This is a genomic window from Bacillus sp. JFL15 (assembly GCF_001184225.1).
Classification (GTDB): domain Bacteria; phylum Bacillota; class Bacilli; order Bacillales; family Bacillaceae; genus Bacillus; species Bacillus siamensis.
Genome location: NZ_KQ236689.1, coordinates 1,595,698 through 1,653,368 on the forward strand (window position 1 = coordinate 1,595,698; position 57,671 = coordinate 1,653,368).

Annotated in this window: 58 protein-coding genes, 3 tRNA genes, 4 rRNA genes, 1 other RNA gene and 2 other annotated features (2 of these 68 only partly in view); of the genes, 59 read left to right on the forward strand and 7 right to left on the reverse strand. The window is 45.6% G+C overall.

Annotated elements, in window-relative coordinates; translation table 11 throughout:
* Positions 1–61 (forward strand) — a sequence feature (most likely nonfunctional fraction of RNA operon) (it extends 2,285 nt beyond the left edge of the window).
* A gap of 63 nt (positions 62–124) precedes the next feature.
* Positions 125–240 (forward strand): 5S ribosomal RNA (gene rrf, locus AD710_RS07975).
* Positions 241–283: 43 nt separating this feature from the next.
* Here the strand turns inward: rrf (AD710_RS07975) and AD710_RS07980 are convergent.
* A complete protein-coding gene (locus AD710_RS07980; protein WP_049628788.1) occupies positions 284–1,234 on the reverse strand; it encodes a YaaC family protein in 951 nt (316 codons plus the stop codon).
* 120 nt (positions 1,235–1,354) lie between these two features.
* On the opposite strand from AD710_RS07980, the gene guaB reads away from it, so the two are divergent.
* The 5 genes from guaB to serS all read left to right on the forward strand — a co-directional run bounded on the left by guaB (position 1,355) and on the right by serS (position 7,596).
* The gene (gene guaB / locus AD710_RS07985; protein WP_049627748.1) at positions 1,355–2,821 is read left to right on the forward strand and encodes an IMP dehydrogenase; all 1,467 of its coding nucleotides are present in this window, start codon (positions 1,355–1,357) and stop codon (positions 2,819–2,821) included.
* A gap of 152 nt (positions 2,822–2,973) precedes the next feature.
* On the forward strand, positions 2,974–4,305 hold the full coding sequence (gene dacA, locus AD710_RS07990) for a D-alanyl-D-alanine carboxypeptidase (RefSeq protein WP_016937307.1): 1,332 nt from the start codon (positions 2,974–2,976) through the stop codon (positions 4,303–4,305).
* Between the two features lie 197 nt (positions 4,306–4,502).
* On the forward strand, positions 4,503–5,387 hold the full coding sequence (pdxS, locus tag AD710_RS07995; protein ID WP_016937306.1) for a pyridoxal 5'-phosphate synthase lyase subunit PdxS: 885 nt from the start codon (positions 4,503–4,505) through the stop codon (positions 5,385–5,387).
* Between the two features lie 21 nt (positions 5,388–5,408).
* A complete protein-coding gene (gene pdxT, locus AD710_RS08000) occupies positions 5,409–5,999 on the forward strand; it encodes a pyridoxal 5'-phosphate synthase glutaminase subunit PdxT (RefSeq protein WP_049627750.1) in 591 nt (196 codons plus the stop codon).
* Positions 6,000–6,051: 52 nt separating this feature from the next.
* Positions 6,052–6,264 (forward strand) — a binding site (T-box leader).
* 54 nt (positions 6,265–6,318) lie between these two features.
* Positions 6,319–7,596: a serine--tRNA ligase gene (serS, locus tag AD710_RS08005; protein WP_049627751.1), complete on the forward strand. Its 1,278-nt coding sequence runs from the start codon at positions 6,319–6,321 to the stop codon at positions 7,594–7,596.
* 11 nt (positions 7,597–7,607) lie between these two features.
* On the opposite strand, the gene AD710_RS08010 is transcribed toward serS, so the two are convergent.
* Positions 7,608–8,753, reverse strand: a complete 1,146-nt coding sequence (locus tag AD710_RS08010) for a glycerate kinase family protein (RefSeq protein WP_049627752.1) — start codon at positions 8,751–8,753, stop codon at positions 7,608–7,610.
* A gap of 218 nt (positions 8,754–8,971) precedes the next feature.
* On the opposite strand from AD710_RS08010, the gene AD710_RS08015 reads away from it, so the two are divergent.
* Positions 8,972–9,064, forward strand: a tRNA-Ser gene (locus AD710_RS08015).
* Between the two features lie 129 nt (positions 9,065–9,193).
* Here the strand turns inward: AD710_RS08015 and dck are convergent.
* The 4 genes from dck to AD710_RS08035 all read right to left on the reverse strand — a co-directional run bounded on the left by dck (position 9,194) and on the right by AD710_RS08035 (position 12,469).
* On the reverse strand, positions 9,194–9,847 hold the full coding sequence (dck, locus tag AD710_RS08020; RefSeq protein ID WP_016937302.1) for a deoxyadenosine/deoxycytidine kinase: 654 nt from the start codon (positions 9,845–9,847) through the stop codon (positions 9,194–9,196).
* A complete protein-coding gene (locus tag AD710_RS08025) occupies positions 9,844–10,467 on the reverse strand; it encodes a deoxynucleoside kinase (RefSeq protein WP_013350734.1) in 624 nt (207 codons plus the stop codon). Before AD710_RS08025 ends, dck begins: the two co-directional genes overlap by 4 nt.
* Positions 10,468–10,562: 95 nt before the next feature.
* The gene (locus tag AD710_RS08030; RefSeq protein ID WP_197083944.1) at positions 10,563–11,852 is read right to left on the reverse strand and encodes a glycoside hydrolase family 18 protein; all 1,290 of its coding nucleotides are present in this window, start codon (positions 11,850–11,852) and stop codon (positions 10,563–10,565) included.
* Positions 11,853–11,917: 65 nt separating this feature from the next.
* Positions 11,918–12,469 carry a cysteine hydrolase family protein gene (locus AD710_RS08035; protein WP_016937299.1) on the reverse strand — a complete coding sequence of 184 codons (552 nt, stop codon included), beginning with the start codon at positions 12,467–12,469 and terminating at the stop codon, positions 11,918–11,920.
* Positions 12,470–12,551: 82 nt separating this feature from the next.
* Between AD710_RS08035 and tadA the strand changes: the two genes are divergently transcribed.
* From tadA to rsmI, 23 genes are all read left to right on the forward strand, one after another.
* Positions 12,552–13,034 (forward strand): tRNA adenosine(34) deaminase TadA, encoded by a 483-nt coding sequence (tadA, locus tag AD710_RS08040; protein WP_049627754.1) that lies wholly within the window; start codon positions 12,552–12,554, stop codon positions 13,032–13,034.
* 84 nt (positions 13,035–13,118) lie between these two features.
* An RNA gene (gene ffs / locus AD710_RS19060) (signal recognition particle sRNA large type) lies at positions 13,119–13,383 on the forward strand.
* A 133-nt stretch (positions 13,384–13,516) separates the two neighbouring features.
* Positions 13,517–15,208, forward strand: a complete 1,692-nt coding sequence (gene dnaX, locus AD710_RS08045; protein WP_049627755.1) for a DNA polymerase III subunit gamma/tau — start codon at positions 13,517–13,519, stop codon at positions 15,206–15,208.
* A gap of 24 nt (positions 15,209–15,232) precedes the next feature.
* Positions 15,233–15,556, forward strand: a complete 324-nt coding sequence (locus AD710_RS08050; protein ID WP_003150700.1) for a YbaB/EbfC family nucleoid-associated protein — start codon at positions 15,233–15,235, stop codon at positions 15,554–15,556.
* A 14-nt stretch (positions 15,557–15,570) separates the two neighbouring features.
* Positions 15,571–16,167 carry a recombination protein RecR gene (recR, locus tag AD710_RS08055; protein ID WP_016937296.1) on the forward strand — a complete coding sequence of 199 codons (597 nt, stop codon included), beginning with the start codon at positions 15,571–15,573 and terminating at the stop codon, positions 16,165–16,167.
* Positions 16,168–16,185: 18 nt separating this feature from the next.
* Positions 16,186–16,410 carry a YaaL family protein gene (locus tag AD710_RS08060; protein ID WP_016937295.1) on the forward strand — a complete coding sequence of 75 codons (225 nt, stop codon included), beginning with the start codon at positions 16,186–16,188 and terminating at the stop codon, positions 16,408–16,410.
* Between the two features lie 60 nt (positions 16,411–16,470).
* Entirely contained in the window at positions 16,471–16,734 is a 264-nt protein-coding gene (locus tag AD710_RS08065; protein ID WP_016937294.1) for a pro-sigmaK processing inhibitor BofA family protein, read from the forward strand.
* 249 nt (positions 16,735–16,983) lie between these two features.
* A 16S ribosomal RNA gene (locus AD710_RS08070) occupies positions 16,984–18,533 on the forward strand.
* A gap of 174 nt (positions 18,534–18,707) precedes the next feature.
* Positions 18,708–21,636: ribosomal RNA gene (locus AD710_RS08075) — 23S ribosomal RNA — on the forward strand.
* 51 nt (positions 21,637–21,687) lie between these two features.
* Positions 21,688–21,803, forward strand: a 5S ribosomal RNA gene (rrf, locus tag AD710_RS08080).
* Together the 16S, 23S and 5S rRNA genes form the textbook arrangement of a ribosomal RNA operon.
* 173 nt (positions 21,804–21,976) lie before the next feature.
* The gene (locus AD710_RS08085; RefSeq protein WP_007409914.1) at positions 21,977–22,171 is read left to right on the forward strand and encodes a sigma factor G inhibitor Gin; all 195 of its coding nucleotides are present in this window, start codon (positions 21,977–21,979) and stop codon (positions 22,169–22,171) included.
* A gap of 149 nt (positions 22,172–22,320) precedes the next feature.
* Positions 22,321–22,935, forward strand: coding sequence for a 5-bromo-4-chloroindolyl phosphate hydrolysis family protein (locus tag AD710_RS08090; RefSeq protein WP_049627756.1), 615 nt, complete (start codon positions 22,321–22,323; stop codon positions 22,933–22,935).
* Between the two features lie 15 nt (positions 22,936–22,950).
* Positions 22,951–24,069: a toxic anion resistance protein gene (locus tag AD710_RS08095; protein WP_049627757.1), complete on the forward strand. Its 1,119-nt coding sequence runs from the start codon at positions 22,951–22,953 to the stop codon at positions 24,067–24,069.
* A 78-nt stretch (positions 24,070–24,147) separates the two neighbouring features.
* Positions 24,148–25,581 (forward strand): aminotransferase class I/II-fold pyridoxal phosphate-dependent enzyme, encoded by a 1,434-nt coding sequence (locus AD710_RS08100; protein ID WP_049627758.1) that lies wholly within the window; start codon positions 24,148–24,150, stop codon positions 25,579–25,581.
* A complete protein-coding gene (gene tmk, locus AD710_RS08105; RefSeq protein ID WP_047478044.1) occupies positions 25,578–26,216 on the forward strand; it encodes a dTMP kinase in 639 nt (212 codons plus the stop codon). Before AD710_RS08100 ends, tmk begins: the two co-directional genes overlap by 4 nt.
* Positions 26,217–26,286: 70 nt before the next feature.
* On the forward strand, positions 26,287–26,616 hold the full coding sequence (gene darA, locus AD710_RS08110; RefSeq protein ID WP_004264734.1) for a cyclic di-AMP receptor DarA: 330 nt from the start codon (positions 26,287–26,289) through the stop codon (positions 26,614–26,616).
* A 12-nt stretch (positions 26,617–26,628) separates the two neighbouring features.
* On the forward strand, positions 26,629–27,069 hold the full coding sequence (locus tag AD710_RS08115; RefSeq protein ID WP_049627759.1) for a YaaR family protein: 441 nt from the start codon (positions 26,629–26,631) through the stop codon (positions 27,067–27,069).
* Between the two features lie 11 nt (positions 27,070–27,080).
* Positions 27,081–28,070, forward strand: a complete 990-nt coding sequence (gene holB / locus AD710_RS08120) for a DNA polymerase III subunit delta' (RefSeq protein WP_016936513.1) — start codon at positions 27,081–27,083, stop codon at positions 28,068–28,070.
* Between the two features lie 2 nt (positions 28,071–28,072).
* Positions 28,073–28,900 carry a competence/sporulation regulator complex protein RicT gene (gene ricT / locus AD710_RS08125; RefSeq protein ID WP_004264723.1) on the forward strand — a complete coding sequence of 276 codons (828 nt, stop codon included), beginning with the start codon at positions 28,073–28,075 and terminating at the stop codon, positions 28,898–28,900.
* 14 nt (positions 28,901–28,914) lie between these two features.
* Complete coding sequence (gene yabA / locus AD710_RS08130) at positions 28,915–29,274, forward strand: replication initiation-control protein YabA (RefSeq protein ID WP_016936514.1); 360 nt, start codon at positions 28,915–28,917, stop codon at positions 29,272–29,274.
* A gap of 60 nt (positions 29,275–29,334) precedes the next feature.
* Positions 29,335–30,078 (forward strand): tRNA1(Val) (adenine(37)-N6)-methyltransferase, encoded by a 744-nt coding sequence (locus AD710_RS08135; protein ID WP_049627760.1) that lies wholly within the window; start codon positions 29,335–29,337, stop codon positions 30,076–30,078.
* A complete protein-coding gene (locus AD710_RS08140; protein WP_047478056.1) occupies positions 30,065–30,364 on the forward strand; it encodes a GIY-YIG nuclease family protein in 300 nt (99 codons plus the stop codon). Before AD710_RS08135 ends, AD710_RS08140 begins: the two co-directional genes overlap by 14 nt.
* Positions 30,339–31,220, forward strand: coding sequence for a 16S rRNA (cytidine(1402)-2'-O)-methyltransferase (gene rsmI, locus AD710_RS08145; RefSeq protein ID WP_049627761.1), 882 nt, complete (start codon positions 30,339–30,341; stop codon positions 31,218–31,220). Before AD710_RS08140 ends, rsmI begins: the two co-directional genes overlap by 26 nt.
* Before the next feature lie 49 nt (positions 31,221–31,269).
* Here the strand turns inward: rsmI and abrB are convergent, their stop codons facing one another.
* Positions 31,270–31,560 carry a transition state genes transcriptional regulator AbrB gene (gene abrB / locus AD710_RS08150; protein ID WP_169510469.1) on the reverse strand — a complete coding sequence of 97 codons (291 nt, stop codon included), beginning with the start codon at positions 31,558–31,560 and terminating at the stop codon, positions 31,270–31,272.
* 483 nt (positions 31,561–32,043) lie between these two features.
* Between abrB and metG the strand changes: the two genes are divergently transcribed.
* The 29 genes from metG to spoIIE form a co-directional block, all read left to right on the forward strand.
* The gene (gene metG / locus AD710_RS08155) at positions 32,044–34,035 is read left to right on the forward strand and encodes a methionine--tRNA ligase (protein ID WP_049627762.1); all 1,992 of its coding nucleotides are present in this window, start codon (positions 32,044–32,046) and stop codon (positions 34,033–34,035) included.
* A 75-nt stretch (positions 34,036–34,110) separates the two neighbouring features.
* The gene (locus AD710_RS08160) at positions 34,111–34,878 is read left to right on the forward strand and encodes a TatD family hydrolase (RefSeq protein ID WP_049627763.1); all 768 of its coding nucleotides are present in this window, start codon (positions 34,111–34,113) and stop codon (positions 34,876–34,878) included.
* Positions 34,879–35,012: 134 nt separating this feature from the next.
* Positions 35,013–36,338: a G5 and 3D domain-containing protein gene (locus AD710_RS08165; RefSeq protein ID WP_095242191.1), complete on the forward strand. Its 1,326-nt coding sequence runs from the start codon at positions 35,013–35,015 to the stop codon at positions 36,336–36,338.
* Between the two features lie 134 nt (positions 36,339–36,472).
* The gene (gene rnmV / locus AD710_RS08170) at positions 36,473–37,036 is read left to right on the forward strand and encodes a ribonuclease M5 (protein WP_013350755.1); all 564 of its coding nucleotides are present in this window, start codon (positions 36,473–36,475) and stop codon (positions 37,034–37,036) included.
* Positions 37,026–37,907 carry a 16S rRNA (adenine(1518)-N(6)/adenine(1519)-N(6))-dimethyltransferase RsmA gene (gene rsmA / locus AD710_RS08175; protein ID WP_016936521.1) on the forward strand — a complete coding sequence of 294 codons (882 nt, stop codon included), beginning with the start codon at positions 37,026–37,028 and terminating at the stop codon, positions 37,905–37,907. The genes rnmV and rsmA overlap by 11 nt, the downstream gene beginning before the upstream one ends.
* Positions 37,908–38,080: 173 nt before the next feature.
* Positions 38,081–38,956, forward strand: a complete 876-nt coding sequence (gene yabG, locus AD710_RS08180; protein WP_049627764.1) for a sporulation peptidase YabG — start codon at positions 38,081–38,083, stop codon at positions 38,954–38,956.
* A gap of 210 nt (positions 38,957–39,166) precedes the next feature.
* Positions 39,167–39,427 (forward strand): biofilm formation stimulator Veg, encoded by a 261-nt coding sequence (gene veg / locus AD710_RS08185; protein WP_003218330.1) that lies wholly within the window; start codon positions 39,167–39,169, stop codon positions 39,425–39,427.
* Positions 39,428–39,589: 162 nt separating this feature from the next.
* Entirely contained in the window at positions 39,590–39,778 is a 189-nt protein-coding gene (locus tag AD710_RS08190) for a small, acid-soluble spore protein, alpha/beta type (protein ID WP_011996172.1), read from the forward strand.
* Between the two features lie 143 nt (positions 39,779–39,921).
* Positions 39,922–40,791, forward strand: a complete 870-nt coding sequence (gene ispE, locus AD710_RS08195) for a 4-(cytidine 5'-diphospho)-2-C-methyl-D-erythritol kinase (protein WP_016936523.1) — start codon at positions 39,922–39,924, stop codon at positions 40,789–40,791.
* Between the two features lie 55 nt (positions 40,792–40,846).
* A complete protein-coding gene (purR, locus tag AD710_RS08200; RefSeq protein ID WP_004264666.1) occupies positions 40,847–41,704 on the forward strand; it encodes a pur operon repressor in 858 nt (285 codons plus the stop codon).
* Positions 41,701–42,081, forward strand: coding sequence for a 2-iminobutanoate/2-iminopropanoate deaminase (ridA, locus tag AD710_RS08205; RefSeq protein WP_004264663.1), 381 nt, complete (start codon positions 41,701–41,703; stop codon positions 42,079–42,081). Before purR ends, ridA begins: the two co-directional genes overlap by 4 nt.
* A 195-nt stretch (positions 42,082–42,276) precedes the next feature.
* Positions 42,277–42,570: a septation regulator SpoVG gene (gene spoVG / locus AD710_RS08210; RefSeq protein ID WP_004264660.1), complete on the forward strand. Its 294-nt coding sequence runs from the start codon at positions 42,277–42,279 to the stop codon at positions 42,568–42,570.
* Positions 42,571–42,761: 191 nt separating this feature from the next.
* Complete coding sequence (glmU, locus tag AD710_RS08215; protein ID WP_016936524.1) at positions 42,762–44,132, forward strand: bifunctional UDP-N-acetylglucosamine diphosphorylase/glucosamine-1-phosphate N-acetyltransferase GlmU; 1,371 nt, start codon at positions 42,762–42,764, stop codon at positions 44,130–44,132.
* Positions 44,133–44,153: 21 nt separating this feature from the next.
* Positions 44,154–45,107 (forward strand): ribose-phosphate diphosphokinase, encoded by a 954-nt coding sequence (locus AD710_RS08220; RefSeq protein ID WP_013350761.1) that lies wholly within the window; start codon positions 44,154–44,156, stop codon positions 45,105–45,107.
* 84 nt (positions 45,108–45,191) lie between these two features.
* Positions 45,192–45,800, forward strand: a complete 609-nt coding sequence (locus AD710_RS08225) for a 50S ribosomal protein L25/general stress protein Ctc (RefSeq protein ID WP_016936525.1) — start codon at positions 45,192–45,194, stop codon at positions 45,798–45,800.
* Positions 45,801–45,884: 84 nt separating this feature from the next.
* On the forward strand, positions 45,885–46,451 hold the full coding sequence (gene pth, locus AD710_RS08230; RefSeq protein WP_049627765.1) for an aminoacyl-tRNA hydrolase: 567 nt from the start codon (positions 45,885–45,887) through the stop codon (positions 46,449–46,451).
* A gap of 61 nt (positions 46,452–46,512) precedes the next feature.
* A complete protein-coding gene (locus AD710_RS08235; protein ID WP_049627766.1) occupies positions 46,513–46,743 on the forward strand; it encodes an anti-sigma-F factor Fin in 231 nt (76 codons plus the stop codon).
* Between the two features lie 70 nt (positions 46,744–46,813).
* Positions 46,814–50,347: a transcription-repair coupling factor gene (mfd, locus tag AD710_RS08240; RefSeq protein ID WP_049627767.1), complete on the forward strand. Its 3,534-nt coding sequence runs from the start codon at positions 46,814–46,816 to the stop codon at positions 50,345–50,347.
* 136 nt (positions 50,348–50,483) lie between these two features.
* Entirely contained in the window at positions 50,484–51,020 is a 537-nt protein-coding gene (spoVT, locus tag AD710_RS08245) for a stage V sporulation protein T (protein ID WP_049627768.1), read from the forward strand.
* Between the two features lie 161 nt (positions 51,021–51,181).
* Entirely contained in the window at positions 51,182–52,762 is a 1,581-nt protein-coding gene (locus AD710_RS08250) for a putative polysaccharide biosynthesis protein (RefSeq protein WP_049627769.1), read from the forward strand.
* Complete coding sequence (gene mazG, locus AD710_RS08255) at positions 52,752–54,227, forward strand: bifunctional methyltransferase/pyrophosphohydrolase YabN (protein ID WP_049627770.1); 1,476 nt, start codon at positions 52,752–52,754, stop codon at positions 54,225–54,227. The genes AD710_RS08250 and mazG overlap by 11 nt, the downstream gene beginning before the upstream one ends.
* A gap of 2 nt (positions 54,228–54,229) precedes the next feature.
* Complete coding sequence (locus AD710_RS08260; protein ID WP_007409934.1) at positions 54,230–54,490, forward strand: RNA-binding S4 domain-containing protein; 261 nt, start codon at positions 54,230–54,232, stop codon at positions 54,488–54,490.
* A 78-nt stretch (positions 54,491–54,568) separates the two neighbouring features.
* Positions 54,569–54,871, forward strand: a complete 303-nt coding sequence (gene yabP / locus AD710_RS08265; protein WP_004264638.1) for a sporulation protein YabP — start codon at positions 54,569–54,571, stop codon at positions 54,869–54,871.
* On the forward strand, positions 54,868–55,503 hold the full coding sequence (gene yabQ / locus AD710_RS08270; RefSeq protein WP_049627771.1) for a spore cortex biosynthesis protein YabQ: 636 nt from the start codon (positions 54,868–54,870) through the stop codon (positions 55,501–55,503). The genes yabP and yabQ overlap by 4 nt, the downstream gene beginning before the upstream one ends.
* Before the next feature lie 17 nt (positions 55,504–55,520).
* Positions 55,521–55,898, forward strand: coding sequence for a cell division protein DivIC (gene divIC / locus AD710_RS08275; protein ID WP_016936533.1), 378 nt, complete (start codon positions 55,521–55,523; stop codon positions 55,896–55,898).
* Positions 55,899–55,978: 80 nt separating this feature from the next.
* Positions 55,979–56,365 (forward strand): S1 domain-containing RNA-binding protein, encoded by a 387-nt coding sequence (locus AD710_RS08280; protein WP_004264630.1) that lies wholly within the window; start codon positions 55,979–55,981, stop codon positions 56,363–56,365.
* Positions 56,366–56,523: 158 nt separating this feature from the next.
* Positions 56,524–56,600, forward strand: a tRNA-Met gene (locus AD710_RS08285).
* 9 nt (positions 56,601–56,609) lie between these two features.
* Positions 56,610–56,681: transfer RNA gene (locus AD710_RS08290), tRNA-Glu, on the forward strand.
* Positions 56,682–56,890: 209 nt separating this feature from the next.
* On the forward strand, positions 56,891–57,671 hold the 5' end (the start) of the coding sequence (gene spoIIE, locus AD710_RS08295) for a stage II sporulation protein E (RefSeq protein ID WP_016936534.1). The gene runs 1,709 nt beyond the window's last position; only the first 781 of its 2,490 coding nucleotides appear in the window; it begins with the start codon at positions 56,891–56,893; its stop codon lies beyond the right edge, outside the window.

A 57,671-nucleotide genomic window follows, 5' to 3' on the forward strand; every position in this document is an offset into this window, starting at 1 on the left:
GTTGATAGGTCTGAGGTGGAAGTGTGGCGACACATGGAGCTGACAGATACTAATCGATCGAGGACTTAACCATTTTTGAATGTATGCTTACTGTTATCTAGTTTTGAGAGAACACTCTCAATGGTTTGGTGGCGATAGCGAAGAGGTCACACCCGTTCCCATGCCGAACACGGAAGTTAAGCTCTTCAGCGCCGATGGTAGTCGGGGGTTTCCCCCTGTGAGAGTAGGACGCCGCCAAGCAATCATACAGTAAAGGCAGCTCATCATGAGCTGCCTTTTTTGTTTATAAGTATTGCTTAAGGAAATTAGAAATGTAATAAGGAAATTTACGTTCTGTGACCTCTAAGAACCGCCGGATCAATACATAATCATCGCTGACATGCTGTGTCAGCAGTTCATACCACCATTCCGTTTCATATCTCGCAATCATCCCGATATTGTACAGGACCAAATAATGAATAATCATTTCGGGAAGATGCAGGAACTGATCACGCTGAGAGGGAAGATAATATTGATTTTTCTCTAAGTGAAACGCTAAGTTTGGCGAAGACCAAGGTTCAGTATCTAGCGGATCCGCCTCAAAAACCAAATGGTTATGGCTTTTCCTGACAAAAGACCAATTCAAATGATGACTGATATATTCTGCAAAGCGGGAGTCAGACATATTGTACTGAATCACCGTATGTTCAGGAACTAAAACAAGATCATCTTTCAGCTCTACTTTGGTCAGCCAATTCTTTTTCTCTTGAAAATGAAATACAGTGTGCAATTCGGGAATGGCTGTCAGCAGTTTTTTCATTGTATACCTTTCTTCCTCAAGACCCGCTATTCCGAATAAGTGATTCATTACATGAATACATAAGCCATTGCGCTGCACCTTCACTTCATCATCCCTAAAACTGTAATTTTGCTTTTTTCGTTTCCGGGCAGTAACGCCATGTGCGAGTACTGAGGCGTGACTCGGATAGCTTGGATCTGTAGTCAGAAGACAGGCTTTCAGCAATTGTGACATCCCGTAAAACAACAGAATAGGCTTAATTTCTAAAGGGGAGAGAGATGCCTGTTTATAAAAGGACTCGGCGTGTTTGATAAAAAATATGAAGCGTTCACTGTTTTTAAACGCATATCGTTTTGGTTCTTCCATCCCTCTTTCTGTATAGACTTTATTTAGGAATTTCTGGGAGGATTCCACGGAATAAAATAATGATAACTCTTTCCACTCAAGGTCTCTCATGTGTATTTTTAAACCCTTTCCTTTATCTAAATATTTCAACTCTTCTTCGCTTCCTTGACATGCCGTTTTCTAGTTGATAATCTACATATAATATTTTGCCGAAAAGAGGGGGATTTACTAATGTGGGAAAGTAAATTTTCAAAAGAAGGCTTAACGTTCGATGATGTACTGCTCGTACCGGCTCAATCAGACGTACTTCCGCGTGATGTGGATTTATCTGTTGAACTGACAAAAACGTTAAAGCTTAATATTCCTGTCATCAGTGCGGGAATGGATACAGTAACAGAATCAGCTATGGCGATTGCGATGGCCAGACAGGGCGGCTTGGGCATTATCCATAAAAACATGTCCATCGAACAGCAGGCTGAACATGTTGACAAAGTCAAACGTTCTGAACGGGGCGTTATTACAAATCCCTTCTTTTTAACACCTGATCATCAAGTATTCGATGCGGAGCATTTGATGGGGAAATACAGAATTTCCGGTGTTCCGATCGTAGATAATAAAGACGATCAAAAGCTTGTCGGAATCATTACAAACCGTGATCTTCGCTTTATCTCTGATTATTCAATGAAAATCAGTGACGTGATGACAAAAGAAGAGCTGGTTACGGCTCCTGTAGGCACCACATTAGACGAAGCAGAAAAAATCTTACAGAAACATAAAATTGAAAAACTTCCATTAGTGGATGACGAAAACAAATTAAAAGGTCTTATCACGATCAAAGATATTGAAAAGGTTATCGAATTCCCGAATTCATCTAAAGATGAACACGGACGCCTTATTGTCGGCGCTGCGGTAGGCGTGACAGGCGATACAATGACGCGCGTCAGCAAGCTTGTTGAAGCGAATGTCGACGTGATCGTGGTCGATACGGCTCACGGACATTCCAGAGGCGTACTGAACACGGTTGCGAAAATTCGTGAAACATATCCTGAACTGAACATTATCGCAGGAAATGTGGCAACGGCTGAAGCGACAAAGGCTTTGATTGAAGCCGGAGCAAACATTGTAAAAGTGGGAATCGGGCCTGGTTCCATCTGTACGACACGCGTCGTTGCAGGTGTAGGCGTACCGCAAATCACTGCCATTTATGATTGTGCCACTGAAGCAAGAAAACACGGCGCAACAATTATCGCGGACGGCGGTATTAAATTCTCCGGTGATATTACGAAAGCATTGGCATCCGGCGGACATGCCGTAATGCTTGGAAGCCTGCTTGCCGGTACTTCAGAAAGCCCGGGAGAGACTGAAATCTATCAAGGCAGAAGATTTAAAGTGTATCGCGGTATGGGTTCTGTCGCTGCCATGGAAAAAGGCAGTAAAGATCGATATTTCCAAGAAGAAAATAAGAAATTCGTCCCTGAAGGTATCGAAGGACGGACTCCGTACAAAGGTCCTGTAGAAGAAACAGTGTATCAGCTTGTCGGCGGTCTTCGTTCAGGTATGGGATACTGCGGTTCAAAAGACTTACGCGCTTTAAGAGAAGAAGCTCAATTCATCCGTATGACAGGAGCAGGTCTTCGCGAAAGCCATCCGCATGATGTTCAAATTACGAAAGAATCACCAAACTATACAATCTCATAATTGTTACAAATAAAAAACATTTGACAGGGTCGCTGACTCTGTCTATTTTTTTTATATCGAGTGTGATAAAATTTATACTGTTGTGTTTTGAATTTGAATATGTCCTTAACGGCTTAATTATAGATTTAAAATGAATGACGGAGGTCGTAAGATTGAACATCACGAAATGGAAACAGCTGTTAGTGTCATTAGTGGTACTGGCACTGGCCGCAACTTGCTTTGTTCCAATGTCTAAAGCGGAGGCAGCCGGCAATGACCCGGTTGATGTCAATGCTTCAGCTGCGATAATGATTGAGGCTTCATCGGGGAAAATCTTATACAGTAAAAATGCAGACAAAAGACTGCCGATTGCCAGCATGACAAAAATGATGACTGAATACCTGCTTCTGGAAGCCATTAAAGAAGGAAAAGTGAAATGGGATCAAACGTATACTCCTGATGATTACGTCTATGAAATTTCTCAAGACAACAGTTTATCAAACGTCCCTCTTCGGAAAGACGGCAAATACACAGTCAAAGAACTGTACCAGGCCATGGCGATTTACTCTGCTAACGGAGCCGCGATTGCAGTTGCCGAAATTCTTGCCGGAACTGAAACGAAATTTGTCGCTGAAATGAATGCGAAAGCCAAAGAATTAGGCATGACAAACTATGATTTTAAAAATGCCACCGGGCTTGTGAATGAAGACCTTCACGGCAAACAGCCGCAAGGAGAAGGCGTTAAAGAAGAGAGTGAAGTTTCTGCTAAAGACATGGCGCTTCTTGCAGACCGCCTGATCACTGATTATCCGGAAGTTCTGAAAACAACAAGCATCGCTAAGACGAAATTCAGAGCCGGCACTGATGATGAAATGGACATGCCGAACTGGAACTTCATGTTAAAAGGCCTTGTGTCTGAATATCCCGGCGTTGACGGGTTAAAAACAGGTTCTACTGATTCTGCGGGATCTTGTTTTACAAGCACCGCACAGCGGAACGGAATGCGGGTCATCACTGTTGTGTTAAACGCAAAAGGCAACTTGCATACCGGACGATTTGATGAAACGAAAAAAATGCTCGATTACGCATTTAACAGCAATTTCTCAATGAAAGATCTTTACCCTGAAGGCTCTCAAGTAAAAGGGCACAAAACGATTGACGTTGATAAAGGGAAAGACAAGCAAGTCGATATTGTGACTGATAAGGCGCTTTCTATTCCTGTGAAAAGCGGGGATGAAAAGAACTATAAAGCCGAAGTCACTTTAGATAAAAAAGAAATCACGGCTCCTGTGAAAAAAGGGACGAAAGTTGGAACGCTGAAAGTTACATACAAAGGCAGTGACAAAGACTACGGCTTCCTCAAATCCAAAGAGTTCAGCGTGAATCTTGTAACGAAAAATGATGTAGATAAAGCAAACTGGTTTGTTCAGATGATGCGCGGCATCGGCGGTTTCTTCTCCGGAATCTGGAACAGCGCCGTTGATACGGTAACAGGCTGGTTTTAAGAAATAAGAAAGAGCTCTGATGAAAGTTAGGGCTCTTTTGCTTAATATACTGAAAAAACCAAATTGTTAGTAAAAAAATGATATCTATCTCTTCCATCACACTGTAAAATAAGAATATCCATATGAAATATTGTATTTCTGGGATACAATAAGAGATAGAAATTATCTAACTATACATTGACTAGGGGGACCAAATAATGGCTCAAACAGGTACTGACCGTGTAAAACGCGGAATGGCGGAAATGCAAAAAGGCGGCGTCATCATGGACGTTGTAAATGCTGAACAAGCGAAGATTGCGGAAGAGGCGGGAGCTGTTGCCGTAATGGCGTTAGAACGAGTTCCGGCTGATATTCGCGCTGCCGGCGGTGTTGCCCGCATGGCTGACCCGACGATCGTTGAAGAAGTAATGAATGCTGTATCCATTCCCGTAATGGCAAAAGCGCGTATCGGACATATCGTTGAAGCGCGTGTCCTTGAAGCAATGGGAGTAGATTATATTGATGAAAGTGAAGTTCTGACTCCTGCTGACGAAGAATTTCATTTAAATAAAAATGAATATACTGTTCCGTTCGTATGCGGATGCCGTGATCTCGGCGAAGCAACGCGCCGTATCGCTGAAGGAGCTTCCATGCTTCGTACAAAAGGCGAACCGGGAACAGGAAACATTGTGGAAGCTGTCCGTCATATGAGAAAAGTAAACGCGCAAGTGCGCAAAGTTGCGGCGATGAGCGATGATGAGCTGATGACTGAAGCGAAAAACCTCGGTGCACCATATGAGCTGCTGCTTCAAATCAAACGTGACGGCAAATTGCCTGTTGTCAACTTTGCTGCAGGCGGAGTGGCGACGCCTGCTGATGCGGCATTGATGATGCAGCTGGGCGCTGACGGCGTATTTGTCGGTTCAGGTATTTTCAAATCAGACAACCCTGCTAAATTCGCCAAAGCAATTGTGGAAGCAACGACTCACTACACAGATTACAAACTGATTGCTGAGCTTTCTAAAGAATTGGGCACAGCGATGAAAGGAATCGAAATCTCAAATCTATTGCCGGAACAGCGTATGCAAGAACGCGGCTGGTAAAACCATAGGAGAGCTGGAAGCATGTTAACAATTGGTGTACTTGGACTTCAAGGAGCAGTAAGAGAACATATTCGTTCAATTGACGCATGTGGTTCAAAAGGTGTTGTCATTAAGCGTCCTGAACAGCTGAATGACATCGACGGCTTAATCCTGCCGGGCGGAGAAAGCACGACAATGCGGCGTTTAATGGATACGTATCATTTTATGGAGCCGCTTCGCGAGTTTGCCGCTCAAGGCAAGCCGATGTTCGGCACATGCGCCGGTCTGATTATTTTAGCCAAAGAGATTGCGGGAACCGATCATGCCCATTTAGGGCTGTTAGACGTGGTTGTCGAGCGTAATTCCTTTGGCCGTCAGGTCGACAGCTTTGAAGCTGACCTGACGATTAAAGGCCTTGATGAGCCGTTTACGGGTGTATTTATTCGCGCGCCGCACATTTTAGAAGCCGGAGAAGATGTTGAAGTGCTTTGTGAGCATAACGGACGCATCGTGGCTGCAAAGCAGGGGCATTTGCTCGGCTGCTCGTTCCATCCTGAACTGACGGATGACCACCGGGTGACAGAGCTGTTTGTGAAGATGGCGGAAAAGCATAAGCGGGAAACAGCTGTATAAAACAGTTGAAAACCGCTGATACTTATAGTACATTATAAACACAAATAAAGATCGAAAAGCGTTGACAGGAAGCAGTAGGAAGCCTCTCTTTCAAAGAGAGCCGATGGGTGGTGCGAATCGGTGGAAGATGCTGTCCGAATCCGTCCTTGAGCGAAATGCTGAAAACAAGTAGGCATTTACGGGAAAACCGTTATGTGTTAAAGCGGGAAGCAAGTGTAAGCTTGTTTTCAATCAGGGTGGCAACGCGAGAGCTCTCGTCCCTTTTAGGGGATGAGGGCTCTTTTTTATTTTCGATAAAAACAGATAGGAGTTGTTAAGTATGATTGATACGAAGGTGCTGAGAGCCAATTTTCAAGAAGTAAAAGCGAAGCTCATTCCTAAAGGCGAAGACTTATCTGACTTTGATAAGTTTGAAGAGCTTGATGAAAAAAGAAGAGAACTTATCGGCAAAGTAGAAGAACTGAAGGGAAAACGCAACGAAGTGTCTCAGCAGGTCGCCGTTTTGAAACGGGAGAAAAAAGACGCTGATCATATTATTAAAGAGATGCGTGAAGCAGGCGAAGAAATTAAGAAGCTTGATGAAGAGCTTCGCACGGTGGAAACCACGCTCGAAACCATCCTTCTGTCTATTCCGAACATCCCGCACGATTCAGTGCCTGTCGGGGAAACGGAAGATGATAATATTGAAATTCGCAAGTGGGGAGAGGCGCCGGCATTTGCATATGAGCCGAAACCGCATTGGGATATCGCTGACCGCTTGAACATCCTTGATTTCGAACGCGCTTCAAAAGTAACTGGAAGCCGGTTTGTGTTTTATAAAGGACTAGGGGCCCGTCTCGAACGCGCGCTCTACAACTTTATGCTGGATCTTCACGTTGATGAGTATGATTACACGGAAGTCATTCCTCCTTATATGGTAAACCGTACGAGCATGACAGGGACGGGACAGCTTCCTAAATTTGAAGAGGATGCTTTTAAAATCAGGGAAGAGGATTATTTCTTAATTCCGACGGCGGAAGTGCCGATCACAAATATGCACCGCGATGAAATCTTATCCGGCGAGGACCTGCCGATTAATTATGCCGCGTTCAGCGCCTGCTTCCGTTCAGAAGCGGGATCTGCCGGCCGTGATACACGCGGTTTGATCCGCCAGCATCAATTCAACAAGGTTGAGCTTGTGAAATTCGTGAAGCCGGAAGATTCATATGAGGAGCTTGAAAAATTGACAAATCAAGCTGAACGGGTGCTTCAGCTGCTCGAACTGCCGTATCGTGTCATGAGCATGTGTACCGGAGATCTCGGCTTTACAGCTGCGAAAAAGTACGATATTGAAGTATGGATTCCAAGCCAAGACACATATCGTGAAATTTCTTCTTGCAGCAACTTTGAGGCCTTCCAGGCGAGACGCGCAAACATTCGATTCAGACGCGAAGCGAAAGGCAAGCCGGAGCATGTGCATACATTAAACGGTTCCGGTCTGGCAGTCGGCAGAACAGTAGCTGCCATCTTGGAAAACTACCAGCAGGAAGACGGAAGTGTCGTCATTCCGGAAGTGCTTCGTCCTTATATGGGAAATAAAGAAGTCATCAAACCATAAAAAGGTGCGCCCTAGAGGCGCGCCTTTTTTGCTGTTTGATATAAAGCGGCGACATTCCGGGCTGTGCTTTCAAGGTTAAAACGGCCTGATGCTAAGGCATCTTCAAGACTTACAGCGCCCGGCACGATAGAAAATACAGCTGTTATTCCTCCGTTGTATACATGTTCAAAGTCTTTTCCCAAGGAACCCGCCAACGCGATAACGGGAATTTTTTGAGCGGCTGCGCGTGCTGCAATTCCTGCGGGGGTTTTGCCGAATATTGTTTGTCCGTCAATCTGCCCCTCTCCGGTGATGATAAGGTCAGCGTCTTTTATCTGATCTGAAAAGGGCAGTGTATCTAATACAACGTCAATCCCGCTTTGAAGGTCTGCTTGTAAGAAGGCGATCAGCCCTGCGCCTAAACCTCCTGCGGCGCCTGCGCCTTTTACGGTATCCGCTTCAATATCGTGCTGCCGTCTCAATACATCAGCGAAATGGCGTAAATTGCGATCCAATACAACTTTTGTCTTCTCGGACGCCCCTTTTTGCGGGCCAAAGACATATGATGCGCCGTTTTCCCCGGTCAGAGGATTTTCGACATCGCATGCGGCACGGATACGGATAGGTTTCAGATCAGGAGAGAGGCCGCTTATATCGATAGAAGCCAGGGTGTGCAGCGAGCCTCCGCCGTCAGGTATCTCCTGACCTTCCTCATTTAAGAAACGCACACCGAGCGCGCTCGCCATCCCGGTCCCGCCGTCATTGGTTGCGCTCCCGCCAAGACCGATGATGATTTCACTCACCCCGCGGGAAGCTGCATCTGCTATCAGTTCACCCGTTCCTCTTGTTGTAGTGTTCAACGGATCTCTGAGATGACGGGGGATGAGATGAAGTCCTGATGCTTCTGCCATTTCAATGACTGCCGTGCGTCCGTTTCCCAGAAGTCCGTATGCGGCGTTTACCGGGGTTCCCAGCGGACCGGTCACTGTTTTATTAATGATTCTCCCCCCGGTGGCATCCGTTAAAGCCTGAACGGTTCCTTCTCCGCCGTCCGCCGCGGGTATCTTGATATATTCAGCATCAGGGAAGACTGATTTGAATCCTTTTTCGATGCTGTCGGCAGCTTCTTTTGCTGTCATGCTCTCTTTAAAAGAATCCGGTGCGATTATGACTTTCATTGTGTTCTCCACCTTTATGAACAGGTTATCTATTTGAATGTATTCTTGGTTTTCACTGTGTTTTCCTGCCGTATAACAGAAAGCGGTTGATTTTGGATACGAGTCTTTTGTATGATAGTAAAGCTGACGGACAAGCTGTTTAAGAAAAGAAATAAAAAATATGAAAAAAGCGCTTGACTGAAAAACAAGCCATGTGGTATATTATTAAATGTCGATACGGAGGAATACCCAAGTCTGGCTGAAGGGATCGGTCTTGAAAACCGACAGGGGTGTCAAAGCCCGCGGGGGTTCGAATCCCTCTTCCTCCGCCATATTGATTTTAAACCTAATGAAACTCGAGCATATATTGGAGATTGTTTTGTCCGCTGCATCTGATGCAGCGGATTTTTTATATGCAAAAAAAGCGATTTTCTCTGTTCGGGAAAATCGCTTTCTTATTTTTACTTATTTCTGTTTTCGTTGATCACGCGGCTGATTTTTTCGATCAAAGGTTCCAGTGACTGTTCATCAGCTTCAAGGTCATAATCTTCGATGCGCACTTTCAGCACAGGGCAGGCGTTAAAACCGCTGATCCAGTCTTCGTACCGTTTATACATCTCTTCCCAATAGGAGCGGTTTGTCTGCAGCTCCATATCGCGGCCGCGCTTTTCAATCCGTTCTATAATGTTTTCAAGATCACCTTCTAAATAGATCAAAACATCAGGGTGCGGGAAGTATGGCGTCATGACCATCGCTTCAAAAAGGCTTGTATATGTTTTGTAATCTGTCAGCGACATGGTACCTTTATCGGCATGCATTTTTGCGAATATGCCTGTATCTTCATAAATCGAACGATCCTGCACGAATCCGCCGCCTGATTCAAAGATGTTTTTCTGTTCCTTGAACCGCTCAGCCAGAAAATAAATTTGCAAGTGAAAGCTCCAGCGCTCAAAATCATGATAAAACTTCTCTAAATAAGGGTTTTCATCCACTTCTTCAAGCGAGGTATTAAAGCCGAGCCGTTTTGCTAAAGCCTTGGTTAAAGTCGATTTTCCGACTCCTACCGTTCCCGCTACTGTTATAATGGCGTTGTTTGGAATATGAATGTCTTTCATTTAATAAGCTCCTTTACCTGACGGGCAATTCTTTCATAGTCTGTCTTATTCAAAACAAAGTCTTCGGTATCACCGTCAATGGTCAGTACAGATATATCCGGATCTTCTTCCTGAAGCTGTCTGATGGCTGTGTCGTAATCTGCAATGAGACGTTCCAGATATTGATGCTCGATGTTTTTCTCAAACGGGCGCCCGCGTTTTTCGATGCGTTGAAGCAATGTCGGCAGGCTTGCCTTTATGTATACAATAACATTCGGTTTCGGCAAGTCGTGAGTGAGCAGATGATAAATCTGCTTATATTTCTCAAGCTTTTGTCCGTGCAATGTGCGCTCTGCGAAAATAACGTTTTTATAAATATGATAATCGGACAAAACGGGCTGTCCTTGTTTTAAGTAATCACGATCTGTATCTTCAAGCTGTTTATACCTGTGACAGAGAAAAAACATTTCAAGCTGGAAACTCCACTCCTCGATATTATCATAGAACTTATCAAGATAAGGGTTGTCTTCCACAATCTCATTAATCATAGGAAAACCGAGCTCTTCAGAAAGCATAGAAGCGAGTGTCGTTTTTCCCGCCCCGATAGGACCTTCTACCGCGATAAAAGGGGCTCTGTTCATTGAAAATCCTCCTTAATTCTGCAAACATCCGTCATCTGCCGGCCTTTATATTGTATCATACTCTCAGAAAAGCCCATGAAAAAAGACGCTTCCAATTAACGAAACGTCTCTTTCACAATATGAAATTGATCTCCGAGCAAAAGCCAGTTTTGCGGGAAGGAGAGGCCGAGTTTCCAATAGCTGATTCCTCTTAAATGAAGTTCTTTAATTAAATTGAATTTCGCTTGAATGGATCGTGCGTCTTCAAACCATACTTCATGCCGTCTCTGATTTTCATCCGTGTATCGAAAGAATGGAGCCTGGGCGGTTTCGTCATATTGAATGTCGACTTTATAGCGTGCTGCCAGAGCGATTGCCTGCTGAGGACTGACGGCTTTCGCTGTCGTTCCCTGTTTGAAAGGCAGTGTCCAATCATAGCCGTACATATTCTGGCCCATGACGATTTTTGAAGCAGGCATTTCTGTCAGCGCATACTCAATGACATTCCTTACAGGGCCGATTGGTGATACGGCCTGAGCCGGGCCCCCGCTGTATCCCCACTCATATGTCATGATGACGACAAAATCGACGATTTCTCCATGTGCCCTGTAGTCATGTGCTTCATACCATTTGCCGGCCTGGGTCGCGCTCGTTTTCGGAGCAAGCGCCGTTGAAATCTTCCAGCCTTGACGGTGAAAAATCGTCCTCGCTTCACGTAAAAAACGATTGTAGGCTTCTCTGTCCTGAGGACGTAAATATTCGAAATCAAAATGAATATCGCGAAAGCCGTGCTTTTGAGCCGTGGAGACGATTTCCTGAAAGAGTTTTGTTTTCACGGTATTATCATTCAAAATGAGCCGCCCGAGATCATCGCTGAATGCGTCATTTTCAAGGTTGGTGATGATCATCATCAGTGCGGTGTTGTGCCTGTCACTGATGCTTCTTAAATTGGTGAGAGGCGGTTCCTTTAAAGTCCCGTTCCGCTGCACTTGAAAACTGAATGCGCCGAGGTATGTTAAATAAGGTGAGGCCTCTCTTGCCGCCTGCTGCAGATTAGCGCTTACGCTCGTTCCCCGCGGTTCTATATAGGCATTTGATTCGATATCGGGCTTATTTGTCTGCTGCGGAATGTAAAGGCGGGTCCCGCTTTGCAATGGGGTGCTGAGCTGAATTCCGTTCACCCTCGCAAGCTCCGCGGCCGATATATGAAAACGGCCGGCGATTGCCGCAAGAGTATCGCCTTGTTTCACTTCGTAATATTGACCCTCAATCGGGATGACAAGAGTTTGTCCGACAACCAGTGTATTGGGATTAGGCAGTTTATTTGCTTCCGCAATGACATTTGCGGATGTCCGGTAGCGCGCCGCAATAGCGGAAAGCGTGTCGCCCCGTTTCACTACATAGATCTGAATGAAAAACGCCTCCTTTCATATCCGCTATCAAATGTATGAAAAAAGGAGGCCGATCATGTTTATTTTTCGTCGATAATTTGTTTTTCCGTGGTTATTTCTGCGAAGAGAACATTCTCCATCATCGTCAAGGCGAAATCATTGTCTTCGTCGCTATTGGAAGCGGTGCAGTCTTTCGGGATGGTAATGCTGTATTCTCTCATATAAGCGTCGTTAGCCGTGAACAGCACACAAATATTCCCGGCAATCCCCGTAATCATTAATCGATTCACTTGCAGCTCGGTCAGAAGAGTATGAAGCGCCGTTTCATAAAAAGCGGAATGCTTCGGTTTAATGAGAAAATAATCATCCGGATGAGGCGAGATATCTTCTATTATGGATGCGCTTCTGTCGTTGCTGCATTCCTCCCTGATGGCATCAATATCCGCCTTCCAAAGCCCGTAATGGTCATTAATATAAATAATCGGCCAGTTGTTTTGTTTTGCATGCTTCTTTAATGATAAAATACGGGGGACGATTTGTTTGGTTTTTTCAGCAAGACGTTCGCCCATATCAAATTGGAAATTGTTAATCATATCGACAATGAGAAGGGCTGTGTTGTTAGGTTCAGACAATGCCGGCAACTCCTTTCTGCTGGGGTATTCCTATTTTAACCTTTATGAGACATGAAAAAACTTAAGAAGAGAGCTTGAACCGATGAATGATGAATATTATATGAGAGAAGCCGTAAAAGAAGCGAAAAAAGCAGAAGTGAAAGGCGAAGTGCCGATCGGGGCCGTCCTTGTTCTGCATGATGAGATCGTGGCGCGGGCGCATAATCTGCGGGAGACCGAACAGCGGTCGCTTGCCCACGCGGAAATGCTGGCGATAGACGAAGCGTGCCGCAAGCTGGGAACATGGAGACTTGAAGACGCCGTTCTTTATGTCACTTTAGAGCCGTGCCCGATGTGCGCGGGAGCCGTTGTGCTTTCCAGAGTCGATAAGGTCGTGTTCGGCGCATTCGACCCCAAGGGAGGCTGCACAGGAACGCTTATGAACCTTCTGCAGGAAGAACGGTTCAACCACCAAGCGGAAGTGGTGAGCGGCGTGCTTGAAGAAGAGTGCGGAGAAATGCTCAGCGCTTTTTTTAGAAAGCTTCGCCGGCAAAAGAAGGACATGAGGAAAAAGTTGTCTGAGTAGTACGGTTGCATTTTCTGCCTGAAGCAGATATACTTATGTGTGCATCATAAATGGTGCGCATTTAAAAATTTGATATTTATTTTGCCGTGCTAAGCGGGGAGGTAGCGGTGCCCTGTACCCGCAATCCGCTCTAGCGGGGCCGAATCCCTTCTCGAGGTTCGTTTACTGTAAGGTCTGCCTTAAGTAAGTGGCGTTGACGTCTGGGTCCTGCGCAATGGGAATTCATGAACCATGTCAGGTCCGGAAGGAAGCAGCATTAAGTGAAACCTCTCATGTGCCGCAGGGTTGCCTGGGCTGAGCTAACTGCTTAAGTAACGCTTAGGGTAGCGAATCGACAGAAGGTGCACGGTAAATCAATCATCAAATTTCAGACTCACCTGTTTATGACAGGTGAGTTTTTTCGTGTATGAAAAACGGGTTTTGGCGTTAAAAGCCCGTTCATGTATAATAAACATGATGAATAACAGAGGAGGGCGCATCCTGTGGGTTACCAAGCTTTATATCGAGTATTTAGGCCTCAGCAGTTTGAAGATGTGGTCGGACAGGAACACATTACGAAAACGCTGCAAAATGCCCTTTTGCAAAAGAAATTTTCTCATGCATATCTGTTTTCTGGACCACGGGGAACGGGGAAAACCAGTGCAGCTAAAATATTTGCGAAAGCAGTCAACTGTGAGCACGCCCCTGTAGAAGAACCGTGCAATGAATGCGCGGCGTGCAAGGGGATCACAAACGGCTCTATATCAGATGTGATTGAAATAGATGCGGCGTCGAATAACGGTGTAGACGAAATCCGCGACATCCGCGACAAAGTAAAATTCGCCCCGTCGGCCGTTACCTACAAGGTATATATTATAGATGAGGTGCATATGCTCTCTATCGGCGCATTCAATGCGCTTTTGAAAACGCTGGAAGAACCGCCGGCACATTGCATTTTCATATTAGCTACGACTGAGCCTCATAAGATTCCTTTAACCATTATCTCCAGATGTCAGCGTTTTGACTTCAAACGGATTACATCCAAAGCAATTGTCGGACGAATGAAGACAATCGTCGATGCAGAGCAGCTGAAGGTGGAAGAAGGCGCCCTTGATATCATAGCGAGCGCCGCAGACGGTGGAATGAGGGACGCGCTGAGCCTGCTCGATCAAGCCGTATCATTCAGCGGCGAGGAGCTGTCGGTGGATGATGCACTGCTTATTACCGGAGCCGTTTCCCAGCACTATATTGGAAAATTGGCATCTGCTCTTCACCGCAAACAGGTTTCCGAAGCATTGGAAACACTCAATGAACTGCTCCAGCAGGGGAAAGATGCGGCCAAACTGATTGAAGATATGATTTTCTATTTCAGGGATATGCTCTTGTACCAGGCTGCTCCCGGTTTAGAAGGAGTCCTGGAGAAGGTGAAGGTCGATGAAACATTCCGGAGTCTGAGCGGTGAAATACCAGCCCCCGCTTTATATGAGATGATTGATATCCTGAATAAAAGCCATCAGGAAATGAAGTGGACGAACCACCCGAGAATCTTTTTTGAAGTGGCTGTCGTGAAAATATGCCAGACGGCACAGCAAGCCGCCGCAGACATCCCAGAGGTCGGCATGCTGATGAATAAGATCCAGCAGCTTGAGCAGGAAGTAGAAAGGCTGAAGACCTCCGGGGTGAAAGTTCAGGCGGAAAGCGCTCCGAAAGAAGCCCCGCGTCCTCAAAAAGGCGGTAAAAGCCATTACAAAGCCCCGGCCGGAAGAATTCATGAAATATTGAAGGAAGCCACAAGGCCTGACCTTGAACAGCTTAAAAGCAGCTGGGGCAAGCTGCTGGCACACCTGAAACAGCAGAATAAAGTGTCTCATGCTGCTCTTTTGAATGACAGTGAACCGGTGGCCGCTGCCCAGAAGGCGTTTGTGCTTAAATTTAAATACGAAATCCATTGTAAAATGGTTGCTGAAGACAATAACGGAGTCCGTACGAATCTTGAACAGATTCTCGAATCAATGCTCGGGAAAAGAATGGATTTGATTGGCGTTCCGGAAGCACAATGGGGTAAAATAAGAGAAGAATTTTTAAATGATCATCAGCAGGAAAGTGAAGGATCAAACGAACCGGCTGAAGAAGATCCGCTGATTGCAGAGGCGAAAAAACTTGTCGGAGCGGATTTAATCGAAATAAAAGACTAATAAGATGAAAGAGAGTGATTGAATATGCGTGGCGGAATGGGAAACATGCAAAAAATGATGAAACAAATGCAAAAAATGCAAAAAGATATGGCAAAGGCTCAGGAGGAGCTTGCTGAAAAAGTGCTTGAGGGCACAGCGGGCGGCGGAATGGTGACTGTAAAAGTCAACGGCCAAAAAGAAGTTGTAGACGTTGCGATTAAAGAAGAAGTCGTTGATCCGGAAGATATCGAAATGCTTCAGGACCTGGTTCTTGCTGCGACAAACGACGCCCTCAAGAAAGTCGATGACATGACGAATGAGACAATGGGACAATTTACAAAAGGAATGAACATACCGGGTTTATTCTAGGGGGATAAATAAACATGCAGTATCCTGAACCAATATCAAAGCTGATTGACAGCTTTATGAAATTGCCAGGGATCGGACCGAAAACAGCGGTTCGTCTGGCTTTTTTTGTTCTAGGTATGAAAGAAGACACAGTATTGGATTTTGCTAAGGCGCTCGTCAATGCGAAGCGGAATCTGACATATTGCTCGATCTGCGGACATATTACAGATCAGGACCCTTGTTATATATGCGAGGATACAAGAAGAGATAGATCTGTCATTTGTGTGGTGCAGGACCCTAAGGATGTTATTGCAATGGAGAAGATGAAGGAATATAACGGCCAGTATCATGTTCTTCACGGCGCAATTTCTCCGATGGACGGCATCGGCCCGGAGGATATTAAGATTCCGGAACTGCTGAAGCGTCTTCAGGATGATCAAGTGACAGAAGTTATCCTCGCAACCAACCCTAATATTGAAGGGGAAGCAACAGCGATGTATATATCGAGGCTGTTAAAGCCCTCAGGCATCAAGCTCTCCCGTATTGCCCACGGTCTGCCCGTCGGCGGTGATTTGGAATATGCTGATGAGGTCACTCTTTCAAAAGCTCTTGAAGGAAGACGTGAATTGTAAGGGAGGAAATGGCGAGGCATGGGTTTTCTTCGCAGAAATACATTAAGAAAAGAGTTTGATGACAAACTGATTGAACAGCTCTTTAAACAAAAAGAAGAATGGAACAGACAGAAGAGTCTGGTCGATAAAAGTCTTGAGCCCTCAGCTGAGGTGCTGTTTGAGCTGAAAGTCGCTGAATCTAAATACTTTTTTTATTTGAAAGAAGCGAAGCAGAGGAATTTAAAAATGAGCAGATGGAAGTAAGAGGTCTATTCTCCGGGGTCTTCTCATAAGCTTGTACTAAACAAGCGAGGGGGAAGATTCATGGAGCCTTTTTTTATTATCGGTTTGATTGTCGGTCTGGTTGCTTTGCTTTTATTATGGGGAGTATCTTCAAAGCCGTTAAGATGGATTGGTGTGACTGCCGTTAAGTTTATTGCCGGAGCGATTCTTCTGGCAGGTGTGAATTTATTCGGCGGGAGTCTCGGCATTCATATACCTGTTAATCTAATCACAACCGGCATCAGCGGGATTTTAGGAATACCCGGCATCGCGGCTTTAATCGTCATTAAACGCTTCATCATTTAATTTGTCGTTTATTGTTGACATGATGAATCAAGGGTGGTATTCTAATATACGTCGCTGATGACAAAACGGATTTTCAAAAAAGAAATTCAAAAAAGTTATTGACGACAATGATGATGATATGTTATAATAATTAAGTCGCTTCGAGAGAAGTCGAAAAAGTTCTTTGAAAACTAAACAAGACAAAACGTACCTGTTAATTCAAAGTTTTAAATAAATCGCACAGCGATGTGCGTAGTCAGTCAAACTACTTTATCGGAGAGTTTGATCCTGGCTCAGGACGAACGCTGGCGGCGTGCCTAATACATGCAAGTCGAGCGGACAGATGGGAGCTTGCTCCCTGATGTTAGCGGCGGACGGGTGAGTAACACGTGGGTAACCTGCCTGTAAGACTGGGATAACTCCGGGAAACCGGGGCTAATACCGGATGGTTGTTTGAACCGCATGGTTCAGACATAAAAGGTGGCTTCGGCTACCACTTACAGATGGACCCGCGGCGCATTAGCTAGTTGGTGAGGTAACGGCTCACCAAGGCGACGATGCGTAGCCGACCTGAGAGGGTGATCGGCCACACTGGGACTGAGACACGGCCCAGACTCCTACGGGAGGCAGCAGTAGGGAATCTTCCGCAATGGACGAAAGTCTGACGGAGCAACGCCGCGTGAGTGATGAAGGTTTTCGGATCGTAAAGCTCTGTTGTTAGGGAAGAACAAGTGCCGTTCAAATAGGGCGGCACCTTGACGGTACCTAACCAGAAAGCCACGGCTAACTACGTGCCAGCAGCCGCGGTAATACGTAGGTGGCAAGCGTTGTCCGGAATTATTGGGCGTAAAGGGCTCGCAGGCGGTTTCTTAAGTCTGATGTGAAAGCCCCCGGCTCAACCGGGGAGGGTCATTGGAAACTGGGGAACTTGAGTGCAGAAGAGGAGAGTGGAATTCCACGTGTAGCGGTGAAATGCGTAGAGATGTGGAGGAACACCAGTGGCGAAGGCGACTCTCTGGTCTGTAACTGACGCTGAGGAGCGAAAGCGTGGGGAGCGAACAGGATTAGATACCCTGGTAGTCCACGCCGTAAACGATGAGTGCTAAGTGTTAGGGGGTTTCCGCCCCTTAGTGCTGCAGCTAACGCATTAAGCACTCCGCCTGGGGAGTACGGTCGCAAGACTGAAACTCAAAGGAATTGACGGGGGCCCGCACAAGCGGTGGAGCATGTGGTTTAATTCGAAGCAACGCGAAGAACCTTACCAGGTCTTGACATCCTCTGACAATCCTAGAGATAGGACGTCCCCTTCGGGGGCAGAGTGACAGGTGGTGCATGGTTGTCGTCAGCTCGTGTCGTGAGATGTTGGGTTAAGTCCCGCAACGAGCGCAACCCTTGATCTTAGTTGCCAGCATTCAGTTGGGCACTCTAAGGTGACTGCCGGTGACAAACCGGAGGAAGGTGGGGATGACGTCAAATCATCATGCCCCTTATGACCTGGGCTACACACGTGCTACAATGGGCAGAACAAAGGGCAGCGAAACCGCGAGGTTAAGCCAATCCCACAAATCTGTTCTCAGTTCGGATCGCAGTCTGCAACTCGACTGCGTGAAGCTGGAATCGCTAGTAATCGCGGATCAGCATGCCGCGGTGAATACGTTCCCGGGCCTTGTACACACCGCCCGTCACACCACGAGAGTTTGTAACACCCGAAGTCGGTGAGGTAACCTTTATGGAGCCAGCCGCCGAAGGTGGGACAGATGATTGGGGTGAAGTCGTAACAAGGTAGCCGTATCGGAAGGTGCGGCTGGATCACCTCCTTTCTAAGGATTTTAACGGAATATAAGACCTTGGGTCTTATAAACAGAACGTTCCCTGTCTTGTTTAGTTTTGAAGGATCATTCGATTCTTCGAGATAATGTTCTTTGAAAACTAGATAACAGAAGTAATTCACATTCAATTGTAATGCAAGAAATCACGTAGTGATTCTTTTTAACGGTTAAGTTAGAAAGGGCGCACGGTGGATGCCTTGGCACTAGGAGCCGATGAAGGACGGGACGAACACCGATATGCTTCGGGGAGCTGTAAGCAAGCTTTGATCCGGAGATTTCCGAATGGGGAAACCCACCACTCGTAATGGAGTGGTATCCATATCTGAATACATAGGATATGAGAAGGCAGACCCGGGGAACTGAAACATCTAAGTACCCGGAGGAAGAGAAAGCAAATGCGATTCCCTGAGTAGCGGCGAGCGAAACGGGATCAGCCCAAACCAAGAGGCTTGCCTCTTGGGGTTGTAGGACACTCTGTACGGAGTTACAAAGGAACGAGGTAGATGAAGAGGTCTGGAAAGGCCCGCCATAGGAGGTAACAGCCCTGTAGTCAAAACTTCGTTCTCTCCAGAGTGGATCCTGAGTACGGCGGAACACGTGAAATTCCGTCGGAATCCGGGAGGACCATCTCCCAAGGCTAAATACTCCCTAGTGACCGATAGTGAACCAGTACCGTGAGGGAAAGGTGAAAAGCACCCCGGAAGGGGAGTGAAATAGATCCTGAAACCGTGTGCCTACAAGTAGTCAGAGCCCGTTAACGGGTGATGGCGTGCCTTTTGTAGAATGAACCGGCGAGTTACGATCCCGTGCAAGGTTAAGCAGAAGATGCGGAGCCGCAGCGAAAGCGAGTCTGAATAGGGCGCATGAGTACGTGGTCGTAGACCCGAAACCAGGTGATCTACCCATGTCCAGGGTGAAGTTCAGGTAACACTGAATGGAGGCCCGAACCCACGCACGTTGAAAAGTGCGGGGATGAGGTGTGGGTAGGGGTGAAATGCCAATCGAACCTGGAGATAGCTGGTTCTCTCCGAAATAGCTTTAGGGCTAGCCTCAAGGTAAGAGTCTCGGAGGTAGAGCACTGATTGGACTAGGGGCCCCTACCGGGTTACCGAATTCAGTCAAACTCCGAATGCCGATGACTTATCCTTGGGAGTCAGACTGCGAGTGATAAGATCCGTAGTCGAAAGGGAAACAGCCCAGACCGCCAGCTAAGGTCCCAAAGTATACGTTAAGTGGAAAAGGATGTGGAGTTGCTTAGACAACCAGGATGTTGGCTTAGAAGCAGCCACCATTTAAAGAGTGCGTAATAGCTCACTGGTCGAGTGACTCTGCGCCGAAAATGTACCGGGGCTAAACGTATCACCGAAGCTGCGGACTGTTCTTCGAACAGTGGTAGGAGAGCGTTCTAAGGGCTGTGAAGCAAGACCGGAAGGACTTGTGGAGCGCTTAGAAGTGAGAATGCCGGTATGAGTAGCGAAAGAGGGGTGAGAATCCCCTCCACCGAATGCCTAAGGTTTCCTGAGGAAGGCTCGTCCGCTCAGGGTTAGTCGGGACCTAAGCCGAGGCCGAAAGGCGTAGGCGATGGATAACAGGTTGATATTCCTGTACCACCTCCTCACCATTTGAGCAATGGGGGGACGCAGGAGGATAGGGTAAGCGCGGTATTGGATATCCGCGTCCAAGCAGTTAGGCTGGGAAATAGGCAAATCCGTTTCCCGTGAAGGCTGAGCTGTGATGGCGAGCGAATTATAGTAGCGAAGTTCCTGATTCCACACTGCCAAGAAAAGCCTCTAGCGAGGTGAGAGGTGCCCGTACCGCAAACCGACACAGGTAGGCGAGGAGAGAATCCTAAGGTGATCGAGAGAACTCTCGTTAAGGAACTCGGCAAAATGACCCCGTAACTTCGGGAGAAGGGGTGCTCTGTTAGGGTGCAAGCCCGAGAGAGCCGCAGTGAATAGGCCCAGGCGACTGTTTAGCAAAAACACAGGTCTCTGCGAAGCCGTAAGGCGAAGTATAGGGGCTGACGCCTGCCCGGTGCTGGAAGGTTAAGAGGAGCGCTTAGCGTAAGCGAAGGTGCGAATTGAAGCCCCAGTAAACGGCGGCCGTAACTATAACGGTCCTAAGGTAGCGAAATTCCTTGTCGGGTAAGTTCCGACCCGCACGAAAGGCGCAACGATCTGGGCACTGTCTCAACGAGAGACTCGGTGAAATTATAGTACCTGTGAAGATGCAGGTTACCCGCGACAGGACGGAAAGACCCCGTGGAGCTTTACTGCAGCCTGATATTGAATGTTGGTACAGCTTGTACAGGATAGGTAGGAGCCTTGGAAACCGGAGCGCCAGCTTCGGTGGAGGCATCGGTGGGATACTACCCTGGCTGTATTGACCTTCTAACCCGCCGCCCTTATCGGGCGGGGAGACAGTGTCAGGTGGGCAGTTTGACTGGGGCGGTCGCCTCCTAAAAGGTAACGGAGGCGCCCAAAGGTTCCCTCAGAATGGTTGGAAATCATTCGCAGAGTGTAAAGGCACAAGGGAGCTTGACTGCGAGACCTACAAGTCGAGCAGGGACGAAAGTCGGGCTTAGTGATCCGGTGGTTCCGCATGGAAGGGCCATCGCTCAACGGATAAAAGCTACCCCGGGGATAACAGGCTTATCTCCCCCAAGAGTCCACATCGACGGGGAGGTTTGGCACCTCGATGTCGGCTCATCGCATCCTGGGGCTGTAGTCGGTCCCAAGGGTTGGGCTGTTCGCCCATTAAAGCGGTACGCGAGCTGGGTTCAGAACGTCGTGAGACAGTTCGGTCCCTATCCGTCGCGGGCGCAGGAAATTTGAGAGGAGCTGTCCTTAGTACGAGAGGACCGGGATGGACGCACCGCTGGTGTACCAGTTGTTCTGCCAAGGGCATCGCTGGGTAGCTATGTGCGGACGGGATAAGTGCTGAAAGCATCTAAGCATGAAGCCCCCCTCAAGATGAGATTTCCCATTCCGCAAGGAAGTAAGATCCCTGAAAGATGATCAGGTTGATAGGTCTGAGGTGGAAGTGTGGCGACACATGGAGCTGACAGATACTAATCGATCGAGGACTTAACCATTTTTGAATGTATGCTTACTGTTATCTAGTTTTGAGAGAACACTCTCAATGGTTTGGTGGCGATAGCGAAGAGGTCACACCCGTTCCCATGCCGAACACGGAAGTTAAGCTCTTCAGCGCCGATGGTAGTCGGGGGTTTCCCCCTGTGAGAGTAGGACGCCGCCAAGCGATATAAAGGTAAAGGCAGCTCATCATGAGCTGCCTTTTTTGTTTTGAATAAAAACAATACAAACACCGAAATACGGCAACGCCCATATACTAATTGCAAACTTCAAAAAGGTCCAAATTGTGTATACAATCAATGGCTTCAGGGAAGGCTATTCATACGGAGGTGGGCACAAATGAATGAAACGTCCAGCCATGAAGAAACATGTATTGTGTGTGAAACTAAAAAAAGCAGGGGTATTCATATTTATACGAAATTTATATGTTTAGAGTGTGAGAAGAAAGTAGTTTCAACTCCAACCTCTGATCCGAATTATGAATTTTTCGTTCGTAAACTGAAAAGCCTTCATACACCGACATTATATTCTTAACCCTGAAAAGGGTCTTTTTTTTGCTTAAAAATAAGGGAGTTTTTTCACTTTTTATAAAAGAACTGATACGATAAGAAGAGGAACTTGTTTAGAAATGGAATGTAATAGATAATACTGATAAAAGTGAATAAATAGGAGTCGATCCAAATATGAAACCGTTTATTCAATATATGAAATGGATGCTTTGCGGCAGCGCAGTTTTTGTATTAGCGGGGACAGCCGCTTTTACGATAGGGCATCAGCCTTTTCTGTATTCGCTTTTATACGGAGCAGCAGGCGGAACTGCCGTCAGTATGGCCGGACTGTGGAATGTGAAGCGCCTCTTTTTAAAAAAACACCGGCTGACAAGAAAAGAATATACTTATATCAAGGAAAATCTTGAGGAAGCAAGAAATAAAATCGTTCGATTGCGCAAGGCGCTTTTTCGCTCTAAAAGTATACAAATGCTGAAGCAGAATGCAGAGATACTGCGGATAACGCGGCGGATATATCTGCTCACCAAGCAGGAGCCGAAGCGTTTTTATCAGGCAGAGCGTTTCTATTATCAAACGCTTGATTCTGTTGTGGAGCTGACCGAAAAGTATGCTCTGCTCTCATCACAGCCGCGAAAAAATAAAGATTTATCAATGTCCTTGAGTCAGACAAGGATGACTCTTGCGGAGCTTGCCAGGCGGCTGGAAGAGGATCTTCATGAACTGATGAAGGAAGACATCGACGATCTGCATTTTGAATTAGATATGGCAAAGCAGTCAATGAGAAAGTAAGAAAGGGGGAAGGAAATGGCCAAAGACCGTTCCGATGATATCACGGGCGCTCAAAATGATCAGGCTAATCTAAAGCTTGCAGATACGCTGCCGGAAGAAAAAAGAGAAGCGGCACTTCAGCTCGCTGAAAAACTGGATCCCGGGAACATGCAAAGCATTATTCTGTTTGGTTCACAGGCGCAGGCAAATCTTCTTGAATTTTCCCATACGATGATAGAGCATGTGCAAAGGAAAGATGCAGGAGAGATGGGACAGATACTGTCTGATTTGATGAGAAAGCTTGATCAGGTAAATCCTGATGATCTGCAGATGAAGAGCAAAGGATTTTTTGCCCGTTTGTTCAAAAGGGTATCCGGCTCTGTACAGGAAGTGCTTTCGAAATATCAAAAGACCAGTGTACAGATTGACCGTATCAGCAGAAGGCTCGAACTTTCTAAAAATGGGCTGTTGAGTGATAATAAATGGTTAGATCAGCTGTATGCCCAAAATAAACGATACTTTTCTGACTTAAATATGTATATAGCAGCGGGTGAATTAAAGTTAGATGAGCTGAAAACAAAGCTGATTCCCGAAGCGGTAAGTAAAGCTGAATTAGGGGAACACAATCAAATGGCCGCTCAGGAAGTGAATGACCTTCGCCAGTTTGCCGACCGTCTGGATAAGAGAGTGCATGATCTGCTGCTGAGCAGGCAGATTACGCTTCAGAGTGCGCCGCAAATCCGTCTGATTCAAAACACGAATCAGGCACTGGCAGAGAAAATTCAGTCCTCCATTGTTACGGCTATTCCTTTATGGAAGAATCAAGTCGCCATCGCCCTGACACTAATGAAGCAGCAGAGTGCGGCAGATGCGCAGCAGAAGGCGGCGGATACGACGAATCAATTGCTCCTGAAAAATGCTGAGCTTTTGAAAACAAGTACAGTCGAGACCGCCAAAGCCAATGAGCGCGGACTTGTTGAGGCAGACACCCTTAAAAAAGTGCAGGAAAGCTTAGTCACCACACTGGAAGAAATCATGTCTATTCAAGAAGAAGGCAGGATGAAGCGCAGGCGGGCCGAGGAGGAGCTCATGATTATGGAAGGCGATTTGAAAAAGAAACTGCTTGATCTGAAGTCCGGCCGGGATAATGGCTAGTTGGCAAAAAGTCTTAGCTTTAAGTTGGCTCACAGGCACGATATAATAAGAAAGACAGGCAAAGGATTTGTTTAAAATATGGACACACCTTTATATACAGCGCTGCTGAAGCATGCGCACCGAAATACGTATTCTTTTCATGTTCCGGGACATCACAATGGAGATGTCTTTTTTGATGAAGCCAGATCTGTATATCAATCTCTTTTATCTATTGATATGACTGAGATCACAGGGCTTGATGACTTACATCACCCGACGGGAGTCATCAAGGAAGCACAGGATTTGCTGAGCAGGCTTTACGGTTCTCGGGAAAGCTTCTTTCTCGTCAATGGAACGACTGCCGGCAATCTGGCGATGATTTTAGCTGTTTGTGAACCGGGCGAACCCATTCTGATCCAGCGTAATTGTCACAAGTCTGTTTTCCATGCGGTGGCAATGGCCGGAGCCAAGCCAGTGTATTTAGCGCCGGAAATTGATAAAAACATGCATGTGCCGGCCCATGTATCCCTTCCGGTCATTGAAAAAGCGTTAGCGTCATATCCGAATGCGAAAGGCCTTGTTCTGACTAATCCGACTTACTACGGGCATGCTGCCGACTTGACCGCGGCAGTTAACAAAGCCCATTCATACAGCGTTCCTGTACTGGTGGATGAGGCTCATGGCGCTCACTTTGTGTTAGGTGAACCGTTCCCGCCATCATCATTGGATATGGGAGCGGATGCCGTTGTTCAATCGGCTCACAAAACGCTTCCGGCTATGACGATGGGATCTTACTTTCATTTAAACAGCACCCGCATTGACAGAGATCGATTAACCTATTATTTAAGCAGTTTGCAAAGCAGCAGCCCGTCATATCCGATAATGGCCTCTTTAGATACGGCGCGCGCTTATGTTCAGGATATCGCTGAAAAAGGGACACTCCCCGGTCATATGGCGCATATTGAACAAATCAAACGAACGTTCGCATCAATTTCTTCTATTGAAATGATCGAGCCTTCCGGATATGGGCTCAGGGCGGACCCGTTAAAATTCATTCTTCGTTCAAAGTTCGGACATTCCGGCTATTCATTACAAAGTATGTTGGAGAGCGAAGGCATTGTTGCCGAGCTGGCTGACGAGTACCAAGTATTGCTCGTCCTGCCGATAGGCGGCCGGCGGATGATAGAACAGGAATCCGTAAGAAACATACAGCGGAAACTGGAGAATACACCGCCCGATAAATTGCCGGATACCGTGAATTGGACCTTTCCGTCCATTTCGACACTTGAATATCCGCAAAATGAGATGCGGAAGTTTACAAAAGAGCTTACGGATATAAATAAGGCGGCCGGGCGCTTGCACGCGGGGAACATTATTCCCTATCCCCCGGGAATTCCGCTGATCATGGACGGAGAACGGATAACAGAAGAGATCGTGCAAAAGCTTTCCCGTTTAATCGGCATGGACGCGCATATTCAAGGCTTGTTAAACGGGGAACAACTACTTGTTTATACAGAAGAGGAGAAATCATGAGCGGTTTATTTATTACATTTGAAGGTCCTGAAGGTGCAGGGAAAACGACTGTGCTTCAGGAAGTGAAAGAGATTCTGTCGGCAAAGGGGCTTCCGGTAACAGCGACAAGAGAACCGGGCGGCATCGACATTGCGGAACAGATCAGAGAAGTGATCTTAAATAAAAACAATACACTGATGGATGCAAAAACGGAGGCGCTGCTCTACGCCGCTGCGAGAAGACAGCATTTAGCCGAGAAGGTGCAGCCTGCATTGGAAGAAGGACGCATTGTGCTGTGCGATCGTTTTATCGACAGTTCGCTGGCTTATCAAGGCTATGCGAGAGGGCTCGGCATTGATGAAGTGCTTTCTATTAACCAGTTTGCAATCGGCGATACGATGCCTGATGTCACTATCTATTTTTCTATCGATCCGGAAGAAGGGCTGAAACGGATTACGTCGAATGATTCAAGAGAAAAGAATCGTCTTGATCTTGAGGCCCTGCACTTTCACACGAAAGTTCGGGAAGGATATCAAAAGGTGATGCAGCTTTTTCCGGAAAGATTTCATACAATCGACGCATCGAAAAAGAAGGAACTCGTCATTCAGGACGTACTTCAGGTGATAAATGAAACATTGAAAAAAATTCAGTTGTGACCTGTTTCTCATAAGTTGATATAATGAATGTAACGACCATGTTCTTTCCAACCTAAAGGGGGCCTATAGAATGAAATTAATAGTGGCAGTGGTGCAGGATCAAGACAGCAACAGACTTTTGAAAGTATTAACCGACCACAACTTCAGGGTGACGAAGCTTGCGACAACAGGCGGATTTCTTAAATCAGGCAATACGACGTTTATGATCGGGGTGGAGGATATCCGTGTCGATAAAGCGCTCAGCCTCATTAAAGAAAATGGCTGTAAACGTGATCAAATGATTGCCCCGGTATCCCCGATGGGCGGGAATGCGGATTCTTACGTTCCTTATCCTGTCGAAGTGGAAGTCGGCGGAGCGACGGTCTTTGTCCTTCCGGTCGATGAATTTCATCAATTTTAAGGATTTGACGACGTGAAAATAAATTCTGACTTACGCACATTTATTGAGAAAAAGCAGCAGCCTGCTTATAAAGCGGCAGAGCTTTCCGGGACGTTTAAAAGTTCAATGGACAGCCAAAGCAGCAAGCTGAAATTTGACCAGCTGAGCAGGTTCTTAACGGATATAGAAACGTTCGGGAAAAGACTGACGAAGTCGAGGAACTTCAAAGACTTAGCGAAATTCAAAGGATTGGTAAAACGTTTTGTAAAAGAGGCCGTTGACAGCGGATTATCGCATGAAACGACGAAAAGCTTTGACATGTACGGCAGCAGCCGGACCTTGGGGCTTGTGAAAGAAATAGATGAAAAGCTGCTCCAGCTGACGGAAGAGATGTTAGATCAGGAAAAAACGGCAATTGATTTGCTGGATCGAATCGGAGAAATAAAAGGTTTATTGATTAACCTTTACACATAGAGAGTGATACAATGGCAATATCATGGAAGGAAATGACCGGGCAGCAGCCCAGAGTGATGCGTCTTTTGCATAATAGCATTGAAAAGAAAAGGCTTTCTCACGCATATCTGTTTGAAGGCAAAAAAGGTACTGGCAAATTGGATGCCGCACTGCTTCTCGCAAAAAGCTTTTTTTGCCTTGAAGACGGGACTGAGCCTTGCGGGGAGTGCCGGAACTGCAAGCGTATTGATTCCGGAAACCACCCAGACCTGCATGTGGTTCAGCCCGACGGATTATCCATTAAAAAAGCTCAGATCCAATCGCTTCAAGAGGAGTTTTCTAAAACAGGATTGGAATCGCATAAAAAGCTGTACATTATATCCCACGCGGATCAAATGACGACAAATGCGGCAAACAGTCTGTTGAAATTTTTAGAGGAGCCGAGTCAAGATACTATCGCTATTCTGATTACTGAGCAGCTCCACAGAATATTGGATACCATCGTTTCGAGATGCCAGGTTCTTCCGTTTCAGCCGCTTCAGCCGAAAGCAATAGAAGAAAGGCTGGTTGAACAGGAAGTAAGCCCTCACATGGCCAGACTCTTAGCAAATATGACAAATAATATTGCGGAAGCAGTCGAATTAAGTCGAAATGATGAGTTTGCAGAGTCCAGAGCGAAAGTGATAAAATTGTATGAAGTCTTACATCAGCGGAAAGGACATGCCTTTTTCTTCATTCAGGATCAGTGGGTGCCCTTTTTCAAAGAAAAAACCCATCAAGAAATGGGTCTTGATATGCTCTTATTGATATACCGTGATGTATTATCCATCCAAATTGGAAATGAAGATAAACTGATTTATCAAGACTTATTCCAATCAATAAAACAGCATGCGCTGCAATTTACACAAGAAAGCGTTACGAACCAAATTCTCGCTGTTTTAGAAGCAAAAAAACGGCTTCATTCCAATGTGAATACACAGGGATTAATGGAGCACTTGGTGTTAACGTTGCAGGAGGGATAAGCTTGTACAACGTAATAGGCGTCCGCTTTAAAAAAGCGGGGAAAATTTATTATTTTGATCCGAACGGATTTGATATAGAACAGGACAGCTGTGTCATTGTTGAAACTGTAAGAGGTGTCGAATACGGGCAGGTTGTCATCGCAAATAAACAAGTGGACGAGCATGATGTGGTGCTTCCGCTTCGAAAGGTCATTCGCGTTGCTGATGAACGCGATCTTCTCATTGTAGAAGAAAATAAACAAGAGGCCCTGTCCGCCTTTGAAGTCTGTCAGAAAAAAGTGGCTGACCACGGCTTAGATATGAAACTCGTTGATGTTGAGTTTACGTTTGACCGCAATAAAGTCATTTTTTACTTCACGGCTGACGGACGGGTTGATTTCAGGGAATTGGTCAAAGACTTGGCTTCTATCTTTAAAACAAGAATCGAGTTGCGCCAAATCGGTGTGAGGGACGAGGCGAAAATGCTCGGCGGTATCGGCCCGTGCGGGAGAATGCTTTGCTGCTCCACGTTCCTCGGTGATTTTGAACCGGTATCCATCAAAATGGCAAAGGATCAAAATTTATCGTTGAACCCGACGAAAATTTCCGGTCTGTGCGGCCGTTTGATGTGCTGTTTAAAGTACGAAAATGATGAGTATGAGACGGCAAAAGAACAGCTGCCGGATTTAGGCGAAATGATTACGACGGCAAACGGCCCCGCAAAGGTTGTCGGTCTTAATATTCTGGAACGGGTGCTTCAGGTGGAACTGAAGAATCGTGAAAAAGTGATAGAATATACTTGGGAAGAGCTCTTGGAAGAGGGCGTCGTATCCGCACAAACCACAGATTAACGAGGTGTGGAACCTTGGATAAAAAAGAGTTATTTGATACTGTCATAAACCTGGAGGAACAAATCGGTTCGCTGTACCGTCAGCTGGGTGACTTAAAGCAGCATATCGGCGAAATGATTGAAGAGAATCACCATCTTCAGCTTGAAAACAAGCATTTGCGTAAGCGGCTTGATGACACGACAGAGCAAATTGAGCAATTCAAAGCCGATCAGAAAGAAACAAAAACACAGAAGGCAGAGCAAAGTGATATAGGAGAAGGGTACGATAATCTGGCCCGGCTGTATCAAGAAGGCTTTCATATTTGCAACGTCCATTATGGGAGCGTCCGCAAGGGAGATTGCCTTTTTTGTCTGTCCTTCTTAAATAAAAAATAAGGAAAAGGCTTCCGCTGATGTCGGAAGCCTTTTTCAAAGAGTGCCGAAAGGAATAAGATTATGGTTTCATTACGTGATGATGAAAGATTGGATTACTTATTAGCAGAGGACATGAAAATTGTACAAAGCCCGACGGTTTTCGCTTTTTCATTAGATGCCGTGCTGCTGTCAAAGTTTGCATACGTTCCGATTCAAAAGGGAAACATCGTTGATTTATGTACGGGGAATGGAATTGTGCCGCTTCTGCTCAGTACAAGGTCAAAGGCGGATATCACCGGGGTTGAAATTCAGGAGCGTTTGTATGATATGGCGCTCCGAAGCGTGGAATACAACGGGCTGGGCGGTCAGATCAGCCTCATTCATGATGATCTGAAAAATATGCCGGAAAGACTCGGACATAATAAATATGATGTTGTCACCTGCAACCCGCCTTATTTTAAAACACCGAAAGAGGCTGAGCAGAACCTGAACGAACATCTCAGAATCGCAAGGCACGAAATTCTTTGCACGCTTGAAGATGTGATTTCCGTCAGCAGCAAACTGTTGAAGCAAGGCGGGAAAGCGGCGCTCGTTCATCGGCCGGGACGGCTTTTGGAAATCTTTGAATTAATGAAAGCGTACCGAATAGAACCGAAACGGGTTCAGTTTATCTATCCGAAACAAGGAAAAGAAGCGAACACTATTTTGGTTGAAGGAATTAAAGGCGGCCGCCCTGATCTCAAAATACTTCCTCCGCTGTTTGTATATGATGAACAAAATGAATATACGAAAGAGATCCGCACGATTTTATATGGAGACAAATAGTCATTTCTTTTATGTACTGCTGTGCAATGACAACAGTCTTTATGCCGGTTATACAAATGATCTGCAAAAACGGCTGAAAACCCACAATGAGGGAAAGGGCGCGAAGTACACAAGGGCCCGGAGGCCGGTTTCGTTATGCCATGCGGAATCATTTGATACAAAACGGGAAGCCATGCAGGCGGAATACCGTTTTAAGCAGCTGACCCGAAAGAAAAAAGAACAATATATAGAAGAAAAACGAAGCAGCAAGGAGGCTGTATATGTTAAGTCGCCAGATGAGTTTTAACGGAAAATCTGAAATGGGAATCCTTTATCTTGTTCCTACACCGATCGGCAACTTGGAGGACATGACCTTTCGTGCAGTGGAGACGCTGAAATCGGTCGATGTCATAGCTGCCGAAGATACGAGACAGACGAAAAAGCTGTGCCACGTCTATGATATAGAAACATCTCTCACTAGTTATCATGAACACAACAAAGAAAGCAGCGGCCATAAAATTATTGAATGGCTGAAAAACGGAAAGAATGTGGCTTTGGTCAGTGACGCCGGTATGCCGACAATTTCCGACCCGGGGGCTGAGATTGTAAGAGATTTTACCCAAATCGGCGGTTATGTCGTTCCGCTTCCCGGTGCAAATGCGGCGTTAACCGCACTGACCGCATCAGGTATCACCCCGCAGCCGTTTTTCTTCTACGGATTCTTAAGCAGACAGAAAAAAGAAAAGAAGAAAGAACTTGAACTCCTGAAAAAACGGCAGGAAACGATGATATTTTACGAAGCGCCGCACAGATTAAAAGAAACATTAACAACAATGCATGACGTTTTGGGGAATCGAACCATCGCCGTCACGAGGGAATTAACGAAAAAGTACGAGGAATTTATCAGAGGAACCATCGCCGAGGTGCTTGAATGGGCAAATGAAGATCAAATCCGCGGTGAGTTCTGTCTCGTTGTCGAAGGCAATCAAGGCGCTGAACCGGATGAAGAGGAAAAGCCTTGGTGGACGGAGCTTTCTGAGAAAGAACATGTGGAGCATTACATAAATGAAGGATCTTCTTCCAAACAGGCCATAAAACAAACAGCGGTAGATCGGGACGTACCGAAACGCGAGATTTATGACGCTTATCACATTCAATCATAAAAAAAACCGTTCTTGTATCGTAACAAGAACGGTTTTTGTATGAAATAACTTATTTTTGGTTTTGAAGCTGATTTTGAATTTCAGAGATGATTTGCTCAGCGCCTTCTTTGCTGAGTACCAATTTGCCGCCGGCAAGTTTAAGGTTATCATCAGAAACTTCACCAGTTACTTGGCAAGTCATGTTTGGTTTATATTTTTTAAGGATGATTTTTTCATCATCAACATAAATTTCAAGAGCGTCTTTTTCTGCGATGCCCAGTGTACGGCGAAGTTCGATAGGGATAACTACGCGTCCAAGTTCATCAACTTTACGTACGATACCAGTAGATTTCATTAACAGTCTCCTCCCGAGAGATAATTATTTTGTAGTTTATATTTTTCTTCGTCATTATTCGACAAAATTCCTTACATTCCTAGCATAACAAGGTTTCCAATAATCGTCAATCTTTTTGTTTACTATTGATTGTAAGAATTAGTTCTTATAGTAAGTAAAGCCTTGGAAATCCTGAAATAACAGGCTTTTTGACTGCTTTTTCGAACCTATTATCCTACTGAAAATCCTTTTAAATCAAGACTTTCGAACCAAGATGTTTTATATTAGTAGATTATATACGACAAATTTCGACATGTTAAGACTTTTTTTAATTTCAATAAAAATTTTTAATTTTATTTACTCTTTTACGCGCAGTACGTATATATCCTTGATCTTAAAGGCTAAGATGGTATCATAGATAGAGGACAAATATCAATATTGTATATCAAATAAAACCGCTCTCGTCCTTTGGGCGTGAGCTTTTCGACATTCTGAATGGGAGGTTGCAACATGCCGCAAGACAATAATACTTTTTATATTACGACCCCGATATATTATCCGAGCGGAAAATTACATATCGGCCATGCTTACACTACCGTGGCCGGCGATGCGATGGCGCGTTACAAAAGATTAAAAGGATTTGACGTACGCTACCTGACAGGAACGGATGAACACGGACAAAAAATCCAGCAGAAAGCGGAGGAAGAGAATATCACACCTCAGGCTTATGTGGATCGTGCCGTGGCTGAGATCCAAAAACTATGGAAGCAGCTCGACATTTCTCACGATGATTTCATCCGGACGACGGAAAGCCGGCATAAAGAAATTATTGAGAAAGTGTTCCAAAAGCTTCTTGATAATGGTGATATCTATCTGGATGAGTATGAGGGCTGGTACAGCATCCCTGATGAAACATTCTATACTGAAACACAGCTGGTGGATGTGGAACGAAATGAAAAGGGTGAGGTTGTCGGCGGAAAAAGCCCGGACAGCGGCCACCCAGTCGAATTAATTAAAGAGGAGTCATACTTCTTCCGCATGAGCAAATATGCAGACCGCCTGCTGAAGTTTTATGAGGACAATCCTTCATTCATCCAGCCTGAATCACGCAAAAATGAAATGATTAACAATTTCATTAAACCGGGGCTTGAAGATTTGGCCGTTTCCAGAACGACGTTTGACTGGGGCGTAAAAGTGCCGGGAAACCCGAAGCATGTCGTGTATGTATGGATTGACGCATTATTCAACTACATTACGGCGCTCGGTTACGATACGGAAAATGACGAGCTTTACAAAAAGTACTGGCCTGCTGACGTCCACCTTGTCGGTAAAGAAATTGTCCGTTTTCATACCATTTACTGGCCGATTATGCTGATGGCGCTTGATCTCCCGCTCCCTAAGCAAGTATTCGCGCATGGCTGGTTATTGATGAAAGACGGAAAAATGTCGAAATCAAAAGGAAATGTCGTTGATCCGGTAACATTGATTGAACGCTACGGCTTGGATGAGCTTCGCTATTACCTGCTTCGCGAAGTGCCGTTTGGTTCAGACGGTGTCTTTACGCCGGAAGGTTTTGTAGAACGGATTAATTATGACTTGGCAAACGACTTAGGAAACCTTCTGAATCGTACAGTCGCTATGATCCAAAAGTATTTTGACGGTGAGATCGGTTCATATGAACGAAATGTGACTGATTTTGATCAAGAGCTTTCTTCTGTAGCCGGTGAAACAGTTAAAGCATATGAAAAGGCAATGGAAAACATGGAGTTTTCAGTGGCTTTATCAACACTATGGCAATTAATCAGCCGTACGAACAAATATATTGATGAAACTGCTCCGTGGGTGCTGGCAAAAGATCCGGACAAACAAAAAGAATTACGTTCTGTCATGTATCATTTAGCTGAATCATTGCGTATTTCGGCCGTACTGCTTCAGCCTTTCTTAACGCAGACGCCTGAAAAAATGTTTGCTCAGCTCGGGATTGAGGATCAGTCTCTTAAAGCTTGGGACAGCATCCAGACATTCGGCCAATTAAAGAACGCGAAAGTGAAAAAAGGGGAGCCGCTTTTCCCTCGTCTTGAAGCTGAAGAGGAAGTAGCTTACATCAAGCAAAAAATGCAAGGGACTGCTCCTGTGAAAGAAGAAAAAACAGAAGAGCCGCAAGAAGCAGAGCGTCTTCCTGAAATTACGTTTGATCAATTTATGGATACAGAACTTCGCGTCGCAGAAGTCTTGTCCGCAGAACCGGTAAAAAAAGCGGACCGTCTGCTGAAGCTGCAAATTGATCTGGGCTTTGAACAGCGCCAAGTCGTATCAGGTATCGCGAAGCATTACACACCGGATCAGCTTGTGGGAATGAAGATCATTTGTGTAACGAATCTAAAACCGGTAAAACTGAGAGGCGAGCTTTCTCAAGGGATGATACTGGCAGGAGAATCTGACGGCGTCCTTAAGGTTGTAGCTGTCGACCAGTCATTACCGAAAGGCACCAGAATTAAATAATAGATGCAAAAGGTGTTTCACGTGTAACATTTCGTCGAACACCTTTTGTTTTTCAACAAGAAAGGAGTTTTTATGATGCTTTTTGATACACATGCACACTTAAACGCCGAGCAATTCGACACAGACTTAGAAGAAGTCATTGCGCGTGCAAAGGCTGAAAAAGTTGAACGAATCGTCGTTGTCGGATTCGACAAACCTACCATCACGCGGGCAATGGAGCTGATTGAGGAATATGACTTTATATACGCTGCGATCGGCTGGCATCCGGTAGACGCAATTGACATGACAGAGGAAGACTTATCATGGATTAAGGAACTGTCCGCTCATGAAAAAGTCGTGGCAATCGGAGAAATGGGCCTTGACTATCACTGGGACAAATCACCGAAGGATATCCAAAAAGAGGTATTCCGGAAACAAATCGCGCTTGCCAAAGATGTGAACCTTCCAATTATCATCCACAACCGTGATGCGACTGAGGATGTTGTCACGATCCTGAAAGAAGAGGGAGCGGAAGAAGTCGGCGGCATTATGCACTGCTTTACGGGCAGCGCGGAGGTTGCGCGGCAGTGTATGGATATGAATTTCTATATCTCATTCGGAGGACCGGTTACCTTCAAAAATGCGAAGAAACCAAAAGAAGTGGCAAAGGAAATTCCGAATGACCGTTTGCTGATCGAAACTGACTGTCCTTTCCTGACACCCCATCCTTTCCGCGGCAAACGAAATGAGCCAAGCTACGTGAAATATGTTGCTGAACAGCTCGCGGAATTAAAAGGACTGACGTATGAAGAAATTGCTTCGATAACAACCGAAAACGCAAAAAGACTTTTCCGCATGAACTGACAAAATGCGCTGTCGTAACGTGTAAAGGCTTGTCCGATTCAGTGGATATGTAAAACGGTTCTACAAGCTTCCTTCTTCTCATAAGATAGGTTGTCGATATGTCTCTCTTCCTTTTTTTGCTTTGTTTTTGCATAATGAGGGATACGCTGAAGGTTTTTGATCTTCGAGATGGGAGGGTTGACAGCATTTTAGATACTCTATATAATCTCTCCGAGGAGAAGGAGGCGTTTTTCATCACACAAAAAATGAAAAAACTGTTTTCCGTAAAGCTTGGTAAAAGCAAGGTTATTCTTATTGCAGCTATTATTCTGCTGGGCGGAACCGGGACTGCATACGGGGCACATGAGCTCTCAAAACAATCAGTCTCTGTTTCTATCAACGGCAAGAAAAAGCAAATACGCACTCATGCAAAAACGGTTGGGGAACTTCTGGAAGATTTACATATAGAGACAAGAAATGAAGACCGGATTACCCCGTCTAAGCAGACAGCATTGGCTGAGAACATGAATGTCGTGTATGATGCTGCAAAGCAGATCCGTGTGACAAGAGGCGGAGAAGAAAAGACTTTATGGTCAACGGCAAAAACAGTCGGCGCATTTCTGAACGAACAGCATACACCTGTGAATCAGCACGATAAAATAGATCCAGCAGCAGATACGAAAGTGACAAACGGCATGAAAGTCACGGTCGACCCGGCTTTTCAGGTCACTGTAAATGATGCGGGAAAGAAAAAGAAAATATGGACGACTTCGACTACGGTCGCTGACTTTTTAACGCAGCATAAGATGGACATGAAAGACGAAGATCAAGTAAAACCGGCATTACACGAAAAGCTCACAAAAGATCAGGCCGGCATACAAATCACTCGTATCGAAAAAGTCACCGATGTAGTTGAGGAAAAAATAGCGTATCGAGTGAAAGAAAAAGAGGATGCGTCTCTCGACAACGGGAAAGAAAAGATCGTTCAAAAAGGAAAAGAAGGCAAGCTTAAAAAGCATTTTCATGTTGTCAAAGAAAATGGAAAAGAAGTATCAAGAAAGCTTGTCAAAGAAGAAACATCTGAAAAAAGCAAAGATCAGATCATTGCGGTCGGCACAAAGCGGCACAGTCCCAAGATTGAGCAGCTCAGTGCACCGGTGAAGGCATCTTCGGGTGAAACCGGATCTTCCGGTAAAGTGATTACCGTGTCTTCCACGGCATATACCGCAAGCTGCAGCGGCTGTTCCGGCCATACGGCTACAGGCGTTAATCTGACAAGCAATCCGAATGCCAAGGTCATTGCGGTAGACCCAAGCGTCATTCCGCTCGGCACAAGAGTCCACGTAGACGGATACGGGGATGCTGTGGCCGCAGATACGGGCTCAGCCATTAAAGGAAGACGGATTGATGTCTTTTTCCCTGAAAAATCTTCGGCGTACCGCTGGGGAAAGAAACAGGTCAAAATAAAAATTTTAAATTAATTCCGATTCATTCAGAGGGTTTTGCGCCCTCTGTTTTTTTCGTTATAATAGGTAAAGTGTATTTTCAGTATATTAGACGTGACATGTAAACAAAGGTTTCGTTTTGGATATAAAAAGTTTTTTTGGAGGAAGTAATGAAAATTAAAGAAATTATTGTAGTCGAGGGACGCGATGACACTGCGCGCATAAAACTTGCCGTTGATGCGGATACGATTGAGACGAACGGTTCGGCAATCGGAGACGAAGTCATCAGGCAGATTCGGCTGGCGCAGGAAACGAGAGGGGTCATCGTGCTGACGGACCCGGATTTTCCGGGGGAAAAGATCCGGAAAACCATTTCTGAAGCAGTACCCGGCTGTAAACACGCATTTCTGCCCAAACATCTTGCCAAACCGAAGAACAAGCGCGGCATCGGCGTTGAGCACGCATCCATTGAAAGCATCAGAGCATGTCTGGAAAATGTGCATGAAGAGATGGAGGCAAAGCCGAGTGAGATTTCGGCTGAAGATTTAATACAAGCCGGTCTGATCGGCGGGCCGGCTGCCAAAAGACGCCGCGAACGATTGGGCGACCTGCTGAAGATCGGCTATACAAACGGCAAACAGCTTCAAAAACGGCTGCAAATGTTTCAAATCAAAAGAAGTGATTTTATTGATGCGCTCGATGCTATGATGCAGGAGGAACAGGATGAACAATAAAGATATCGCGACACCTATCAGAACGAAAGAAATTCTGAAAAAATACGGTTTCTCTTTTAAAAAGAGTCTGGGACAGAATTTCTTAATTGATACAAATATATTGGACAGAATTGTGGACCATGCGGAAATAACGGATCGGACCGGAGTCATTGAAATCGGACCCGGAATCGGCGCGCTGACAGAGCAGCTTGCCAAACGGGCGAAAAAGGTCGTCGCGTTTGAAATTGATCAGCGCCTCCTGCCCATTCTCAATGATACGCTGTCTCCGTATGACAATGTAACGATCATTCATCAGGATGTGCTGAAAGCAGACGTCAAATCCGTCATTGAAGAGCAGTTTCAGGATTGTGATGAAATTATGGTGACGGCGAATCTTCCGTATTATGTAACGACACCGATCATCATGAAGCTTTTGGAAGAGCATCTTCCCTTAAAAGGAATTGTCGTCATGCTGCAAAAAGAGGTCGCTGAGCGGATGGCGGCTGATCCTTCCTCTAAGGAGTACGGATCGCTTTCCATCGCAGTTCAGTTCTACACGGAGGCCAAAACGGTCATGACTGTACCGAAAACGGTGTTTGTGCCTCAGCCTAACGTCGATTCCGCGGTCATCCGTCTCTTGCTTCGAGACGGCCCGGCGGTTGACGTCGATAATGAACCGTTTTTCTTCCAGCTGATTAAAGCAAGCTTCGCTCAGCGCCGGAAAACCTTGCTGAACAACCTTGTGAACAATCTTCCGGGCGGAAAAGAGAAGAAAGCTCAAATCGAAGAAATTCTCCAAGAAACGAATATTGACGGAAAGCGGCGCGGTGAATCCCTGTCTATAGAAGAATTCGCGCTCCTGTCCAACGGATTGTATAAAGCCCTTTTCTAAGAAGGGCTTTTTGTTTTGCGTCACCACTTGGACTGCCGCTACATAGGCTAGAGAAGAACCTTATTCATTCAACTGCAAGAAAAGCTTGAAACATCAAGCGCCGCAGCGGAAAGAGGTGCATTTGATAAGGCTTCTTTCATGATGAGGCTTAGTCTATTTGTGGAGTGGGTAACGTGCAATTTCAAATAGGAGATATGGTAGCCAGAAAATCCTATCAAATGGATGTTTTATTTCGCATTATCGGCATAGAGCAAACAAGCAAAGGAAATTCAATTGCCATCCTGCATGGTGACGAAGTCAGATTGATTGCGGATGCTGATTTTTCTGATTTGGAGCCTGTAAGAAAAGACGAACAGGCCGTGAGAAAGCAGAAAGATGAAAGCAGGATGAATGAATCTCTCGAGCTGCTCCGCCAGGATTATAAGCTGCTTCGGGAAAAACAGGAATATTATGCGACGAATCAATATCAGCATCAGGAGCACTACTTTCATATGCCCGGCAAGGTATTGCATCTGGACGGCGATGAGGCTTATTTGAAAAAGTGCCTGAACTTTTACGAAAAAATCGGTGTGCCGGTGTACGGGATTCACTGCCATGAGAAAAAAATGCCGGCATCCATTGAGGAGCTGCTCGACAAATACCGGCCGGATATTTTAGTCATCACCGGCCATGATGCATATTCCAAGCATAAGGGAGACGTGAACGATTTAAGCGCCTACAGGCATTCTAAACACTTTGTCGAAACGGTTCAAAGAGCGAGACGAAAAGTCCCCCACTTGGACCAGCTTGTCATATTCGCGGGTGCCTGCCAATCCCATTTCGAGTCTTTAATTAAAGCGGGCGCGAATTTTGCAAGTTCACCGTCACGCGTCAACATTCATGCGCTTGACCCGGTATATATTGTCGCGAAAATCAGCTTCACTCCGTTTATGGAGCGGATTAATGTGTGGGATGTCCTGAGAAATACGCTGACGAGAGAGAAAGGGCTGGGAGGCATTGAAACGAAGGGTGTGCTGCGTGTCGGTATGCCGTATAAATCAAATGGATGAGTGAAAAACCCGCATGAAATTCGCTATGCGGGTTAATTATTTTACATATTGATACATAAATTTCCGGAACTTGTGAAAAATAATGCAGAAATCAATAGAATTTTGTCAAAATAATTTTGTTGACAATGACTTATTAACGTTGATATAATTTAAATTTTGTTTGACAAAATTGGGCTCTTGTTGTACAATAAATGTAGTGAGGTGGATGCAATGGCGAAGACGTTGTCCGATATAAAAAGATCGCTTGATGGGAATTTAGGTAAACGGCTTACGTTAAAAGCAAACGGCGGCCGCCGAAAAACGATTGAGCGTTCGGGCATTTTAGCTGAGACGTACCCTTCTGTTTTTGTGATACAACTAGATCAAGACGAGAATTCGTTTGAAAGAGTTTCATACAGTTATGCTGATATTCTGACTGAGACTGTTGAATTGACATTCAATGATGATGCGGCAAGCTCAGTAGCATTTTAATGGGCAGTGAACCTTTTGTTTACTGCTTTTTGTTTTGCCTTCTAAAGCTCTTCTAATTATTCCCTCGAAAGTTTCAGCTGATTAAACGGAAGCTATAAGTGTCACATGTTTTATCGTGGCGTGCACGAATGGTGATCAATTCTATAAAAGGGGTTGTTTCGTTTGGGCAGACGTCGTGGAGTTATGTCAGATGAGTTCAAGTATGAGCTGGCAAAGGACCTTGGTTTTTACGATACGGTGAAAAACGAGGGCTGGGGCGGCATTCGGGCGCGCGATGCCGGGAATATGGTAAAGCGTGCGATTGAGATTGCCGAACAGCAGATGGCGGCTCAGAACCAAAATAACCGATAATGCAGTGGCCCGGGGGACAATCCGTTCCCCGGTTTTTTCTATCGGCTGTCAAAATCGGCGTCAATTTCGGATAAGTACCTCCGGGTCTCCAAATGTGATACAATGTTCATACTTATGTTTAGATGGAGAAGTAGGTGAAAGCTATGCGTATTTTAGAAAAAGCGCCGGCCAAAATCAATCTGTCCCTCGATGTGAGGAGTAAACGCCCGGATGGTTATCATGAAGTGGAGATGATCATGACGACAATTGATTTGGCAGATCGGATTGAACTGACAGAACTGCCCGAAAACGTTATCAGAGTGGCGTCGCATAATCGCTTTGTTCCGGATGATCAAAGAAATCTGGCTTATCAGGCAGCCAAACTGCTCAAAGAACGGTTTCAAGTCAAAAAAGGCGTTTCCATTATGATTACAAAGGTGATCCCTGTAGCGGCGGGGCTTGCCGGCGGAAGCAGCGATGCGGCAGCCACGCTAAGAGGGCTGAACAGGCTTTGGGATTTAAAGCTTTCTGTCGAAGAGCTCGCGGAGCTTGGCGCTGAAATTGGTTCAGACGTGTCCTTCTGTGTTTACGGAGGCACTGCCCTGGCAACCGGACGCGGTGAGAAGATCAGGCATATCAGTGCTCCGCCTCATTGCTGGGTCGTGCTCGCCAAACCGACGATCGGGGTATCGACCGCCGAAGTGTACCGCCGGCTGAATTTGCAGCAGGTTCGGCATCCGGATGTACAGGCGATGATTGACGCAATTGAAGAAAAAAGTTTCCAAAAGGTGTGCAGCCAACTAGGAAACGTATTAGAATCGGTTACGCTCAACCTTCATCCCGAGGTGGCGATGATTAAAAATCAAATGAAACGCTTCGGTGCCGATGCGGTGTTAATGAGCGGAAGCGGACCGACTGTATTCGGTTTGGTTCAATACGAATCAAAGGTGCAGCGGATTTATAACGGGTTAAGAGGCTTCTGTGATCAGGTGTACGCGGTGCGGATGATCGGCGAACAGAATGCTCTTGATTAAATCCGTATGTTAAGTTATATTGTTTTTAAATTATTCGGATTTTGGGGGTAAGTTCATGAAGTTTCGTCGCAGCGGCAGATTGGTGGACTTAACAAATTATTTGTTAACCCATCCGCATGAATTAATACCGTTAACGTTTTTCTCTGAACGGTATCAATCAGCAAAGTCATCAATCAGTGAAGATTTAACGATTATTAAACAGACCTTCGAACAGCAAGGCATTGGGACGCTGCTTACAGTGCCGGGAGCTGCCGGAGGCGTCAAATACATTCCGAAAGTGAAACAGGCTGAAGCAGAAGCGTTTATACAGGAGCTGGGACAGTCTTTAGTAAATCCTGAGCGTATCCTTCCGGGCGGTTATGTATATTTAACGGATATCTTAGGCAAACCATCTGTCCTCTCTCATGTAGGCAGGCTTTTTGCTTCCGTTTTTGCGGAGCGGGAGATTGATGTGGTGATGACCGTTGCGACAAAGGGAATCCCTCTCGCTTACGCAGCGGCCAGTTATCTGAACGTTCCGGTTGTCATCGTACGAAAAGATAATAAAGTGACGGAAGGCTCCACGGTGAGCATCAATTATGTATCAGGGTCGTCTAACCGCATTCAAACGATGTCACTTGCGAAAAGAAGTTTGGCTACGGGGTCGAACGTTTTGATTATTGACGACTTTATGAAAGCGGGCGGCACTATAAACGGCATGATCAGCCTGCTTGATGAGTTTAATGCGAACGTCGCGGGAATAGGCGTCTTGGTTGAAGCTGAGGGAGTGAATGAACGGCTTGTCGATGAATACATGTCGCTGCTCACACTTTCAACCATCAATATGAAAGACAAAACGATTGAGATTCAAAACGGCAATTTTCTGCGATTTTTTAAAGAACAGCATTTAAAGAATGGGGAGACAGAAAAATGACAAAAGCAATCCATACAAAACACGCGCCGGCAGCAATCGGGCCATATTCACAAGGAATCATCGTAAACAACATGTTTTACAGCTCAGGCCAGATTCCTCTTACTGCTGAAGGAGAAATGGTAAACGGTGATATCACAGAACAAACGCATCAGGTGTTCAGCAATTTAAAGGCTGTGCTGAAAGAAGCGGGCGCTTCTCTCGAGACGGTTGTAAAAGCAACGGTGTTTATTGCTGATATGGAGCAGTTTGCGGAAGTGAATGAAGTGTACGGACAATACTTTGATGTACATAAGCCGGCAAGGTCTTGTGTGGAAGTGGCGAGACTGCCGAAAGACGCTCTCGTGGAAATTGAAGTCATTGCGCTGGTGAAATCTTAAATCTCAGAAAAGTGGTTCCGGTCTCCGGAATCACTTTTTTTATGCAGTATATGATCCCCCGATATGGTTTATCACCTAATTGTGTATGTATATCCTATATTTTCAAAAAAACTTTTTGAAATGTGCAGGAATTTAAAAAGAATCGTGGAATTGTTAGACTAATGCTTTTATATAGGGAAAAGGTGGTGAACTACTGTGGAAGTTACTGACGTAAGATTACGCCGCGTGAATACCGATGGTCGCATGAGAGCGATTGCATCCATCACGCTGGATCACGAATTTGTCGTACATGATATTCGTGTGATTGATGGAAACAATGGTCTTTTCGTTGCGATGCCGAGTAAACGCACCCCTGATGGAGAATTCCGCGATATTGCTCATCCTATTAATTCCAGCACGCGGGGCAAGATCCAGGATGCTGTTTTAAATGAGTATCATCGTTTGGGTGATTCTGAAGCATTAGAATATGAAGAAGCTGGAGCTTCTTAAACATAACAAAATGTAAGGACTGCTGATAAAGGCTGACACAAGGCCTTTTCCGGCAGTCCTTTTTTAAATCTGATTTTTCAGTAATAAAGCGATTACATAGAAAATTCTTGCACTTTTTGATGTCTTCTTGAAATCAACAGCTATTTAGGATATATTTTTCTATGGATAAAAGGGATATTGGAGGCCATTAAATGGATAAGCGGTTTGCAGTGATTTTAGCTGCCGGAAAAGGAACGAGAATGAAATCTAAGCTTTATAAGGTCCTTCATCCGGTATGCGGAAAGCCTATGGTAGAGCACGTCGCAGACGAGGCTCTGAAATTATCTTTAGCGAAGCTTGTCACCATCGTAGGACATGGCGCCGAAGATGTGAAAAAGCAGCTCGGACAGAAAAGCGATTACGCTCTCCAAGCAGAACAGCTCGGTACGGCTCATGCAGTCAAGCAGGCAAAACCATTTCTTCACGGAGAGAAAGGTGTCACGATCGTTATTTGCGGCGATACACCGCTTCTGACGGCGGAGACGATGGAAGCCATGCTGAATGAACATACAAACAAAGGCGCAAAAGCCACGGTGTTAACGGCCGTTGCCGACGATCCCGCTGGATACGGAAGAATCATCCGGGGAGAAGACGGCGCCGTTCAAAAAATCGTGGAGCATAAGGATGCTTCGGAGCAAGAACGTCTTGTGAAAGAAATCAACACGGGAACGTACTGTTTTGATAACGAGGCCCTTTTTCGTGTCATCGAACAGGTTTCGAATGAAAATGCCCAAGGCGAGTATTACCTGCCGGATGTAATCGAAATCCTCAAAGACGAAGGCGAAACTGTTGCCGCTTACCAGACTGGTAACTTCCAAGAGACGCTCGGAGTGAATGATAGAGTCGCTCTTTCTCAGGCTGAAATGTATATGAAAGAGCGTATTAACAAACGGCATATGCAAAACGGAGTCACTTTAATCGATCCGATGAATACGTACATCTCACCTGACGCACGTATCGGACAAGATACAGTTATTTATCCCGGAACTGTGTTAAAGGGACAAGCTGAAATCGGCGATGAATGTGTCATCGGCCCTCACACTGAGATAGAGGACAGCTCGATCGGCAGCCGCACTGTGATTAAACAATCCGTTGTCAATCGGAGCAAAGTTGGGAATGATGTAAATATCGGTCCTTTTGCTCACATCAGACCTGATTCCGCAATCGGCAATGAAGTGAAGATCGGAAACTTTGTGGAAATCAAGAAAACACAATTCGGCGACCGCAGCAAAGCATCTCATTTAAGCTATATCGGTGATGCCGAAGTGGGCACGGACGTCAATCTCGGATGCGGCTCCATCACGGTCAATTATGATGGGAAGAACAAATATTTAACCAAAATTGAAGACGGCGCGTTTATTGGCTGCAACTCCAATCTGGTCGCTCCTGTCACAGTGGGAGAAGGCGCGTACGTCGCTGCGGGCTCAACCGTAACTGAAGATGTGCCGGGCGAAGCGCTTGCCATTGCCAGAGCAAGACAAGTAAATAAAGAAGATTATGTGAAAAATATTCATAAAAAATAATCCTAAAATCGGAGGTTTACCATGTCTAACGAATACGGAGATAAGAATTTAAAGATTTTTTCTTTGAATTCAAATCCAGAACTTGCAAAAGAAATCGCGGATAATGTAGGAGTTCAATTAGGAAAGTGCTCTGTTACAAGATTCAGTGACGGAGAGGTCCAGATCAACATAGAAGAAAGTATTCGCGGCTGTGATTGCTATATCATTCAGTCTACAAGTGCGCCGGTCAACGAGCACATCATGGAATTGCTGATTATGGTGGACGCTTTAAAGCGCGCTTCCGCGAAAACAATCAACATTGTGATTCCGTACTACGGTTATGCGCGCCAGGACAGAAAAGCAAGATCACGTGAACCGATCACGGCAAAACTTTTTGCAAACCTGCTTGAAACTGCGGGTGCGACACGCGTGATCGCGCTTGATTTACACGCGCCGCAAATTCAAGGTTTCTTTGATATTCCGATTGACCACTTAATGGGTGTTCCGATTTTAGGCCATTACTTTGAAGGTAAAGACTTGAAAGATATCGTTATTGTTTCTCCTGACCACGGCGGTGTGACGCGCGCCCGCAAACTTGCGGACCGTCTGAAAGCGCCGATCGCGATTATCGACAAACGCCGTCCTAGACCGAATGAGGTAGAAGTGATGAACATCGTCGGTAACGTGGAAGGAAAAACTGCGATTCTGATCGATGATATTATTGATACCGCCGGCACAATCACACTTGCTGCAAACGCGCTGGTTGAAAACGGAGCCGCGGAAGTGTATGCATGCTGTACGCACCCTGTATTGTCAGGTCCTGCGGTTGAGCGGATCAACAACTCTAAAATCAAGGAGCTTGTCGTAACGAACAGCATTAAGCTTCCTGAAGAGAAAAAAATCGAACGCTTTAAGCAGCTTTCTGTCGGACCGCTTCTGGCTGAAGCGATTATCCGTGTTCACGAGAAACAGTCTGTCAGCTATTTATTCAGCTAAACCGAAACTTTAAGGTTTAAATCCCAGTTATTGTGGGTATTGTTCTAATAGGACGATAAAACGATAATTAGGATGGTGCTGAATATGGCAACTTTAAAAGCAAATGAAAGAACAGATTTTAAACGTTCGACGCTTCGGAAAATCCGTCATTCAGGACATGTTCCAGGGATTATATACGGGAAAGAAACAACGAACACGGCTGTCTCTTTAGACAGTGTCGAATTGCTTAAAACATTGCGGGACGAAGGAAAAAACACGATTATCACAATTGATGTCAACGGAAATCAGCAATCGGTTATGGTGACAGATCTTCAGACAGACCCGCTCAAAAACGAATTGACGCACGCCGATTTTCAAGTCGTGAATATGAGTGAGGAGCTGGAGGCGGAAGTGCCGATTCAGCTGACGGGAGAGGCGAAAGGAGTCAAAGACGGAGGCGTCATCCAGCAGCCGCTGCATGAGCTTTCGATCAAGGCTAAGCCGAAGGACATCCCTCAGACAATCAATGTTGATATTTCCGGGCTTGAAATGAATGATGTGCTGACCATCGCAGATCTGACTGCCGACGGCAATTATACATTTACAAACGATCCGGAAGAAGTCGTGGCGTCCATCCTTCCTCCTAAGCAGGAAGCATTCGAAGAAGATGCAGAACCATCTCCTGAGGAAGAGCCCGAAGGAGAAAATCAATAAGCGCTTTAAGACGTAACCCGCCCGAGGTTACGTCTTTTGTGCTAGAATGAGAAGAATTACAGCGATGTTGAGGGAGGATTTACGATGCTTGTGATTGCCGGTCTGGGTAACCCGGGAAAAACCTACGAGAACACGAGACATAATGTCGGCTTTATGGCCATTGACGAGCTTTCTAAAGAATGGAATATTGAATTGAATAAAACGAAATTCAACGGACTTTACGGAATCGGTTTTGTTTCCGGAAAAAAAGTTCTACTTGTTAAACCGCTTACATATATGAATTTATCAGGGGAATGTTTGCGGCCGCTATTGGATTATTATGAAGCCGATCATGAAGATTTGAAAGTCATATACGATGACCTGGATCTTCCGACGGGGAAAATCAGGCTCCGCACGAAGGGGAGCGCAGGCGGACACAACGGAATTAAATCGCTTATTCAGCACCTCGGAACCCCTGAATTTGACCGGATCAGAATCGGAATCGGCCGTCCCGTCAACGGGATGAAAGTCGTTGATTATGTGCTGGGCGCTTTTACGAAAGATGAAGCGCCGCATATCAATGATGCCGTCTCAAAAACCGTAAAAGCCTGCGAAGCTTCCTTGACGAAACCATTTTTAGAAGTTATGAACGAATTTAATGCAAATGTATAAGATAAATAATGGGAGACCATACTAGGGAAAAATGATTTTTTCACATCAGGAGGTCCAATGTATGGCTTTGCATTATTTCTGCCGCCACTGCGGTTTTAAGGTAGGGAGCCTGGAGTATTCGTCGGTGCCGACACAGTCACTTGGATTTCAGCACTTAACAAATGAGGAAAGAAACGATATGATTTCATATAAAGACAATGGAGATGTCCATGTTCTTACAATTTGTGAAGACTGCCAAGAGGCGCTGGAACGCAATCCGCACTACCATGAACACAACACATTTCTTCAATAATGAGCTTTGGTGTAGATTCTAGACCAAAGCGTTTTTCTGTTCTTGCAGAAAATAGAGAGGAGGGGCCCATATGGACAATATTCAAACCTTTATTAAAGAAAGCGATGATTTTAAATCCATTGTTAACGGTTTACATGAGGGGCTGAAGGAACAGCTGCTTGCGGGTCTGTCAGGTTCCGCGCGTTCTGTTTTTACCTCCGCCCTTGCACAGGAAACGAAAAAGCCGATTTTCTTTATCACTCATAATTTATATCAGGCCCAAAAAGTGACGGAAGATCTGACGGCGCTTCTCGGGGATCAATCTGTTTTTTTATACCCCGTAAATGAATTGATTTCTTCAGAAATTGCGGTGGCGAGTCCTGAACTGCGCGCTCAGCGGCTTGATGTCATTAATAGATTAACAAACGGAGAAGCGCCGGTCGTAGTGGCACCCGTTGCAGCACTGAGAAGAATGCTTCCGCCGAAAGAACTGTGGAAAAGCAGCCAAATCGCCATATCACTCGGAGACGATATAGAACAGGATCAGCTGTCTGCACGCCTTGTAGAGGTGGGGTATGAGCGTTCCGATATGGTTTCTGCACCCGGTGAATTCAGTATTCGCGGCGGAATAATCGACATTTATCCGCTGACGTCAGAACATCCGGTGCGGATTGAGCTGTTTGATACGGAGGTCGACTCCATCAGAAGCTTCAACTCTGATGACCAGAGATCAATTGAGACGCTAAAAACGGTGGCCATCGGACCGGCGAAGGAACTGATCATCCGGGCGGAAGAAAAAGCCCGCGCGATGGAAAGGCTCGATAAAGGGCTTGCCGACAGTCTGAAGAAGCTGAAGCAGGACAAACAAAAGGAAATGCTTCATATCAATATCTCGCATGATAAAGAACGGTTATCAACGGGACAGACTGATCAGGAACTTGTGAAGTATCTCTCGTACTTTTACGAAAAGCCTGCTAGTTTGCTAGATTATACACCGTCAGACACCTTGTTATTGTTAGACGAGGTCAGCCGGATTCATGAAATGGAGGATCAGCTCCAAAAAGAAGAAGCCGAATTCATGACAAGTCTGCTGGAAGAAGGAAAAATTCTGCATGACATCAATTTATCCTTCAGCTTTCAGGAGATTATGGCCGAGAAGCGGCGTCCAGCCATTTACTTTTCATTATTTTTGCGTCATGTTCAGCATACAAGCCCTCAAAATATCGTGAATGTGACAAGCCGGCAGATGCAGAGTTTTCATGGGCAGATGAATGTGCTCGCCAGTGAAATGGAGCGCTTTAAGAAATCAAACTTCACCGTCGTCTTTTTAGGCGCAAATAAGGACAGAACCGACAGATTGGCGTCCGTGCTGGCTGATTACGAAATTGAAGCCGCCAAAACGGACAGCTCCAAAGCGCTTGTACAAGGACAGGTCTATGTCATGGAAGGCGAGCTGCAATCCGGTTTTGAACTGCCGCTGATGAAGCTGGCCGTCATTACGGAGGAAGAGCTGTTCAAAAACCGAATCAAGAAGAAGCCGAGAAAGCAGAAGCTGACAAATGCCGAACGGATCAAAAGCTATTCTGAGCTTCAAGTCGGTGACTATGTCGTCCACGTCAACCACGGGATCGGTAAGTATTTGGGGATCGAAACACTTGAAATCAAGGGCATTCATAAAGATTACCTCAATATTCATTACCAGGGCAGTGATAAGCTGTACGTCCCGGTAGAACAAATCGACCAGGTGCAGAAGTACGTCGGCTCTGAAGGAAAAGAACCGAAGCTTTATAAACTGGGCGGCAGTGAATGGAAACGGGTGAAGAAAAAAGTTGAAAACTCCGTTCAGGATATTGCCGATGATCTGATTAAGCTTTATGCGGAACGCGAAGCAAGCAAAGGCTATGCGTTCTCGCCGGATCATGAAATGCAGCGTCAGTTCGAGTCTGCTTTCCCTTATCAGGAAACCGATGATCAGCTCCGATCCATTCAGGAAATTAAAAAGGATATGGAAAGAGAGCGTCCGATGGACCGTTTGCTTTGCGGTGATGTCGGTTACGGGAAGACGGAGGTAGCCATCCGTGCGGCCTTTAAAGCGATCGCCGACGGAAAACAGGTCGCGCTCCTTGTGCCGACGACCATACTCGCACAGCAGCATTATGAAACCATTACGGAGCGTTTCCAAGACTATCCGATTAACATCGGTCTTCTCAGCCGATTCAGAACGAGAAAAGAATCTAATGAAACGCTCAAAGGTCTGAAAAACGGAACAGTAGATATCGTGATCGGAACCCACAGGCTCTTATCTAAAGATGTCGTCTATAAAGATCTCGGCTTGCTCATCATCGACGAAGAGCAGCGCTTCGGTGTTACGCATAAGGAAAAAATCAAACAGATCAAAGCCAATGTCGATGTGCTGACTCTGACGGCGACGCCGATTCCGCGTACGCTTCATATGTCCATGCTCGGTGTGCGGGACTTATCTGTTATTGAAACGCCGCCGGAAAACCGTTTCCCTGTCCAGACATATGTCGTGGAATACAACGGCGCGCTTGTACGAGAAGCCATCGAAAGGGAACTGGCGCGCGGAGGACAGGTATATTTCTTGTACAACCGCGTGGATGATATCGAGCGGAAGGCTGACGAAATTTCCATGCTTGTTCCCGATGCGAAGGTGGCATACGCCCACGGGAAAATGACCGAAAATGAATTGGAAAGCGTCATGCTTAATTTTCTGGAAGGGGAATCAGATGTCCTCGTCAGCACGACCATTATTGAGACAGGCGTAGATATACCGAACGTCAATACCTTGATCGTGTTTGACGGAGACAAAATGGGACTGTCTCAGCTGTATCAGCTGAGAGGACGGGTCGGCCGCTCCAATCGTGTCGCGTACGCGTATTTTACGTACCGCAGAGACAAAGTGCTTACTGAGGTGGCGGAAAAACGGCTGCAGGCGATTAAAGAATTTACCGAGCTGGGATCAGGGTTTAAAATTGCCATGCGTGACTTGACGATCAGGGGAGCGGGGAACCTTCTCGGCGCCCAGCAGCACGGTTTCATCGACTCGGTCGGTTTTGACCTGTATTCGCAAATGCTCAAAGAAGCCATTGAAGAGCGTAAAGGCGATACGCCGAAAAGCGAACAGTTTGAGACAGAAATCGATATCGAGCTTGATGCATATATTCCTGAAAACTATATACAAGACGGCAAGCAAAAAATCGACATGTATAAACGTTTCAGATCAATCGCTACAATTGAGGAGAAAAATGAGCTTCAAGATGAAATCATCGACAGGTTCGGCAGCTATCCTAAAGAGGTTGAATGGCTGTTTACAGTTGCTGAGATGAAAGTGTACGGCAAATATGAACGCGTCGAACTCATCAAGCAGGAAAAGGACGCGGTCAGATTCACTATTTCGGAAGAGGCCAGCGCCCAGATTGACGGTCAGAAATTGTTTGAACTCGGCAATAAATACGGCCGGCAGATCGGACTGGGAATGGAAGGGAAAAAACTGAAAATCTCAGTGCAGACGAAAGGCCGCAAAACCGAAGAGTGGCTGGAGACCGTACTCGGCATGCTGAAAGGCCTTCAAGATGTGAAGAAAGAAACAATCGCGTCCTCATAAAAATTGTTACTCTCTGGTGTATATTACATTTGATGTGACGGATACTAATTTCAAGCGAGTGGCGGAAGCTACATAAAGTAAAGAGCTTTAGTACTTTCCCTTAAATATCATCACATGAAAGAGAGGCACCAGAGAGATGAAAGCTACAGGTATTGTACGTCGTATTGATGATCTAGGACGGGTCGTCATCCCTAAGGAAATTCGGAGAACACTGCGAATCAGGGAAGGAGACCCGCTTGAAATATTCGTTGACCGCGACGGAGAAGTTATATTGAAAAAATATTCTCCTATCAGTGAGCTTGGCGATTTTGCGAAAGAATATGCGGATGCATTGTATGACAGTCTCGGCCATTCCGTTTTGATTTGCGACCGTGACGTGTATATTGCCGTTTCGGGCAGCTCCAAAAAAGAATTTTTGAACAAATCCATCAGCGATTTGCTCGAAAAAACGATGGACCAGCGCAGCTCGGTGCTGGAAAATGACGTAAAATCCGCACAGCTTGTTAATGACATTGATGAAGACATGAGCTCCTATACAATCGCTCCTATCGTGGCGAATGGCGATCCTATCGGTGCCGTGGTCATTTTTTCTAAAGAACAGGCACTTGGAGACGTAGAACACAAAGCGGTAGAAACGGCAGCCAGCTTTTTGGCGAGACAAATGGAACAGTAGGTCTTATTACCATTATTGAAATAAGAAACGGGGAAAGAACAGCTCTTAAACAAGTGCTGTTCTTTTTCATATGTGCTCACTATCGGTTCGGCCGTTAGGATTGTGATATAATAAGCTCGTTTTATAGACGTAATTTTCTAGCGGCTGGAAGGAGCTTTTGGATGAACGATTCAGTTGGCGCCAAACGGCAATCGGCATGGAAAGGTGCTTTTGTGCTTGTTGTTGCGGGCATCGTGACAAAGATATTAAGCGCCGTGTACAGAGTTCCTTTTCAGAATATTGTCGGTGACGTCGGATTTTATATTTATCAGCAGGTGTATCCATTTTTAGGCATCGCGGTCATGCTCTCAACATCCGGATTTCCGGTGATCATCTCAAAATTAATGAACGATTATAGCAATCATAAACAAAAAATAATGAAAATTTCCGCCCTTTATGTCACGGCGGCCGGACTTATACTGTTTGTGCTCATGTATGCCGGCGCGGCGCCGTTGGCCGGTTTTATGGGTGACGCCCGCCTTGAACTGCTGATACGGGTAGCGGCGTTCGCTTTTATACTGTTTCCGTTTACGGCGGTTTTTCGGGGGTATTTCCAGGGCGTGCATGATATGATGCCGTCCGCCTTATCCCAGATCACCGAACAGCTTCTCCGTGTGGCGGTGCTTCTCGGTTTATCTTTCTGGCTTTTGAAAAGCGGCCGTTCATTATATGCGGCAGGTGCGGGGGCAGCCTCGGGATCAATTGCCGGAAGCTTGGCGGCTCTTTGCGTATTGGCCTTATTCTGGTACAAGCGGGAAGACAAGAAGACAGACATCGGACAAATCGAAACAGGTATCATTGTAAAAAAGCTGCTGCTTTATTCAGTCACTATCTGTATCAGCAGTGTATTCATGCTTTTGATTCAGCTCGTAGACGCCTTAAACTTATATTCACTGCTGTCAGACGGGACAAAGAGCCATGCTGCGAAACAGCTGAAAGGCATATATGACCGCGGACAGCCGCTTCTTCAGCTGGGAACCGTGTTTGCCGTCAGTATCGCCGCATCTCTTGTCCCCTCCATTTCAAAAGCGGTGCATGGGAACAAGCCGTTTATTATAAAAGAGAAAGCGACCTCTGCCGTTAAGCTCTGCCTTGCGGTAGGAATCGGCGCATCGGCCGGACTTTTTTGCATTTTAGAACCGGTGAACATCATGCTTTTCCAAAACAGTGAGGGGACGCAGACCTTACAAATATTCAGCTTATCTATCTTTTTTGCTTCGACTGCGCTTACGGCAGCCGCGATCCTGCAAGGCGCGGGACATACCGTCTTCCCCGCCGTGTCCGTCTTGGCGGGAGGGGTGCTGAAATGGTTGTTGAATGTTTGGCTGGTCCCGGGCTGGGGTATTACAGGAGCGGCGCTGGCGACCGTTTTGGCATTTGCCGCAGCCGCGTGCCTGAATCTGCACAGAATTTGGTCGAAGGGCTGGCTGACGAATATCGGCGGCATGGTTGCCCGTTTGTGCTGGTGCACTCTGCTGATGGCTTCTTTTCTGCTCGTGTATACGAAGCTTTGGCCGTTATTCGTTCCCGTCAGCAGGACCGGAGCAGTATGTGAGAGTCTGTCTGCATCAGTCCTCGGGGGGCTTTTGTTTATTTATTGTATGATGAGAATGAAGATATTTACGGACGAAGAGCTGAGCAGCCTTCCTTTCGGCAATGCTTTAAGCAAATTGAAAAAGAGGAGAGAAAAACATGGCAGGTAACATTACGGTCGTCGGCCTCGGCGCCGGTGACATGGATCAGTTGACAGTGGGCGTACATAAGCTGCTGACTCAGGCGAAGCATCTATATATAAGAACGAAAGACCACCCATTGATTCCGGAATTAGAGCAAGAGGCTGCAGCGGATATCCGGTATTTTGATGATGTTTATGAAAAGCACGATCAGTTTGAAGCGGTCTATGAAGAGATCACGGACATTCTGTTTGAAAAAGCGAAGCAAGAGGATGTCGTCTACGCTGTACCCGGCCATCCGTTTGTCGCTGAGAAAACCGTTCAGCTGTTATTTGAACGCCGGGAAGAACAGCAGGTGACGGTTCATACCGCCGGAGGACAAAGCTTTCTGGATGCCACCTTTAATGCATTGCGGATTGATCCGATTGAAGGGTTTCAATTTACAGATGCGCAAACAATGACGCCGGATGAGCTTGAGCTCCGCCATCACCTGATCATTTGCCAGGTTTATGACCAAATGACGGCCTCTGAGGTGAAGCTGACGCTTATGGAGAAATTGCCTGACGATTATGAAGTGGTCATCGTAACGGCAGCCGGAAGCAAGGGAGAAAAGATCACCAAAGTGCCTTTGTTTGAACTTGACCGCAATGTAGAGATAAATAACTTAACAAGTGTATATGTTCCGCCGATTAAAAAAGAAGAACTCCTTTACCAGGAATTTTCCGCATTCCGAAGAATTATTCGTGAGCTTCGCGGGCCGAACGGCTGTCCGTGGGATCAAAAGCAGACACACCAGTCATTAAAGAAATATATGATTGAGGAATGCTACGAATTGCTCGAGGCCATTGACGAAGAGGACACGGATCACATGATAGAAGAGCTCGGGGATGTCATGCTTCAGGTTATGCTTCACGCCCAGATCGGAGAAGACGAAGGGTATTTCTCAATTGATGATGTCATCAGAGACATCAGCGCCAAGATGGTCAGACGGCACCCGCACGTGTTTAAGGATGTTAAGGTTCAGGATGAACATGATGTCGTCGCCAACTGGGAAGAAATCAAAAAGGCGGAAAAGCAAACAACATCCTCTTCATTGCTGGATGACGTACCGAAAACACTGCCTTCTCTCGCAAAAGCGGCCAAACTTCAGAAAAAAGCCGCAAAAACCGGCTTTGACTGGGATGACGTTCAGGATATATGGGATAAAGTAAATGAAGAGCTGAAGGAATTTTCTGCAGAGGCTTCCGCCGAATCAGCAGATGAAATCAGCTTAAAAGCTGAATTCGGCGATGTTTTATTTGCATTGGTCAATATCGGCCGATACTATAAAATTGAGCCTGAGGAAGCGCTCGCCATGACAAATGACAAATTCCGCAGACGCTTTGCTTATATTGAGAAAGAAGCGGCGGCAAAGGGACTTGAATTGACCGCAATGTCACTTGAGGAAATGGACAAATTGTGGGATGAAGCAAAAGAAATGGAGAGGAGATTCTAAATATGAGACTTGATAAGTTTTTAAAAGTATCCAGATTAATTAAGCGCCGCACTTTGGCGAAAGAGGTCGCCGACCAGGGGAGAATCACCGTTAACGGGAATCAGGCGAAAGCCAGCTCAGACGTAAAAGCCGGCGATGAACTGACGGTTCGCTTCGGCCAAAAGCTTGTCACGGTAAAGGTAAACGAATTGAAAGAAACAACCAAAAAAGAAGAAGCCGCGGGCATGTATACAATCGTCAAAGAAGAAAAACTCGGCGAATAGGCTTGTTCTAAACAAAGCTCCCGCCTCATACAATGCAGTAATAATGCTAAAAGTATCGAGGATATGGGGGCTGAATAGATGAATTCATATTATGAGCAAAAAGGTTCTTCTTCTGTTCCGGAACAGCATGATGTGACGATGAAAGGGAGAAAGCATTTAGACATTTCGGGCGTCAAGCATGTAGAAAGTTTTGACAACGAAGAGTTTTTGCTGGAAACGGTTATGGGAATGCTTTCCGTCAGAGGCGAGAACCTGCAGATGAAAAACCTTGATGTGGAAAAAGGGATTGTATCTATAAAGGGCAGGGTGTTTGACCTTGTATATTTAGACGAGCAGCAAGGGGATAAAGCTAAAGGGTTTTTTAGCAAGTTGTTTAAATGACGCTGACGACCCAATTTTATACGATGCTGGCAATGACCGGTATGGGCGCCTGGCTCGGAGCGTCGCTTGATACATACAGGCTGTTTGTCAGCCGCGCCAAAACGGCCAGATGGCTGTTATTCATTCATGACCTTCTTTTTTGGATTGTACAAGGTCTGCTGTTTTTCTATGTGCTGCTCAACGTGAATGAAGGTGAACTCAGGATATACATTTTCTTGGCTGTCTTACTGGGAATTGCGACGTACCAAAGCCTGTTTAAACGAATGTATATAAAAATACTGAAATTCGCCATCCATCTTGCGGTATCTCTTTATCAATTCGCAAAAAAGCTCATTCAGCATGTGCTGTTCCGTCCGGTGGTTCTGCTTTTTAAGCTGCTCATCGGACTGACCACGTTTATTTCTTTATACTCCTATCGGGTGAGCGCCTTTTTTGTGAAGTGTCTTTTTAAGATCGTAACGTTTTTGCTGCATCCGCTGTTCTTCCTGTTGAAACAATTATTGAAACTTCTTCCTGAAAAGTGGCGTCTTACTTTCAAACGATATTTTCAAAAAAGTGCAGGATTTTTACAAAAGAGCAAGAAACTAATCATAACAATCAGATCGACCATGATACGTATTTTGAAAAGATGAAAGGAGGACCGTCTGGTTTGAATCTATCTAGAGAACGTACAATAACTGAAATTCAAAACGACTATAAAGAGCAGGTTGAGCGGCAATCCCAGCTTATGAAAAGAAGGCGGAAAGGGCTTTTCAGACGGTTGATCGTATTCGGCGCCCTTGTGTTGTTGACGGCTATTGTCTTAGCGGGTTCTCTGTGGTCACAGACCTCTTCCCTTAGCGCAAACGAAGAAAAGAAAGCTCAGCTGGAAAAACAAGTGAAAGAATTGGACGCGAAACAGGCTGATTTAAAAGATGAAATTTCCAAATTAAAGGATGAGGATTACGTCACAGAGCTTGCCAGAAGAGACTTGTTTATGTCAGGAAATGGTGAGATTCTCTTTAATGTAGAAAAGAAGAGCAAGTAGCCTTGTTGACACTTAAAATTTTATTTAGGTATAATTAAACAAACGATCTTTTTATAAGCCTAAGGAGGAGCACTTTTTTTATGTCGATTGAAGTTGGCAGCAAGTTGCAAGGGAAAATAACAGGTATTACAAATTTCGGAGCATTTGTTGAATTGCCTGGAGGCTCAACCGGTCTCGTTCATATCAGTGAGGTAGCCGATAATTATGTGAAAGACATTAACGAGCATTTAAAAGTCGGCGATCAAGTTGAAGTGAAAGTCATCAACGTTGAAAAAGACGGGAAAATTGGTTTATCAATTAAAAAAGCTAAAGACCGTCCGCAAGCCAGACCTAGAAATGATTTCCGTCCGAAAGAATCTTTTGAACAGAAAATGAACAAGTTTCTTAAAGATAGCGAAGACCGCTTATCATCTTTAAAACGAAACACGGAATCAAAACGTGGAGGGCGCGGAGCAAGAAGAGGATAACTTGCTGCTTTCTATAAATACATTGGAGCATCCGTCTATCCCGCGGGTGCTTTTTTTTGTAAACATCCATGTAGTCAGAAAATTAAAACTTCAAAGTTTCTGTTGACGGAATGAAGAAACCTTTGTATTATATAACTTGTGCTTATAAGCACTTATATGGCGGTGTAGCTCAGCTGGCTAGAGCGTACGGTTCATACCCGTGAGGTCGGGGGTTCGATCCCCTCCGCCGCTACCATATATTTTTGGCCCGTTGGTCAAGCGGTTAAGACACCGCCCTTTCACGGCGGTAACACGGGTTCGAATCCCGTACGGGTCATCAAGCGAATCGGCTTCTGTTGCAGAAGCCGATTTTTTCATATTTAGACAACTTTTTGAGAAATGTCGGAGGAAATAAGAAAGGAAAGGGGAACAAGGGAGAAAGCGTCGAAGAGTTCTTTGGAATCGTTACCTTCTTTTGACAAAATCCTATCTGTGCTTTCATTTATAATGACAAGCAACGAATAAAACAGGTGGGGGATGAGAGCAATGGAAAAAGCGGAAAGAAGAGTGAACGGGCCGATGGCGGGACAAGCTCTGGAAAAACTGCAATCGTTTTTTGAAAAGGCTGCAAAGCTTGCGGTTCATCAGGCGCATTCATTTTTTTTCTATAAGGGTTTCATTTATGTCGTGATCGGTTTTCTGCTTGGACGGGCTTTTATATTATCTGAGGTTCTTCCGTTTGCGCTGCCGTTTTTCGGGGCGATGCTTTTGATCAGAAGAGATAAAGCCTTCTATGCTTGTCTGTCATTGCTTGCAGGCGCGTTAACCATTTCGCCGAAACACTCTTTGCTGATTCTCACAGCTTTAGCCGTCTTTACTCTATTTTCAAAAATCGGTACATATATCATGCAGGACCGGGTGAAGATGCTGCCGATCGTGGTGTTTTTCTCTATGGCTGCCGCGAGAATCGGTTTTGTTTATTTTGATAGCGGCGCTTTTACCACTTATGACTATGTGATGGCTGTTGTCGAGGCTGGCTTGGCCTTTATTTTGACGCTGATCTTTTTGCAAAGCCTGCCGATCTTCACGATCAAAAAAGTGAAACAATCATTAAAAATAGAAGAAATCATCTGTTTTATGATCTTGATCGCATCCGTTTTAACAGGTCTTGCAGGCGTTTCGTTTCAGGGAATGCAGGCCGAACACATACTGGCCCGTTATGTCGTTCTGAGTTTTTCCTTTGTCGGCGGAGCAAGCATCGGCTGTACTGTCGGTGTTGTGACCGGGCTGATTCTCGGGCTTGCGAATATCGGCAATCTCTATCAAA

Coding starts and splice junctions, on each gene's coding strand:
- AD710_RS07980 (WP_049628788.1), bottom strand. CDS start 1,234: ATGAGAGACCTTGAGTGGAAAGAGTTATCATTATTTTATTCCGTGGAA.
- pth (WP_049627765.1), top strand. CDS start 45,885: ATGCTTGTGATTGCCGGTCTGGGTAACCCGGGAAAAACCTACGAGAAC.
- AD710_RS08065 (WP_016937294.1), top strand. CDS start 16,471: ATGGAGCCTTTTTTTATTATCGGTTTGATTGTCGGTCTGGTTGCTTTG.
- ridA (WP_004264663.1), top strand. CDS start 41,701: ATGACAAAAGCAATCCATACAAAACACGCGCCGGCAGCAATCGGGCCA.
- AD710_RS08135 (WP_049627760.1), top strand. CDS start 29,335: ATGGTTTCATTACGTGATGATGAAAGATTGGATTACTTATTAGCAGAG.
- serS (WP_049627751.1), top strand. CDS start 6,319: ATGATTGATACGAAGGTGCTGAGAGCCAATTTTCAAGAAGTAAAAGCG.
- AD710_RS08250 (WP_049627769.1), top strand. CDS start 51,182: ATGAACGATTCAGTTGGCGCCAAACGGCAATCGGCATGGAAAGGTGCT.
- mfd (WP_049627767.1), top strand. CDS start 46,814: ATGGACAATATTCAAACCTTTATTAAAGAAAGCGATGATTTTAAATCC.
- veg (WP_003218330.1), top strand. CDS start 39,167: ATGGCGAAGACGTTGTCCGATATAAAAAGATCGCTTGATGGGAATTTA.
- purR (WP_004264666.1), top strand. CDS start 40,847: ATGAAGTTTCGTCGCAGCGGCAGATTGGTGGACTTAACAAATTATTTG.
- metG (WP_049627762.1), top strand. CDS start 32,044: ATGCCGCAAGACAATAATACTTTTTATATTACGACCCCGATATATTAT.
- holB (WP_016936513.1), top strand. CDS start 27,081: ATGGCAATATCATGGAAGGAAATGACCGGGCAGCAGCCCAGAGTGATG.
- rnmV (WP_013350755.1), top strand. CDS start 36,473: ATGAAAATTAAAGAAATTATTGTAGTCGAGGGACGCGATGACACTGCG.
- yabP (WP_004264638.1), top strand. CDS start 54,569: ATGAATTCATATTATGAGCAAAAAGGTTCTTCTTCTGTTCCGGAACAG.
- darA (WP_004264734.1), top strand. CDS start 26,287: ATGAAATTAATAGTGGCAGTGGTGCAGGATCAAGACAGCAACAGACTT.
- AD710_RS08010 (WP_049627752.1), bottom strand. CDS start 8,753: ATGAAAGTCATAATCGCACCGGATTCTTTTAAAGAGAGCATGACAGCA.
- AD710_RS08280 (WP_004264630.1), top strand. CDS start 55,979: ATGTCGATTGAAGTTGGCAGCAAGTTGCAAGGGAAAATAACAGGTATT.
- AD710_RS08100 (WP_049627758.1), top strand. CDS start 24,148: ATGGACACACCTTTATATACAGCGCTGCTGAAGCATGCGCACCGAAAT.
- rsmA (WP_016936521.1), top strand. CDS start 37,026: ATGAACAATAAAGATATCGCGACACCTATCAGAACGAAAGAAATTCTG.
- AD710_RS08165 (WP_095242191.1), top strand. CDS start 35,013: ATGAGGGATACGCTGAAGGTTTTTGATCTTCGAGATGGGAGGGTTGAC.
- yabQ (WP_049627771.1), top strand. CDS start 54,868: ATGACGCTGACGACCCAATTTTATACGATGCTGGCAATGACCGGTATG.
- AD710_RS08060 (WP_016937295.1), top strand. CDS start 16,186: ATGGGTTTTCTTCGCAGAAATACATTAAGAAAAGAGTTTGATGACAAA.
- tmk (WP_047478044.1), top strand. CDS start 25,578: ATGAGCGGTTTATTTATTACATTTGAAGGTCCTGAAGGTGCAGGGAAA.
- pdxS (WP_016937306.1), top strand. CDS start 4,503: ATGGCTCAAACAGGTACTGACCGTGTAAAACGCGGAATGGCGGAAATG.
- glmU (WP_016936524.1), top strand. CDS start 42,762: ATGGATAAGCGGTTTGCAGTGATTTTAGCTGCCGGAAAAGGAACGAGA.
- ispE (WP_016936523.1), top strand. CDS start 39,922: ATGCGTATTTTAGAAAAAGCGCCGGCCAAAATCAATCTGTCCCTCGAT.
- spoVT (WP_049627768.1), top strand. CDS start 50,484: ATGAAAGCTACAGGTATTGTACGTCGTATTGATGATCTAGGACGGGTC.
- AD710_RS08085 (WP_007409914.1), top strand. CDS start 21,977: ATGAATGAAACGTCCAGCCATGAAGAAACATGTATTGTGTGTGAAACT.
- AD710_RS08260 (WP_007409934.1), top strand. CDS start 54,230: ATGAGACTTGATAAGTTTTTAAAAGTATCCAGATTAATTAAGCGCCGC.
- AD710_RS08160 (WP_049627763.1), top strand. CDS start 34,111: ATGCTTTTTGATACACATGCACACTTAAACGCCGAGCAATTCGACACA.
- guaB (WP_049627748.1), top strand. CDS start 1,355: ATGTGGGAAAGTAAATTTTCAAAAGAAGGCTTAACGTTCGATGATGTA.
- recR (WP_016937296.1), top strand. CDS start 15,571: ATGCAGTATCCTGAACCAATATCAAAGCTGATTGACAGCTTTATGAAA.
- AD710_RS08140 (WP_047478056.1), top strand. CDS start 30,065: ATGGAGACAAATAGTCATTTCTTTTATGTACTGCTGTGCAATGACAAC.
- AD710_RS08220 (WP_013350761.1), top strand. CDS start 44,154: ATGTCTAACGAATACGGAGATAAGAATTTAAAGATTTTTTCTTTGAAT.
- AD710_RS08050 (WP_003150700.1), top strand. CDS start 15,233: ATGCGTGGCGGAATGGGAAACATGCAAAAAATGATGAAACAAATGCAA.
- AD710_RS08090 (WP_049627756.1), top strand. CDS start 22,321: ATGAAACCGTTTATTCAATATATGAAATGGATGCTTTGCGGCAGCGCA.
- AD710_RS08025 (WP_013350734.1), bottom strand. CDS start 10,467: ATGAACAGAGCCCCTTTTATCGCGGTAGAAGGTCCTATCGGGGCGGGA.
- AD710_RS08095 (WP_049627757.1), top strand. CDS start 22,951: ATGGCCAAAGACCGTTCCGATGATATCACGGGCGCTCAAAATGATCAG.
- mazG (WP_049627770.1), top strand. CDS start 52,752: ATGGCAGGTAACATTACGGTCGTCGGCCTCGGCGCCGGTGACATGGAT.
- pdxT (WP_049627750.1), top strand. CDS start 5,409: ATGTTAACAATTGGTGTACTTGGACTTCAAGGAGCAGTAAGAGAACAT.
- AD710_RS08225 (WP_016936525.1), top strand. CDS start 45,192: ATGGCAACTTTAAAAGCAAATGAAAGAACAGATTTTAAACGTTCGACG.
- rsmI (WP_049627761.1), top strand. CDS start 30,339: ATGTTAAGTCGCCAGATGAGTTTTAACGGAAAATCTGAAATGGGAATC.
- AD710_RS08235 (WP_049627766.1), top strand. CDS start 46,513: ATGGCTTTGCATTATTTCTGCCGCCACTGCGGTTTTAAGGTAGGGAGC.
- tadA (WP_049627754.1), top strand. CDS start 12,552: ATGAATGATGAATATTATATGAGAGAAGCCGTAAAAGAAGCGAAAAAA.
- dck (WP_016937302.1), bottom strand. CDS start 9,847: ATGAAAGACATTCATATTCCAAACAACGCCATTATAACAGTAGCGGGA.